The 57,671-nt window shown below is 64.7% G+C and carries 54 protein-coding genes; 26 read left to right on the forward strand and 28 right to left on the reverse strand.

Annotated elements, in window-relative coordinates:
- Positions 1-592 precede the first annotated feature (592 nt).
- Complete coding sequence (locus tag ACIBJI_RS29340; protein ID WP_364349064.1) at positions 593-1,054, reverse strand: NUDIX domain-containing protein; 462 nt, start codon at positions 1,052-1,054, stop codon at positions 593-595.
- A 297-nt stretch (positions 1,055-1,351) separates the two neighbouring features.
- On the opposite strand from ACIBJI_RS29340, the gene ACIBJI_RS29345 reads away from it, so the two are divergent.
- Together ACIBJI_RS29345 and ACIBJI_RS29350 are read left to right on the forward strand one after the other, a co-directional pair.
- Positions 1,352-2,134 carry a pirin family protein gene (locus ACIBJI_RS29345; protein ID WP_397086763.1) on the forward strand — a complete coding sequence of 261 codons (783 nt, stop codon included), beginning with the start codon at positions 1,352-1,354 and terminating at the stop codon, positions 2,132-2,134.
- Between the two features lie 85 nt (positions 2,135-2,219).
- Entirely contained in the window at positions 2,220-2,699 is a 480-nt protein-coding gene (locus tag ACIBJI_RS29350; protein WP_396958756.1) for a DUF4190 domain-containing protein, read from the forward strand.
- On the opposite strand, the gene ACIBJI_RS29355 is transcribed toward ACIBJI_RS29350, so the two are convergent.
- Positions 2,677-3,228: a hypothetical protein gene (locus ACIBJI_RS29355; protein ID WP_396958757.1), complete on the reverse strand. Its 552-nt coding sequence runs from the start codon at positions 3,226-3,228 to the stop codon at positions 2,677-2,679. The two genes, ACIBJI_RS29350 and ACIBJI_RS29355, sit on opposite strands and share 23 nt — an antisense overlap.
- Positions 3,229-3,360: 132 nt before the next feature.
- On the opposite strand from ACIBJI_RS29355, the gene ACIBJI_RS29360 reads away from it, so the two are divergent.
- From ACIBJI_RS29360 to ACIBJI_RS29370, 3 genes are all read left to right on the forward strand, one after another.
- Positions 3,361-4,212, forward strand: coding sequence for a Scr1 family TA system antitoxin-like transcriptional regulator (locus ACIBJI_RS29360; RefSeq protein ID WP_364349052.1), 852 nt, complete (start codon positions 3,361-3,363; stop codon positions 4,210-4,212).
- Between the two features lie 10 nt (positions 4,213-4,222).
- Positions 4,223-4,600, forward strand: a complete 378-nt coding sequence (locus ACIBJI_RS29365) for a DUF397 domain-containing protein (protein ID WP_364349049.1) — start codon at positions 4,223-4,225, stop codon at positions 4,598-4,600.
- Between the two features lie 105 nt (positions 4,601-4,705).
- Complete coding sequence (locus tag ACIBJI_RS29370) at positions 4,706-6,733, forward strand: M13 family metallopeptidase (RefSeq protein ID WP_396958819.1); 2,028 nt, start codon at positions 4,706-4,708, stop codon at positions 6,731-6,733.
- Positions 6,734-6,761: 28 nt separating this feature from the next.
- On the opposite strand, the gene ACIBJI_RS29375 is transcribed toward ACIBJI_RS29370, so the two are convergent.
- The 8 genes from ACIBJI_RS29375 to ACIBJI_RS29410 all read right to left on the reverse strand — a co-directional run bounded on the left by ACIBJI_RS29375 (position 6,762) and on the right by ACIBJI_RS29410 (position 16,305).
- The gene (locus ACIBJI_RS29375) at positions 6,762-7,841 is read right to left on the reverse strand and encodes an ABC transporter ATP-binding protein (protein WP_397086764.1); all 1,080 of its coding nucleotides are present in this window, start codon (positions 7,839-7,841) and stop codon (positions 6,762-6,764) included.
- Positions 7,842-7,867: 26 nt separating this feature from the next.
- Positions 7,868-9,196 (reverse strand): ABC transporter substrate-binding protein, encoded by a 1,329-nt coding sequence (locus tag ACIBJI_RS29380; RefSeq protein WP_397086766.1) that lies wholly within the window; start codon positions 9,194-9,196, stop codon positions 7,868-7,870.
- Between the two features lie 16 nt (positions 9,197-9,212).
- On the reverse strand, positions 9,213-10,109 hold the full coding sequence (locus ACIBJI_RS29385; protein WP_364349037.1) for a carbohydrate ABC transporter permease: 897 nt from the start codon (positions 10,107-10,109) through the stop codon (positions 9,213-9,215).
- Between the two features lie 39 nt (positions 10,110-10,148).
- Positions 10,149-11,078: a sugar ABC transporter permease gene (locus ACIBJI_RS29390; protein ID WP_364349034.1), complete on the reverse strand. Its 930-nt coding sequence runs from the start codon at positions 11,076-11,078 to the stop codon at positions 10,149-10,151.
- A 671-nt stretch (positions 11,079-11,749) separates the two neighbouring features.
- Complete coding sequence (locus ACIBJI_RS29395; protein ID WP_364349031.1) at positions 11,750-12,649, reverse strand: L,D-transpeptidase; 900 nt, start codon at positions 12,647-12,649, stop codon at positions 11,750-11,752.
- A gap of 384 nt (positions 12,650-13,033) precedes the next feature.
- Positions 13,034-14,425 (reverse strand): cytochrome P450, encoded by a 1,392-nt coding sequence (locus ACIBJI_RS29400; RefSeq protein ID WP_396958763.1) that lies wholly within the window; start codon positions 14,423-14,425, stop codon positions 13,034-13,036.
- A 16-nt stretch (positions 14,426-14,441) separates the two neighbouring features.
- Positions 14,442-15,665 carry a serine hydrolase domain-containing protein gene (locus ACIBJI_RS29405; protein WP_364349112.1) on the reverse strand — a complete coding sequence of 408 codons (1,224 nt, stop codon included), beginning with the start codon at positions 15,663-15,665 and terminating at the stop codon, positions 14,442-14,444.
- A gap of 85 nt (positions 15,666-15,750) precedes the next feature.
- Positions 15,751-16,305, reverse strand: coding sequence for a DUF6764 family protein (locus ACIBJI_RS29410; protein WP_364349025.1), 555 nt, complete (start codon positions 16,303-16,305; stop codon positions 15,751-15,753).
- 258 nt (positions 16,306-16,563) lie between these two features.
- Here ACIBJI_RS29410 and ACIBJI_RS29415 point away from each other — a divergent pair, with 258 nt between their 5' ends.
- A complete protein-coding gene (locus tag ACIBJI_RS29415) occupies positions 16,564-17,217 on the forward strand; it encodes a hypothetical protein (protein WP_364349022.1) in 654 nt (217 codons plus the stop codon).
- A gap of 40 nt (positions 17,218-17,257) precedes the next feature.
- Entirely contained in the window at positions 17,258-18,778 is a 1,521-nt protein-coding gene (locus ACIBJI_RS29420; protein ID WP_396958764.1) for an MFS transporter, read from the forward strand.
- Positions 18,779-18,822: 44 nt separating this feature from the next.
- On the opposite strand, the gene ACIBJI_RS29425 is transcribed toward ACIBJI_RS29420, so the two are convergent.
- Positions 18,823-19,497 (reverse strand): S1 family peptidase, encoded by a 675-nt coding sequence (locus ACIBJI_RS29425; protein ID WP_364349016.1) that lies wholly within the window; start codon positions 19,495-19,497, stop codon positions 18,823-18,825.
- A gap of 601 nt (positions 19,498-20,098) precedes the next feature.
- On the opposite strand from ACIBJI_RS29425, the gene ACIBJI_RS29430 reads away from it, so the two are divergent.
- The 9 genes from ACIBJI_RS29430 (at position 20,099) to ACIBJI_RS29470 (ending at position 29,618) form a co-directional block, all read left to right on the forward strand.
- Positions 20,099-20,917, forward strand: coding sequence for an MlaE family ABC transporter permease (locus tag ACIBJI_RS29430; RefSeq protein WP_397086769.1), 819 nt, complete (start codon positions 20,099-20,101; stop codon positions 20,915-20,917).
- Between the two features lie 4 nt (positions 20,918-20,921).
- A complete protein-coding gene (locus tag ACIBJI_RS29435; RefSeq protein WP_364349009.1) occupies positions 20,922-21,785 on the forward strand; it encodes an ABC transporter permease in 864 nt (287 codons plus the stop codon).
- A gap of 6 nt (positions 21,786-21,791) precedes the next feature.
- Positions 21,792-23,291 (forward strand): MCE family protein, encoded by a 1,500-nt coding sequence (locus ACIBJI_RS29440; protein ID WP_396958765.1) that lies wholly within the window; start codon positions 21,792-21,794, stop codon positions 23,289-23,291.
- On the forward strand, positions 23,288-24,331 hold the full coding sequence (locus ACIBJI_RS29445; RefSeq protein ID WP_364349003.1) for an MCE family protein: 1,044 nt from the start codon (positions 23,288-23,290) through the stop codon (positions 24,329-24,331). The genes ACIBJI_RS29440 and ACIBJI_RS29445 overlap by 4 nt, the downstream gene beginning before the upstream one ends.
- Positions 24,331-25,326: an MlaD family protein gene (locus ACIBJI_RS29450; RefSeq protein WP_364349109.1), complete on the forward strand. Its 996-nt coding sequence runs from the start codon at positions 24,331-24,333 to the stop codon at positions 25,324-25,326. Before ACIBJI_RS29445 ends, ACIBJI_RS29450 begins: the two co-directional genes overlap by 1 nt.
- 5 nt (positions 25,327-25,331) lie before the next feature.
- A complete protein-coding gene (locus ACIBJI_RS29455) occupies positions 25,332-26,444 on the forward strand; it encodes an MlaD family protein (RefSeq protein WP_364349106.1) in 1,113 nt (370 codons plus the stop codon).
- The gene (locus ACIBJI_RS29460) at positions 26,441-27,547 is read left to right on the forward strand and encodes an MCE family protein (RefSeq protein ID WP_364349000.1); all 1,107 of its coding nucleotides are present in this window, start codon (positions 26,441-26,443) and stop codon (positions 27,545-27,547) included. The genes ACIBJI_RS29455 and ACIBJI_RS29460 overlap by 4 nt, the downstream gene beginning before the upstream one ends.
- A gap of 73 nt (positions 27,548-27,620) precedes the next feature.
- On the forward strand, positions 27,621-28,799 hold the full coding sequence (locus tag ACIBJI_RS29465; RefSeq protein ID WP_364348997.1) for an MlaD family protein: 1,179 nt from the start codon (positions 27,621-27,623) through the stop codon (positions 28,797-28,799).
- A 108-nt stretch (positions 28,800-28,907) separates the two neighbouring features.
- A complete protein-coding gene (locus ACIBJI_RS29470) occupies positions 28,908-29,618 on the forward strand; it encodes a hypothetical protein (protein WP_364348994.1) in 711 nt (236 codons plus the stop codon).
- A 101-nt stretch (positions 29,619-29,719) separates the two neighbouring features.
- On the opposite strand, the gene ACIBJI_RS29475 is transcribed toward ACIBJI_RS29470, so the two are convergent.
- The 7 genes from ACIBJI_RS29475 to ACIBJI_RS29505 form a co-directional block, all read right to left on the reverse strand.
- Positions 29,720-30,298: a ribonuclease H gene (locus tag ACIBJI_RS29475; RefSeq protein WP_364348991.1), complete on the reverse strand. Its 579-nt coding sequence runs from the start codon at positions 30,296-30,298 to the stop codon at positions 29,720-29,722.
- Positions 30,299-30,308: 10 nt separating this feature from the next.
- Positions 30,309-30,779, reverse strand: coding sequence for an SRPBCC family protein (locus ACIBJI_RS29480; protein ID WP_364348988.1), 471 nt, complete (start codon positions 30,777-30,779; stop codon positions 30,309-30,311).
- A gap of 151 nt (positions 30,780-30,930) precedes the next feature.
- Entirely contained in the window at positions 30,931-32,214 is a 1,284-nt protein-coding gene (gene lhgO / locus ACIBJI_RS29485) for an L-2-hydroxyglutarate oxidase (RefSeq protein ID WP_364348985.1), read from the reverse strand.
- Between the two features lie 42 nt (positions 32,215-32,256).
- Complete coding sequence (locus ACIBJI_RS29490; protein ID WP_364348982.1) at positions 32,257-32,949, reverse strand: hypothetical protein; 693 nt, start codon at positions 32,947-32,949, stop codon at positions 32,257-32,259.
- Positions 32,950-33,297: 348 nt separating this feature from the next.
- On the reverse strand, positions 33,298-34,083 hold the full coding sequence (locus tag ACIBJI_RS29495) for a TIGR03084 family metal-binding protein (protein ID WP_397086772.1): 786 nt from the start codon (positions 34,081-34,083) through the stop codon (positions 33,298-33,300).
- A 130-nt stretch (positions 34,084-34,213) separates the two neighbouring features.
- The gene (locus tag ACIBJI_RS29500) at positions 34,214-35,569 is read right to left on the reverse strand and encodes a hypothetical protein (protein ID WP_396958767.1); all 1,356 of its coding nucleotides are present in this window, start codon (positions 35,567-35,569) and stop codon (positions 34,214-34,216) included.
- Positions 35,570-35,682: 113 nt separating this feature from the next.
- Complete coding sequence (locus ACIBJI_RS29505; RefSeq protein WP_364348973.1) at positions 35,683-36,111, reverse strand: MerR family transcriptional regulator; 429 nt, start codon at positions 36,109-36,111, stop codon at positions 35,683-35,685.
- Positions 36,112-36,295: 184 nt separating this feature from the next.
- Between ACIBJI_RS29505 and lon the strand changes: the two genes are divergently transcribed.
- Complete coding sequence (lon, locus tag ACIBJI_RS29510; protein ID WP_364349103.1) at positions 36,296-38,638, forward strand: endopeptidase La; 2,343 nt, start codon at positions 36,296-36,298, stop codon at positions 38,636-38,638.
- Between the two features lie 108 nt (positions 38,639-38,746).
- Positions 38,747-40,384 carry an FAD-dependent monooxygenase gene (locus tag ACIBJI_RS29515; protein WP_396958768.1) on the forward strand — a complete coding sequence of 546 codons (1,638 nt, stop codon included), beginning with the start codon at positions 38,747-38,749 and terminating at the stop codon, positions 40,382-40,384.
- Here the strand turns inward: ACIBJI_RS29515 and ACIBJI_RS29520 are convergent.
- Together ACIBJI_RS29520 and ACIBJI_RS29525 are read right to left on the reverse strand one after the other, a co-directional pair.
- Positions 40,342-40,776: a PaaI family thioesterase gene (locus ACIBJI_RS29520; RefSeq protein ID WP_364348967.1), complete on the reverse strand. Its 435-nt coding sequence runs from the start codon at positions 40,774-40,776 to the stop codon at positions 40,342-40,344. The two genes, ACIBJI_RS29515 and ACIBJI_RS29520, sit on opposite strands and share 43 nt — an antisense overlap.
- Positions 40,777-40,788: 12 nt before the next feature.
- Positions 40,789-41,343 carry a TetR family transcriptional regulator gene (locus ACIBJI_RS29525; protein ID WP_364348964.1) on the reverse strand — a complete coding sequence of 185 codons (555 nt, stop codon included), beginning with the start codon at positions 41,341-41,343 and terminating at the stop codon, positions 40,789-40,791.
- 319 nt (positions 41,344-41,662) lie between these two features.
- Between ACIBJI_RS29525 and ACIBJI_RS29530 the strand changes: the two genes are divergently transcribed.
- The gene (locus tag ACIBJI_RS29530) at positions 41,663-43,543 is read left to right on the forward strand and encodes an ABC transporter ATP-binding protein (protein ID WP_364348961.1); all 1,881 of its coding nucleotides are present in this window, start codon (positions 41,663-41,665) and stop codon (positions 43,541-43,543) included.
- A gap of 49 nt (positions 43,544-43,592) precedes the next feature.
- On the opposite strand, the gene ACIBJI_RS29535 is transcribed toward ACIBJI_RS29530, so the two are convergent.
- Together ACIBJI_RS29535 and ACIBJI_RS29540 are read right to left on the reverse strand one after the other, a co-directional pair.
- Positions 43,593-44,588, reverse strand: coding sequence for an oxidoreductase (locus ACIBJI_RS29535; protein ID WP_397086774.1), 996 nt, complete (start codon positions 44,586-44,588; stop codon positions 43,593-43,595).
- A 51-nt stretch (positions 44,589-44,639) separates the two neighbouring features.
- Positions 44,640-45,710: a DNA polymerase IV gene (locus ACIBJI_RS29540; protein WP_396958769.1), complete on the reverse strand. Its 1,071-nt coding sequence runs from the start codon at positions 45,708-45,710 to the stop codon at positions 44,640-44,642.
- A 120-nt stretch (positions 45,711-45,830) separates the two neighbouring features.
- Here ACIBJI_RS29540 and ACIBJI_RS29545 point away from each other — a divergent pair, with 120 nt between their 5' ends.
- From ACIBJI_RS29545 to ACIBJI_RS29555, 3 genes are all read left to right on the forward strand, one after another.
- Positions 45,831-46,430: a DUF1707 domain-containing protein gene (locus ACIBJI_RS29545; protein WP_364348952.1), complete on the forward strand. Its 600-nt coding sequence runs from the start codon at positions 45,831-45,833 to the stop codon at positions 46,428-46,430.
- A gap of 95 nt (positions 46,431-46,525) precedes the next feature.
- Entirely contained in the window at positions 46,526-49,306 is a 2,781-nt protein-coding gene (locus ACIBJI_RS29550; RefSeq protein WP_397086776.1) for an FAD-binding and (Fe-S)-binding domain-containing protein, read from the forward strand.
- Positions 49,307-49,637: 331 nt separating this feature from the next.
- The gene (locus ACIBJI_RS29555) at positions 49,638-50,552 is read left to right on the forward strand and encodes a DNA-3-methyladenine glycosylase family protein (protein WP_397086833.1); all 915 of its coding nucleotides are present in this window, start codon (positions 49,638-49,640) and stop codon (positions 50,550-50,552) included.
- Positions 50,553-50,704: 152 nt separating this feature from the next.
- On the opposite strand, the gene ACIBJI_RS29560 is transcribed toward ACIBJI_RS29555, so the two are convergent.
- Positions 50,705-50,911 (reverse strand): hypothetical protein, encoded by a 207-nt coding sequence (locus ACIBJI_RS29560; protein ID WP_327094871.1) that lies wholly within the window; start codon positions 50,909-50,911, stop codon positions 50,705-50,707.
- A complete protein-coding gene (locus ACIBJI_RS29565) occupies positions 50,911-51,201 on the reverse strand; it encodes a hypothetical protein (RefSeq protein WP_307678042.1) in 291 nt (96 codons plus the stop codon). The genes ACIBJI_RS29560 and ACIBJI_RS29565 overlap by 1 nt, the downstream gene beginning before the upstream one ends.
- A gap of 557 nt (positions 51,202-51,758) precedes the next feature.
- Here ACIBJI_RS29565 and ACIBJI_RS29570 point away from each other — a divergent pair.
- From ACIBJI_RS29570 to ACIBJI_RS29585, 4 genes are all read left to right on the forward strand, one after another.
- Positions 51,759-52,688, forward strand: coding sequence for a helix-turn-helix transcriptional regulator (locus ACIBJI_RS29570; protein ID WP_364348944.1), 930 nt, complete (start codon positions 51,759-51,761; stop codon positions 52,686-52,688).
- Complete coding sequence (locus tag ACIBJI_RS29575) at positions 52,685-52,882, forward strand: DUF397 domain-containing protein (RefSeq protein ID WP_364348941.1); 198 nt, start codon at positions 52,685-52,687, stop codon at positions 52,880-52,882. The genes ACIBJI_RS29570 and ACIBJI_RS29575 overlap by 4 nt, the downstream gene beginning before the upstream one ends.
- A gap of 12 nt (positions 52,883-52,894) precedes the next feature.
- Positions 52,895-53,122, forward strand: coding sequence for a DUF397 domain-containing protein (locus tag ACIBJI_RS29580; RefSeq protein WP_364348938.1), 228 nt, complete (start codon positions 52,895-52,897; stop codon positions 53,120-53,122).
- Between the two features lie 235 nt (positions 53,123-53,357).
- Complete coding sequence (locus tag ACIBJI_RS29585) at positions 53,358-53,480, forward strand: hypothetical protein (RefSeq protein WP_364348935.1); 123 nt, start codon at positions 53,358-53,360, stop codon at positions 53,478-53,480.
- A gap of 56 nt (positions 53,481-53,536) precedes the next feature.
- Here the strand turns inward: ACIBJI_RS29585 and ACIBJI_RS29590 are convergent, their stop codons facing one another.
- The 4 genes from ACIBJI_RS29590 to ACIBJI_RS29605 form a co-directional block, all read right to left on the reverse strand.
- Positions 53,537-54,283, reverse strand: coding sequence for a succinate dehydrogenase/fumarate reductase iron-sulfur subunit (locus ACIBJI_RS29590; protein WP_364348932.1), 747 nt, complete (start codon positions 54,281-54,283; stop codon positions 53,537-53,539).
- Positions 54,284-54,285: 2 nt separating this feature from the next.
- Positions 54,286-56,226, reverse strand: coding sequence for a fumarate reductase/succinate dehydrogenase flavoprotein subunit (locus ACIBJI_RS29595; RefSeq protein WP_364348929.1), 1,941 nt, complete (start codon positions 56,224-56,226; stop codon positions 54,286-54,288).
- Positions 56,227-56,256: 30 nt separating this feature from the next.
- Entirely contained in the window at positions 56,257-57,087 is an 831-nt protein-coding gene (locus ACIBJI_RS29600; protein ID WP_364348926.1) for a hypothetical protein, read from the reverse strand.
- Positions 57,088-57,357: 270 nt separating this feature from the next.
- Positions 57,358-57,645: a hypothetical protein gene (locus tag ACIBJI_RS29605; RefSeq protein ID WP_364348923.1), complete on the reverse strand. Its 288-nt coding sequence runs from the start codon at positions 57,643-57,645 to the stop codon at positions 57,358-57,360.
- Positions 57,646-57,671 lie beyond the last annotated feature (26 nt).

A 57,671-nucleotide genomic window follows, 5' to 3' on the forward strand; every position in this document is an offset into this window, starting at 1 on the left:
CGGACGCGAGACGGGCCGCGAACGGGTCGCTCGTAAGACTCGCTTCGTCGTGGTTGCGTCAGTGACGGGAGCTCGCGTCTGCGTCGCATGCGCTTTGACGGTTCGGACGCGAGACGGGCCGCGAACGGGTCGCTCGTAAGACTCGCTTCGTCGTGGTTGCGTCAGTGACGGGAGCTCGCGTCTGCGTCGCATGCGCTTCGACGGTTCGGACGCGAGACGGGCCGCGAACGGGTCGCTCGTAAGACTCGCTTCGTCGTGGTTGCGTCGGCGAGGGGAGCTCGCGTCTGCGGCGCATGCGCTTTGACGGTTCGGACGCGAGACGGGTCGCGAACGGGTCGCTCGTAAGACTCGCTCCGTCGTGGTTGCGTCGGCGAGGGGAGCTCGCGTCTGCGGCGCATGCGCTTCGACGGCTCGGACGCGAGACGGGCCGCGAACGGGTCGCTCGTAAGACTCGCTCCGTCGCGGTTGCGTCAGTGACGGGAGCTCGCGTCTGCGGCGCATGCGCTTCGACGGCTCGGACGCGAGACGGGCCGCGAACGGGTCGCTCGTAAGACTCGCTCCGTCGTGGTGGGCAATGTGGGTGTGTCCCGGATCAAACACAGTTGACCAGGGTGGAGATCGTTTCTCGCATATCCGGCGCCATCGGTAGATCGGCGAGCGTGGCGGCGTCGATCCAGGCGAAGGCGTCGTGTTCGCCGGGGGCCAGTGCGACCTCGCCCGGTTCCACCTCGACGATGAAGCTGTACTTGCGCACTCGGGGCTTGGTCCTGGTGGCGTAGTCGAAATCACCCAGGAACTCGGTGATTGCGCGCACCCGCAGCCCGGTCTCCTCGAAGAGTTCGCGCACCACGCATTCGGCCAGGGTTTCCCCGGATTCGACTCCGCCACCGGGCAGTTCGTACTTGCCGCCGTGGTAGTCGTCCGGGACGCGACGCACCACGAGGAGTTTGCGATCGCGGAATACCGCGACACCGACCACGAAATCGGTGATCCCGTCGCGCTGCGCCGCATCGCGGAGTTGCTGTTCGATGCGCGCGAGCACCTCGGTTCGCATCCGTTCGTCACCTCCGATTCCTTTGTGGCACATGATGTTACGAATCCGCCGTGTGCGCGTATAGACCCCCGACGTGCGGTGGCGGGCCGTGCCGGCCGCCGACTCGACTAACCGGTCGGTACTGCTCGCCTGTCGTTCACCCGCAGCCGCGAGTGACTCCCTCGCACGTCACTCGCGAAGATCAGCTCGCGTAAAATGCCGAGTGCAGGACAATTTACTAGGAATTCGGAGCACCAACGTCGTAAGTGCTCCTACCCTGAAAGGCGATCGGTGCACGGTCCCGAGAGGAGGACCATGATGTCCACACTCACGACACCACACATCGATATCCATCGCGGCGGCGATCGCATGAAAACGCGCGTGTCCTGGCTGGATTCGAAGCACTCGTTCTCCTTCGGGGAGCACTACGATCCCGACAACACCCATCACGGGCTGCTGCTCGTCAATAACGAGGATATTGTTTCCCCTGGTCAGGGCTTCGAAACCCATCCGCACCGGGATATGGAGATCGTGACCTGGGTACTGGGCGGCTCGCTGGTGCACCAGGATTCGCTCGGGCACACCGGCGTCATCTATCCCGGTCTGGCACAGCGGATGAGTGCGGGCACCGGAATCCTGCATTCGGAGAAGAACGACTCCTGGCGCCTGGACCACGGCACCGAACACGACCAGCCGGTCCATTTCGTGCAGATGTGGGTGGTGCCCGACGAGCCGGGCCTGGAGCCGGGGTACCAGCAGTTGGAGATCGACGACGAATTGGCGCGCGGCGGCCTGGTGACCGTGGCCTCCGGCCTGCCGCGCTATCGCGATCGGACCGCGATCGCCATCGGCAGCAGTCATTCGGCGATGCATGTGGCACGGCTGGTGGGTAGCGGGGAAACCGAGCAGGCGATCGATCTACCCGACGCGCCGTATCTGCATCTTTTCGTCGCCAGGGGCGAGGTGGAGATGGAGGGCGTCGGCCCGCTGTACTCGGGTGACGCCGTGCGCATGACCAGGTCGGGCGGCCAGCGGGTGACCGCCCGCCAGCCCGCGGAGATCCTGGTCTGGGAGATGCACGCGCGGCTCGGCTCGAACTAACGCGCTCGGCGATTAACGTCCCCGCTGCGGGAGTGCGATCAGAAGGCGAGCGCAAACGCAGGCGCATCGGCTGAGAGGAAGTCCCATGGCGCAATATCCGCCGCCCGGTCAATATCCACCACCGGGTCAGTACCCGCCGCCACCGGGTCAGGGGCAGCCGAACTATTGGCAGGAATCCCCGAAGCGCAAGGGCCTGGCGATCACCGCACTGGTGCTCGGCATCCTGGGGCTCCTGAGCTGCTGGACGCTGATCGGCGGCTATTTGTTCGGTTTTTTCGCGCTGATCTTCGGCATCATCGCGCTGGTCAAGATTCGTTCCGGTAGCGCGGGCGGCTCCGGCATGGCGATCACCGGATTGATCCTTGGTGTGCTCGCGCTGGTCGCCGCGGTCGTGCTCAGCATCGTCGGCTGGAGTTTCTTCGTCGACTCCGGCGGCAAGGACTATCTGGACTGTCTGCAGAAGGCGGGCGACGATCAGACCAAACAAAACGAGTGCCGGGACAAGTGGGAGCACAGTATCGAGCAGAGCTTCAGCGTGACGCTCACTCCACGCCCGACCCCTTGACAACACCCTTGATGCCCTTGACCACCGACCGACCGCCGCTATTCGCGCAGGTTCGGGTGGCGGCGATGACATCGCCGAGCTCAGGGCGGTAGTCGCCCTCCGGCGGTGCTATCCAGATCCGGTAGCCGCTGAGCTCATCGGTCGGTGATGGCAGCACGATCCGGGTGCCGGGTAGCGCGACCGAGGCGCATACCCGGAACAACTCCGGGAACAGTGTCATATCCAGGTACGAGTTATCGGTCGGACCGGTCAGGAAGGACCATCGGCTGGAGCGCGGATGCGCGATGATCGGTCCGGTCCGTCCGTAGGTGGCCAGCAGGTGGGCGCGCACCCGCTTGCCGAGTTCGGCGGGCATGACGACCGCGCCGACCGCGCCTACTTCCAACAGAATTCGCCCGAGTGCCGGATCGACGACCCCGTAGAGACCGTTGTCCTTGCGATAGCGGCGACATCGCGCCAAAGCGTCCTGGGCCGCCGCGAAATCCTGGGCTGCCAGGTAGCTACCCGATTCCATTCGCGACGTACTCATGAGGAACCTCGCCTCGACTCTGAGTGGATCGACGTAAAAACCAAAGTTGCCGGTGAAATCGACACTAGACCCGCACAAGTTCCTTGACAATAGTCACACGCCCAGTAAATTTCCGGCGTACCATCTCCGGCCATGGTGCCCGTTTCCCCAACAGTTGCTCGCTGGGAGCTGGTGCTGCGCCTGCGCGAATTGCGCGAACAGCGCGGCTTCGATTCGGCCACCTTCGCCAAGCGGGTCGGTTTCACCCCCGCCAACTGGTCGCACGTCGAGAAGGGTCGTCGGGTGCTCACCACGAACACCATCGGCCCGGTGCTCGAACTGCTAGAGGTGGATGCCGAGGAACGCGCGGAGTTGCTGACGCTACTCGAGGCGAGTAAGCAGCGCGGCTGGTGGGCCAAATCGTCGGCCCTGATCGGTCCGGAACTGCAGCGGCTGTACGGCATGGAGTACGGCGCGCAGAGCATTCGCAGCTATGACAGTTTAGTCTTTCCGGGGCTGCTGCAGTCCGAGGATTACGCGCGGGCGCTCATCAGTGCCGATGTGATGATCCGGCCGGTTCAGGTCGAGCAACTGGTAGCCATCCGGATGCGGCGCCAGGAGCGGTTGCGCGGCAAGCGGCCGGTCGAGCTGACCGCGGTCATCAGCGAGGGCACGCTGCTGCAGCAGACCGGTGGGCCGGAGGTGCTGCGCGGACAGTTGGAGTATTTGGCGAAGACGATCGAGCAGCTCGACAACATCGAGGTGCGGGTCATCCCGTTCGCGGCGCGGGCGGGCGCGGTGCTCGGCGGGTCCAGTTTCCACCTGATCGACTTCGCCGGTGAACAGCTGCCGACCTTCGCGTGGGCCGAGAGCGCGGTCTTCGGCGGCGCGGTCGACGATCCGGAACAGGTGCGCGATTTGAGCTTCGCTTACGTACGCGCACTGGAACAGTCGTTGAATCGTGCAGCATCATTGGCCCTGATCAGCAGGTATGCGCGAGTGTAAAATCCTGCTCATGGCCTCCACCGCTACCTTCCGGTCGGTTTTCACTGACTGGTTCACGTCGAGTCGATCGAACAACGGCAATCAATGCGTCGAGGTTCGGTTCGATGGTGACGCGGTGCTCATCCGTGACAGCAAATACCGCCGCAACCCGGCCAACCGCACCGCTGAAGAGCCCATCATCACCGTCACCGCGAGCCTTTGGACCTCGTTCATCAACCTTCTCAACAGCGGCCGATCGCATAACGAGCTGATCGTACAAACTTGCGCCGATGGCAGCGCTACCCTGCGTCACGGCGATATCACCCTCTCCTACACCCCCGAAGAGTGGGATGCCTTCATTGCCGGCGTGCGCGCCGGCGAATTCGATCGCATCATCCTGCCCGCCTGACCGCTTGCCCCCGGCCGTAGCGACTTTTGCAGGTCGCTCGAAACGACCAGCCGACGCGGCCGGGGCCAACCTCGGCGACGGCAACCTTCGCCCCATCTCTGCATACTGGACATCGTGACTTCCGATCTGAGCAGTCCCTCCGGTATCGATCTCTCACACCTCGACCACGCCGTGCGCGTGCAGGACGACCTGTTCGCCCATGTCAACGGTGGGTGGCTGGATGCCTATGAGATACCGGCGGATCGTGCGGTCGACGGCGCCTTCCGGGCGCTGTACGACCAGGCGGAGCTGGATGTGCAGACGATCATCCAGCGGGCCGCGGACTCGGCGGCCGAGCACGGCAGCGACGCGCGCAAGATCGGCGATCTGTACTCGAGCTTCATGGACACCGATACGGTGGCCTCGCTTGGGCTCGCGCCCATCGCGGGGGAACTCACCGAGATTCACGAGGTCGCCGACCGCGGTGCCTTCGCCGCGCTACTGGGTCGCCTGCAGCGCACCGGTGTCGGCGGCGCGCTCGGCTTCTACGTCGACACCGACGACAAGGACTCCAACCGGTATCTGGTGCATGCCACCCAGTCCGGGATCGGACTGCCCGACGAGTCCTACTACCGGCAGGACGAATTCGCCGAGATCCGGGCCCAGTATGTCGAGCACATCGGCCGGATGTTCGCGCTCGCCGCCGCCGAACCGCAGATCGCCGCACTGCTACCCGCCGACCTGGCGATGGTCGGACAGCGGATCTTCGAATTGGAGCGCAAGCTCGCGGCCGGGCACTGGGATGTGGTGCGCCGCCGCGATGCCGAGTTGAGCTACAACCTCACCACCTACGACGCGCTGGTCGCCGAACATCCGGAATTCGATTGGCACGCTTGGACTTCCGCGCTCGCCGAGGGTATCTCGAAGTCGGGTCCCGACCTGTTCGCCGAAGTTGTTGTGCGCCAGCCGGATTACGTGCGAGCCTTCGCCCAGACCTGGGCGTCCGAACCGCTCGCCGACTGGCAGGCGTGGGCGATCTGGCGGCTGTTGCGGTCGCGGGCGGCCTATCTCACCGATCCGATCGTCGAGGAGAATTTCGACTTCTACGGCCGCACCCTCACCGGCGCGCAGGAGAATCGGGAGCGCTGGAAGCGCGGTGTTTCGCTGGTGCAGGATCTGCTCGGTGAGGCGGTCGGCAAACTGTATGTCGCCGAACACTTTCCGCCGGAGGCCAAGGCGCGGATGGTCGAGTTGGTCGCCAATCTGCAGGAAGCCTACCGCCGCAATATCGCCGACCTGGACTGGATGGGCCCGGATACCAGGGCGGCCGCGCTGGCCAAACTGGAGAAGTTCACCCCCAAGATCGGCTACCCGGACAAGTGGCGCGACTACTCCGCCATCGTCATCGTCCCGTCCGATCTGGTCGGCAACTACCGTCGCGGCTATGCCGCCGAACACGATCGGGATCTGAACAAGCTCGGCGGTCCGGTCGATCGCGGCGAATGGTTCATGACACCGCAGACGGTGAATGCCTACTACAACCCGGGCATGAACGAAATCGTGTTCCCCGCGGCCATTCTGCAGCCGCCGTTCTTCGATATGCACGCCGACGACGCCGCCAACTACGGCGGCATCGGCGCGGTGATCGGCCACGAGATCGGCCACGGTTTCGACGATCAGGGTGCCAAATACGATGGCGACGGCAATATGGTCGACTGGTGGACCGATGCCGATCGCACCGAATTCGGTAAGCGCACAAAGGCTTTGATCGACCAGTACAACGTGCTCTCGCCCAAGGCGCTATCCGACGACCACACCGTCAACGGCGAATTCACCATCGGCGAGAACATCGGCGACCTCGGCGGGCTGTCTATCGCCCTGGCCGCTTACCGTATTTCGCTCGAAGGCGAGCAGCCGCCGGTCATCGATGGTCTGACCGGTCTGCAGCGCGTCTTCTACGGCTGGGCGCAGGTGTGGCGGACCAAGGCCCGCAATGCGGAGGCCATCCGGCGCCTGGCCACCGACCCGCACTCGCCACCGGAGTTCCGTTGCAATGCGGTGGTCCGCAATATCGACAGCTTCCACGAGGCCTTCGATGTGAAGCCAGGTGATGAGCTGTATCTGGAACCCGCGCAGCGCGTCAAGATCTGGTGAGCACGCGGCGGACCGAGGACACCGCGCATCAGCGCAGGCGTTCCTCGGTTTCGCCGTCGAAGAAGAAGATCTCGTCGAGTTTCGGGCGCAGACGCAGGCGATCGCCCAGTGCCACTTGGAAGCGGCGGTCCACCCGGGCCACCACCTTGCCGGAGCGGCTGTTCCATTCATCGGTGACGCCGTGGCTGTAGATGAAGGATTCGGCGCCGAGTTCCTCGAGCAGTTCGGCGGCCACGGCGAGGCTGTTATCGGTTTCGGCGGTGGTTTCCCAGGACTCCGGACGGATGCCTACAATGACCCGCTCACCGGTTACGGTGCGGGGCAAGGGGATCCGGAGATCGCCCAGGACTGCCGCGCCCTCGCGGACCGGTGCGTCGAGCAGGTTCATACCGGGTGAGCCGATGAAGCCCGCGACGAAGGTATTGACCGGATCGTCGTAGAGCTCACGGGGTTTGGCGATCTGCTGGAGTTTCCCTTCGCGCAGTACCGCGACCCGATCGCCCATCGTCATGGCCTCGACCTGGTCGTGGGTGACATAGACGGTGGTAGTGCCGAGACGTTTCTGCAGCGCCGCGATTTGCGAGCGTGTGCTCACCCGCAGTTTCGCATCGAGATTGGACAGCGGTTCGTCCATGCAGAAGACCTGGGGGCGGCGCACGATGGCGCGTCCCATTGCGACGCGCTGGCGTTGTCCGCCGGAAAGATTCGCCGGTTTGCGGTCGAGCAGATGTTCGAGTTCGAGCATCTTGGCCGCCTCCTGCACGCGAACCGCGGTGTCCGTTTTGTTCATTCCGGCATTGCGCAGTGCGAAACCCATATTCTGCGCGACCGTCATATTCGGATAGAGCGCGTAGCTCTGGAATACCATCGCCACATCGCGGGACCGCGGCGGCAGTCCGGTGACGTCTTTACCGCCGATCAGAATGCGCCCCGCCGCAACGGATTCCAATCCGGCCAGCATCCGCAGACTGGTCGATTTGCCGCAACCCGATGGGCCGACGAGGACGATGAATTCCCCGTCGGCGATATCGAGTTCCAGGTTGTCGACGGCGGGCGTCCGCGCACCGGGATACAGATGCGTCACCCCGTCGAAGTGCACTGTTGCCACGGCGTCGATCTCCCTCTTCGTCGGTACTATTTGGGCAGCTTCGGCGTGATCTGCCGGTCGATAATGGTCTGCAGCTGACTGGCGACATTGGCGAAAGCCGTTGCCGGATCGGCATTCTGCAGACCGATCTGCTCCAGACCGGTGCCGATGATCTGGTCACCGCCGGGTACGAACACCCGTGCGTAATCCTGCGATTTGGTCACCGCGAGTTGCTCGATGGCGACCTTCGAATTCGGATTCTTCGCCAGGAAGTCGACCTCGCTCGGATCGGTCACCGCGGACTTGCGCACCGGCATATACCCGGTGCCCTGCGAGAAGTACGCGGTATTGGTGGCATTGGTGATGAACTCGATGAACTTCAGCGCGTTCACCTTCCGCTGATCCGAGATCCGCGACGGGATCGCCAGCCCGGCACCGCCGGTGGTGACGCCGGGACCGTTGGGATGCGGTAGGAATGCGGTGCCGAATTCCAGTTTGCCCTCGGCATTCTTCTGGATGCCCTTCAGATCGCCGGTGGAGGCGATGGTGGAGGCGATGACGCCGGTGCCGAAGTCGACAGCGATCTGCGGTTTGATCCCCGCGTACTTCTTGCTGTGGATCATATCCCGCAGGAATTGGCCCGCCGCAATGGTTTTGGGGTCGGTGAACTTCAGCGTCCACTGATCGGAATAGGCGCCGCCGAAGGTCCAGTTCGGGCCCTGGAAGGTCCAGGCCAGATAGTTCTTGGCATCACCCCAGCCGTGCGCGAGCTTGCCGTCGCCGACCACGGATTGAATCTTCGGACCCCAATCGTCGAACTCGGGCCAGCTCTGCGGGCCGCGGTCGGGCAGACCGGCCTTCGCCCACACGTCCTTGTTGTAGTAGAACAGCGGCGTCGAGCGCGCGTACGGCAGTGCGTAGTGCTTACCGTTGAAGACGTAGTCGGCGGCCAGCGAATCGACGTAGTCGTCGAGCTGCACTCCGGCATCGGCGAAGTGCGAGTCCAACGGTTCAATGGTGCCGTTGAGCGCGTAGTTGAACCACCAGACATCCGACAGCACAACGACATCGGGCAGCTCGCCGCCGGATAGCGCCGCATTGAATTTCTGCGACACTTCCTCGTAGTTCTTACCCGCGTCGACGAGATTGACCTTCAGATCCGGATGCTTCGCCTGGAACCGGTTGATCAGCTCGGCCTCGAGTTCCTTCGAGGTGCCGGGGTGATTCGACCAGAAGGTGATGGTGTTGGCGTCACCGGACTGCTTGCCGCCACCGCCGCTGCCCGCGCAGGCGGTCAGTGCGGTGCCCGACGCAAGCGCACCGGCCAGGCCGATGAATCCGCGCCGTGACAGTGCCGGGAATTGTGAAGTGGACACGGTTTCTCCTGTTCGGTCAACCCTTGACCGCACCTGAGGTGAGGCCCTTGATCATGTGGCGCTGTAGCAGCAGGAAGACGATGAGGATCGGCAGCATGGTCAGCAGCGTCCCCGCCATCACCGGTCCCCAATTGGTGACGCTCGGATTCTCGGTGTTCTGCAACAGGGTCAGGCCGACCGGCAGGGTGGCGACCCGGGTGTCATCGGCCATCAGGAACGGCCAGAGGTATTCGTTCCACTCGTTGACCAGCGTGACCACCGCGAAGGCCACCATGGTCGGTCCGGACATCGGCAGCACTACCCGGGTGAGCAGGCGCCACCAGTTGGCGCCGTCCATCCGGGCCGCCTCGATCACCTCCGAGGGCAGGGATAGGAAGTGGTTGCGCATCAGGAAGGTACCGAAGGCCACCCCGCAGAGCGGAATGATGATGCCCTGGAAGGTATTTCGCCAACCCAACTGGGCGATCAGGGCGTAATTGGAGATCACCGTGATCTGGTTGGGCACCATCAGCGCCGCGATGATCACCAGGAACACCAGGGACTTGCCCGGAAACCGCAGGAACACCAGGCCGTAGGCGCTGAATACCCCGAGCACGAATTTCACCAGCGCGATGATCCCGGTGATGATCAGCGAATTGCGCAGGAACGTCCAGAACGGCAGCGTCGTGGTGGCGTCCTCGTAGTTCGCCGGATGCCAACTGTGCGGCCAGTACACCGCGGGCTGGGTGTAGATATCGGGACGTGCCTTGAACGATGTGATGAAGATCCAGAACAGCGGAACTCCGATGATGATCAGCACGCACACCATCGCGCCGTAGCCGAGCACCGTCACCGCGCGCTGCCTGCGGCGATACGAAAGCGTTTCTACGCTGTATCCATGGCGGCTCGCGCGGGTCGCTACGTGGTCACGCATGCTGCCTCCTGCGCGTCCGTCGCTCCGGCCGCGTGTGTTTCACTGCTCACCCCGATCCATGACGCGCACCTGGACCAGCGTGACGACCAGCAGCACGAGGAACATGATGGTGGCGACCGTCGCGCCGTAACCGGCCCGGAAGTTGCGGAAGGACTCCTGGTAGACCTGGTAGACCATGGTCGTGGTGCCGGTGCCCAGCGGCCCGCCGCGGGTCATCACATTGATGATGTCGAAGACCTGCAGCGAGTTCAGCAGTACCGTGATCGACAGGAAGAACGTCGTCGGGCGCAGTTGCGGCAGTAGCACTTTGGTGAACGTGGTCCAGCGGCTCGCACCGTCCATCTCGGCCGCCTCCATGAGATCGGCGCGGGTGCCCTGCAGTGCGGCCAGGTAGATGACGAAGGTGTAGCCGAGGTTCTTCCAGATATAGGTAACCGTCACCATGAACAGCGCCCAGTGCGGGTCCTGGTAGAAGTCCGGGACCTTGTCGACGCCGATGCGGTGCAACACATCCTGGATCAGCCCGAAGCTGGGATCGAAGATGAACTGGAAGGCCACACCGATGGCCGCGCCGGAGATGACGAACGGCGCGAAGATGGCCGAGCGAACCAGATTGCGGCCGAACAGCTTACGGTCCAGCAGCAGGGCCAGCCCCAGGCCGAGCACCATGCTGCCGACCACCGCGGCCACGGTGAAAACCGCCGTATTGGTGACGATCTGCCAGGAGTCGTCGCGGCCCCACCACTCGCGGTAGTTCGCGAACCCGATGTAGGTCACGAAGTTGTCGGAGATATTGAAGTCGGTGAACGAGAGCCGGATATTGTCGGCCAGCGGGCGGTAGACGAACAGCGTCAGCAGCACCAGATTCGGCCCGAGCAACACCAGGAATAGCGCATAGTCCTGCCACGGCCGATTGCGCAGGCCGCGCCCGCGCGGCTGGGGCAGCACTCGTTCCGGCCTGGTTCGCACGGCCGAAACTTTACGGCGGCCAGCAAACGATCGGTTAACATCGACCGTCGAAACGCTGAACTTGTCGCGCGCTCCCCCGCCTCCCCGGACCTCTTGCAGGTCGTCGGGAGCGAGGGCATCTTCGTCGCGGCCCGGCGGTCGCGCGGGCGGCTGGGTGCTGGGCGTATCCGACGAGTTACCCATGTGCTGGTCCGCCCCGCCGGAACTTTGCGGTGCGAGTTTCGTCGCGGGCCGGGGGTGGTGTCGGCGGCTGGGTGCTGGGCGTATCCGACGAGTTACCCATGTGCTGGTCCGCCTCGCCGGAACTTTTGCCGGTCGTGGGTGCGGTGCGAGTTTCGTCGCGGGCCGGGGGTGGTGTCGGTGGTTGGATGCTGGGGGTATCGGACGAGTTACCCATGTGCTGGTCCGCCTCCCCGAGCCTTTTGCCGGTCGCGGGTGCCGTGGGAGTTTCGACGCGGGCCGCCGGTCGTCGTGGTGAGTGGATTCTGGGCGTGCCCGGCGAGTTACCCATGTTCTCCCGAAATCAGCTGTTGCGTTGCGCTATTCGGGAGGTTAGCTGGCAACTGGTCCGTCGTCCGGAAAATCCGGAACACTCGAAGTGAAACAACGAACTCAGCCCAGGCTGATCGGGCCTGGGCTGAGTTGAGCTCGGGGAGACTTCGACCGGATGTCTAGTCGTTCCAGTCGCCGTAGCCGTCGCGGGCGTTGAGGGTGCCGCCCTTGGTGTTCTGGACGATCACCGGGTCACCCTTCTTGGCGTTCTCGAAGAACCACTTGGCGTTCTCGGTGCTGACGTTCAGGCAGCCGTGGCTGGCGTTCGAGACACCTTGCTGTGCGACCGACCACGGGGCCGCGTGCACGAAGATGCCGCTGTTGGAGATACGCGTGGCGTACTCGACCTCGACCTTGTAGCCCTCGGGATCGGTGGTCGGCACACCGTAGGTGGACGAATCCATGGTCATCTTGCGCAGCTGCTCGCCGACGAAGTAGGTGCCGTTCGGGGTCTCGTGCTTGGTCTTACCCATCGAGGTCGGCATCGTCATGATCTCCTCGCCGTTGCGAGTGATCGTGATGGTGTGGGTGTCGTCGTCTGCGGTGGTGATGAAGGCGTCACCGATCCGGTATGCGGTGCGGGTGCCGCCCGCCTCAACGGTCACATCGGTATTGGCCGGCCAGAACTCGTTCGGCCGCCAGCGCACCTGCTTGTCGCTGAACCAGTAGAAGTGACCCGGCGCCGGATTCGAGGAGGTGATCTTGATGGCCTTCTCGGCGGTGGCGTGGTCGGTCACCGGATCCTTGAAGTTGATGATGATCGGCTGCGCGACGCCGACGGTCTCGCCGTCACCGGGGCTGATGCTCGGCGGGGCGAAGTTCGCCGTTGCACCCGGATCGGTGGCGGTCGAGTTGGCGGAGCCGGTGCCCGGCAGTACCGGATCCGCCTGCGCCGGCGCGACGGCGGTGAAGCCGACCGCAGCGATCGCCGCCGACAATAGGATGCCCTGCCGGAGTCGGCGGGCTAGCGCTCCCCGACGAGGAGCAGTCGACGTCCCGGTGTGCAAAGCGGCATGCATAAGTTTCTCGTCCAATCCATCTCTCACCTACGCCGGTGGCGCGGCGAGATCTCTCATCGGTGTGGAGCTGCAGGGCGGTTCCACGAAGACCCTTCGTGGATTCCGTGCAAACGCCCACGGAAAAACGGCGCGGGGAACACAGAGCACCCCACGGGTATATGACGCACCCGACCCTGCCGTCCTTCCTACCGTCCAGGGCCATCCGTAGCCAGTGACGTTTCGGATTGATTCGTATCGACCACACGATGTGGCGAGCAACACATACATCGTTGGGGGTCATCATCTTTCGTGAAATTGGCCGGTCAGCTCGGTAACCCTCGAAGGAGCCGGACGGCCGTCAAGCCGGCCGACCCCCTTACGGGCCAAACTCCTTCGTGAGATAAATCACGAAACGACATCGAATGGGATCGACCGATGCGGCCCCGTCGCGATGTTGTGCGGCACCGACAGCGGCGCTCGCCCGCGCGCATAACGTGGCGGCAATCGCAGCTGCCGTCGACCGAGGATCGTGGCGAGGACGATCCGCAGTTCGTAATCGGCAAGCGACGCTCCGACGCACCGTCGATGTCCGCCGCCGAAGGATGCGAACTCGTACGGCCGGTACTTGCGCTCGATGAATCGCTGCGGCTCGAACAGCTCGGGATCGGTCCATACCGCGGGATCGGAATGCAACAGCGGCAGCACGATGCCCATAGTGTCGCCCGTCGCGAGCTCGACCCCACGCAGCGTGAACGGCGCGGTCAGCCTGCGCAGCACGATCGGCACCACGGGATGCAGCCGCAGTGTCTCCTGGCAGACCGCGTCCAGGAACGGCAGCCCGGCCAGCTCGAGCGGGGAAGCCTCGGGCCCGGCCGCGTGCAGTTCGGCGCGCAGGCGCTGCAGCACCTCGGGTTCCCGATGCAGATGGAACAGCGCCCACACCAGACTGGTCGCGGTGGTCTCGTGTCCGGCCACGAGCAGGGTGCGCAATTGTTCGCACAGATCGGCATCGGTGATCGAGGTGCCGTCGTCATAGCTGGTCGCGAGCAGTAGACCGAGAATGTCGGCGCCGATCGTGCCGACGGCCCGACGCCGCGCGATATCGGTCAGGATCAGTTCGTCGAGCCGCTCGCGCGCGGCAACGAACCGGTCCCATGGCGCCCGACCGAACAGCCCGTGGCGCAGTGCGGGCACCAGCATCAGTGGTCCGGAGTAGGCGGTGAGGAATTCCGCGATCGCGGCGGTGTATTCGGCGCGGCGCTCGTGGCTGTCCACCCCGAATACCGCCTCCAGAATCACCCGCAGCGTGATCGCCCGGGTCGCGGCGCGTGCATCGATGCGCGTGCCCGGTGTCCAGGCGGGACGGGATTCGCCTGTGCTGCCGGACATTTCGGCGATGGTGGACTCGCGGATAAGTTCGCCGTAGGCGCGGATCCGTACGCCGTGAAATGCGGGGGCGAGCAACGCCCGATCGCGCCGGTGGCGTTCGCCGGCGGCAAGGATGAGCGAGGCGGAGCCGACCAGCGGTTCGATCGGATTCGGTCGCGGCGGTTCGAGCAGCTCGGTCGGCGCGCGGAAGAGTTCACGGGCACCGTCGGCCGTGCCGGTGAACAGCACCGCGCCGAAACCAGGAAACCGCACGTAGAACGGGTCGCCTTCGCGTTCGCGTCGCCACCGGAAGTACCGCTCGAAATCGATACCCGCCGCCAACGCGTGCGCAACCATCATTCTCGGCGGGCGCGGCGTCGAGGGCGCGGCGTCCAGCGCCGTTTCGTCGGGTGTGCCCGCCTGCTCCATATCTATAGCTACGAACTCACAGTGGTCCCGGTTCGACCGACCCGGTCGGACGGACCCTGCGCACCGTATTGCTGGCGAGGGCGGCCAAGCGCGCGAGCCTGGCGTCCCCGAGCGCGGTCACCGCATTACCGAGTCGGTTGGTGACGAAGGCGATCGACATGCCGAGTTCGGGATCGGCATAGGCGCCCGAACCGCCGAGTCCGTAGTGGCCGAAGGCGTTTCGCGGCTGCTGCTTGGACATCACCACCGGTCGGTGATAGCCGAGAGTGAATTTCAGCGGCAGCCCGAGCACATAGTCGCGGCTGTCGGCCCGCTGCGTCTGATTGATGATCGAGATCGTCTCCGGTTGCAGGAACTGCGCAGCCTCGATGCCGTGACCACCGCGTTCGGGATCCAGCGCCTCGACCCGACCCGCATTCGCGAGGGCCCCATACATTCTGGCCAGTGCCCGCGCCGAGAAAACACCGTTCCAGCCGGGCATCACCGCATCGTGCACGCGCGGATCGCGTACCAGCTCGTCGAAACTCTCCGGCATACCCGCCTCGGCGAGTCCGCGAATCGGGCGCACCCAGGACAGCACCGATGACGCGGTATTCCAACGGATTCCGGGTGGATTCAGATGCGGAAAGATCTTGGCGATCCGGTAGCGCTCGGATTCCGGTACCCGGAACCAGAATTCGTCATAGCCGATTGGTTCCGCGATCTCGCGTCGCACCACATCGATGAACGGATCACCGGTGACGCGCTGCACGATCTCGGCCACCAGCCAGCCGAAGGTGATCGCGTGATAGCCGGATGTACGGATGCGCCGCGGATCGGCCGGACTCTCGGCCAGCGCCGCCACCACCGCGTAGTAGTCGAGGATGCCTTCCCGGCCGGGGACCAGACCGCGGACCCGATGCAGGCCGGCGCGGTGCGAGAGCACATCGCGCACCGTTATGTCGTCCTTGCCGTGTGCGCCGAATTCCGGCCAGTAAGTCGCGACCGGCGCCTCGTACTCGATCAGCCCACGCTCGGCCAGCCGGTGCACCACGGTCGCGGCGACGCCCTTGCCGGTGGAGAAGGTGAGTGCCACATTGTCGCCGTTCCAGCGCCGATCCTTGGCAGCCCAGCCCGCCCAGATATCGACGACGGGTCGACCGTCGAGATAGATCGCGAGCGCGCCGCCACCGCGCGTCGGCTGGGCGAACATGCCGAAGAAATGGTCGGCTAGGCGCACGAACCTCGGATCGACGAGCATCTCCCGTGGCGCCGCTGGCCACCGATCCGGTGCGGGGAAGGCTGAAACCACGGGGCACCTCCTGCTGCTGGCTGGGGCCGAATTCTCAGCCTAACTCGGATCGTGTCGATTGCCAGCGACCGAAAGGCGTGGTCAGACAGGTCGCACCGGTTGCCGAATTCCACGCGAAGGCCGCCGTGCCCAGGCAAACCACCGCGCTGTCGGCGGTCGCGACCTGTGCCCGCGAGCCGTCCAGGGCGATCGATACCGCGAACAGCGGGATCGGCGGGTTCGGTTGGTCGGTCTCGGAATCCGTTGCCGCAGCGGTGATCGAGGTCAGCGCGATGGCATCGGCCCCGTAGCCGAGCGCGATCGGAATTCCGCCGACCCCGTCGCTGGCGCCGACCCCGCCCGCCGCACCGATACCGAGTGCGGCGGCACCGACGCCCGCATGGGCGTAGCCGACGCCGTCGTATCCGGCCGCCCATGCCCGTCCGTAGGCTTCGGCCGCGGCCCGGCACGCGGTGCTTCCGTCGATCACGGTGACATCCGTCCCGCCTTCGGAGGCGCAGTGCACACCGGTTGCCGAGGCCACCGCGGGCAGGATCAGCGCGGCGCCGAATGCGGCGGTAGCGCAGGTAATGGCGCTGATCAGCGTCACGGACGAGCCCCTTTCACACTGGAAACCTCACCCTACCCAGATCGGTTGCTGGAAAGCCGATTCCGCTGGCGGGCCGCGGTGCGGCAGTGATCGAACCAACACTTCGGCCGGCACTGTGCTGCCACGATTGGGGTGCTGTCGACTCGACGCGCCCGCGCCCGGTGGTGTATGCATGGCGTGGTATTTCACGTATTTCTAGATCACTTCGGATTCCGGCGGGGGTATGAGTTCGGAGCGTTACAGCCGGGAGGACTGTAAGTGTCTCGTCAACCGATCTCGGGTCGCCTCGCGACGGCGGCCATCGCCGCGGTCGCCGTTGTCGCCGCGCTCTCGCTAGCGGGCTGCGGCAATAAGATCAGCGGCAACGCCCAGCCCGCTATTGGTAACGGGACCATCGATGCGGTCTCGTCCACCAACACGCCGAAAACCTCGGGAGCCAGGCCCACCACCAGCGCCCGCCCGACCTCGGGTAAGCCGACGGCGACCACTTCGGCGACCAAGGGCGGCAGCACCGACTTCCAGGCCAGTGTCGGTGACTGTGTGACGCTCGGCGGCACCACCGATAACGCCACCATCGCCAAGGCCTCCTGCGGTAGCCGGGCCTCGAACTACAAGGTCATCGGCAAGGCGGCGACCAGTTCGCAGTGCGTCGCCGATCGCGACAGCGCCTACTTCGAAACCCTCAACGGCACGCAGCAGGGCGCGATCTGCCTGGATATCGATTGGGTCGTCGGTGGCTGTATGGATATCGGCGGCGAGGATCCCAAGCGCATCGATTGCACCGAACGCGTCAGCCAGGGCGTGAAGGTGACCAATATCCAGCAGGGTGCCGACGATGCGAGCGTCTGCGGCAGCAGCAGCGGCTTCGAATACCCGACGCGGCACTTCGTGGTCTGCGTCCAGAATCTCTGACCGCCACGAAAATCCCCGCCCTGGCGGCTACGTTGGGTCGGTGAGTTCTGAGTTACCCCGGCTGGGTTCGGCCACCGGCCGCTGGATCCTGCTGGCCACTATCCTCGGTTCGTCGGTGGCCTCACTGGATGCCACCGTCGTCAATATCGCGCTGCCGCGCATCGGCGAATCCCTCGACACCGATGTCGCGGGCCTGCAATGGACGCTCAACGGCTATACCCTGACCCTGGCCTCGTTCATCCTGCTCGGCGGCTCGCTCGGCGATCATCTCGGCCGTCGCAAGGTGTTCGTCTGGGGTGTCATCGGTTTCGCGCTGGCCTCGGTACTCTGCGGCGCCGCGGTGAATATCGAGATGCTCGTCCTCGCCCGGATCCTGCAGGGTGTGGCGGGCGCGATGCTCACTCCCGGCAGTCTGGCCCTGATCTCCTCATCCATCGACCAACGCGATCAGGGCGCGGCGATCGGCCTGTGGTCCGGTTTCGGCGGTGTCGCGGGCGCACTCGGTCCATTCCTCGGCGGCTGGCTGATCGAGTTGGCGGGCTGGCAGTCCATCTTCTTCATCAATGTGCCGCTCGCGGTGGTCGTCGTACTCGTCACGCTGCGACATGTGCCGGAGAGCCACGACCCGAATGCCTCGGCGCGACTGGATATTCCCGGTGCGATTGTGGTCGCGTTGGCGCTCGGCGCGCTGACCTTCGGTCTGATCGATGCGATGCCGCTGCTGGTGGTCGTCGGTCTGCTGCTGCTCACGGTCTTCGTGGTGATCGAAATGCGCAGCGATCATCCGCTGGTGCCGCCGTCGCTGTTCGCTGGCACGTTTTCGCCGGGCGCGGGGCGCTCCGTGGTTACGCAGGCCGGCTCCTCCGGGCCCGTTGCTTCCGGCGGCCGGGTCTTCACCGCCGCGAATCTGGTCACACTCGCGGTCTACGCCGCGCTCGGCGGTGTCTTTTTCCTTCTGGTGATGCAGCTGCAACTGGTGGCGAAGTACACCCCGTTGATGTCGGGGGTGGCCACCGTGCCGGTCACATTGATCATGCTGGTGCTTTCCGCGCCCGCGGGCCGGTGGGCGCAGGTGCACGGTGCGCGCATTCCGATGACGCTCGGCCCGTTGCTCGCCGCGCTCGGCCTGGTGTTGCTGCTGCGCATCGGACCCGACACCACCTATCTGACAGATGTACTGCCTGGCGTGCTGGTCTTCGGTCTCGGTCTTTCGGTATTGGTCGCCCCGCTCACCGGCGCGGTACTGGGCGCGGTGCCCGCCAGTGAGGCGGGTATCGCCTCCGGGGTGAACAATGCCGTCGCCCGTACCGCTCAGTTGCTGGCTGTCGCGGCGTTGCCCGGCCTTGCCGGAATCTCCGGGTCGCTGAGTGACCCCGTCGAATTCGACCGCGGCTTCGGCGTCGCGATGTGGATCTGTGTCGGCCTGCTGGTGGCCGGTGCACTTATCGCGGCGGTACTACTGCGCGCACCGCGACGCGCGGCGACGCTGGACAACGTCGACTGCATGCCGCAGTGCGCGGTGGCGGGCCCGGCGCTGGCCCCGCTCCACAAAACAGAATGAGCGGGTCATTCGACCCGCTCATTCGGTATTCGGCTCGAGCCTGGCTAGATCGGGTTGAAGCCCGCCCCGACGTCGCCACGGGCATTGATATCGCCCATGATCGAGCTCATATTGGTGCCGACCTCGGGTCCGAAGCAGGCGATGGCGAGATAGGCGTTCACCATCCCGACCAGCGTGTTGCCGACGACGACCGGTGCCCCGGAATCGCCCTCGACCACACACATCTGCGCCCAGGTTTCCATATTGGTGCCGAAGACATCGCCGTAGGCGAGGCCGCAGGTGTTACCGGTGGTGCGGCCTTCCTTGCAGACGATCATCGGGAACTGGGCCGGGCCGCCGATCCCGGTGATGGTGACATTGCCGATCCGGTTGACCGGGATGATCTTGCTCGGATCGAACTGGATGATGGCGTAGTCGAGATCGTGGTTGGAGTAGACGAACCGGCCGACCACGCCTGCGCCGCGGTCGAGTTCGGCGTATACCTGAGCGCCCGGGTCGCCGCAGTGGCCCGCGGTCAGGCCGACCAACCGGCCCGCGCCGTCGTAACCGACGGTGGTAACAGTGCATTCGAACTGATTATCGATAATGATTCCCGACCCACCGCCGATGACGGGTGGCCCCGGCGCGGCGTCCGCGGTCCCGGCCCCCGTCGCGACCAGTGCCGCACCAAGGGCTACGGCGAAGGCGGCGTTGGCCACCTTGGCGAGTTTGCTGAACATGTCCCTCCAGACGTCGGAAGTCCGCACGATATCAATCTGTCGCACCCATCGTGTCAGTATTCGGCTCCGGGCGCGTCCTGTATCCGTAGCGATCGCTTGCGGGTCGCTCGAAACGGTTGGTCTGCGGTGTCGAACACGTCGGCGGAGAACACATATTTTTCGACATTTAGAGTGCAGCGTCTCATTCTCTCGCGATAGCGAAGCTCTATTACTGTAATCTTCGCAATGCGCCCGATTGCGTTTCAGTTGTATGTTGATCGGTGTCGCAGAAGCCATTCGAATCGCGCGAAGATTTTGCATGAATATTATCCGCGCAAATAGTAGAACTGGCCATACGCGGGGCTGATCGCGGCAGGTGGAACTGTAACCTGTTCTAGAAGTATCTCCGTTAACTTTGGGACCAATCCCAAGCGTCGGGCCACTGCTCATAGCGTTTTCCCAACAGGGACTCCTATATATGACTGCAATCACACGGTGATGGTGTGTTCTGCACTACTCCGTAGTAAGGTGCGTCAAGCAAACAAGTCGTCGGGGTTTGGTTACCGGCGTCGAGAGGGGTTAGCCAGTGCAGTCGACCAAGAGTCCACCAGCGCAATCACGGATGAGTGATGCGGCCGATTGGACGAAGGCCTACTGGGAAGACCATCCGAAGCGCTCCTTGGAGACCTTCGGTAGACAGATCATGATGGGGTTCGCGGCGGTCGCCGAGTTGTTCATCGCGATATTCCGACGCCGCTTTCCCTATCGTGAGTTCATCCGCCAGTGTGCGTTCATGTCCAGTGTCGCCGCGGCACCGACGCTGCTGGTCGCCATCCCGATCGGCGTGATCGTTTCCATCCAGGTCGGCGCGGTCGCCGGCCAGGTGGGTGCGACCTCGTTCATCGGCGCGGCGAACGGTCTGGGCATTATTCAGCAGGGTGCGCCGCTGGTCACCTCGCTGATGATCGCGGGCGCGGTCGGTTCGGCGATCACCGCCGATCTCGGTTCGCGCACCATCCGCGAAGAGATCGATGCGATGCGGGTGATGGGCGTGGATCCGCTGCGTCGGCTGGTCGCGCCCCGGCTCGGTGCGGCCATGCTGGTCAGCGTATTGCTCTGTGGCTTCGTCGTATTCGTCGGATTTTTGACTGGCTACATTTTCAATATTTTCGCGCAGAACGGCACCCCGGGTTCCTATATCGGCACCTTCTCCTCGTTCGCCGTCACCATCGATCTGCTTGTCGCACTGGTGAAATCGTTGATCTTCGGGTTGCTCGCGGCGATCATCGCCTGTGATACCGGGCTCAATACCCGAGGCGGTCCGGGCGGCGTCGCCAACTCGGTGAACTCCGCGGTGGTCAGTTCCGCCATCATGTTGTTCGGCGTGAACTTGATCATCACCCAGATCTACAACGTTCTCCTCCCCCCACAGGTGGTCTGAGCCGGTGTCAACAACCTATATACCGCCGCTGCTGCGGCCACTTCGGCAAATAAAGAAGTCCGCGCAGATCCCGGTGGATATGGTCGCGCGTCTGGGGCACCAGGTGTTCTTCTTTCTGCGGTCGGTGGGCTCGATCCCGTTGGCGTTGCGGCACTATCCGAAGGAAGTCTGGCGGCTGCTTTCGGATGTCACCTGGGGCAACGGCAGCCTGGTCGTCGGTGGCGGCACCATCGGCGTCATCCTCATCCTCAGCGCGTTCGGCGGGATGACGGTCGGCATCCAGGGCTATACCTCACTGAATCTGCTCGGCCTGAGCCCGATCACCGGCGCCATCTCGGCGTTCGCGACCACCAGGGAGTTGGGGCCGCTGCTCGCGGCGCTCGCCTTCGCCGCCCAGGCCGGCTGTCGATTCACCGCGCAACTCGGCGCGATGCGTATCTCCGAGGAGATCGACGCACTCGAGTCGATCGCGATCCGGCCGCTGCCGTATCTGGTGAGCACCAGGATGTTCGCGGCGATGATCGCCATCGTTCCGCTCTATTGCCTCGGCCTGGCCATGGCCTACATTTCGTGCTCGCTCACTGTGCAGCTGATCGGCAACACCTCCAGCGGTACCTACGCGCACTACTTCTATCAGTTCCTGATACCAGGAGACGTGCTCTACTCGCTACTCAAGGCGATGGTGTTCGTCGCGATCACCACGTTCATCCAGTGCTACTACGGCTTTTTCGCCTCGGGCGGTCCAGAGGGTGTGGGTGTCGCGGCCGGTCGGGCCATCAAGATGTGCATCATCATCGTGGTTTTCGCGGACCTGTTCATGACATTGGCAATCTGGGGCGTCAATCCCGGCATCCGGATCTCGGGGTAGGACGAGATGATCATCGATCCCAGTGGGCGTGGCCCCACCATGCGACAACTGTTGGTCGCCGGCGTATGCGGACTCGTCGTCTTCGCGCTGATCCTCGGCTTTCTGATGGCAAGATACCGAGGCTATTTCGTGCCCAAGGTGCATGTGGTCGCCGATGTGACCAACACCGGTGACGGGCTGCCCAGCGAGGCCGACGTGAAGTTCCGTGGCGTGCTCGTCGGCGCGGTCAAGGATGTCGACGTCGTCGCCAAAGGTGAGCGGCAGAAGGTGCAGATCGACCTGAAACCGGAGTTCGCCGGCGATATCCCGTCGAACGTGACCGCCCGAGTGGTGCCGAGCAACCTGTTCGCCGTCACCTCGGTGGAATTGGTCTTCAATGGACCCGCGGACAAGTACCTGCACGAGGGTTCGGTCATCGAAGAGGATCAGAGCCAGGGCACCATCGCGCTGCAGGACACCCTCACCAAGGTCCGCACCGTTCTCACCAAGCTCGACCCGGTGCAGTTCGGCCGGGTGCTCGGCACACTGTCCCAGGCGCTGGACGGCAGCGGCCGGATGCCGGGATCCACCATCGAGCGGTTGGACAAGTGGCTCACCTCGGTGGACGAGTCCATCCCGAATCTCGGTGTGCTGCTGGACGATTTCTCGGCCTCGGCGCATGCGCTCAATGAGTCCGCACCCGAATTGCTCGATGTGCTCGGCAGTTCGGTGAAGACCGCGCAGACCATCGCCGATCACCGGACGGCGCTGGTCGCCCTGATCAGCGGTACCGCGGGCACGGTGGATTCGGTCAACTCGCTGTTCGCCCGCAACGGCGATGTCGGCAAGCAGGTGACCGCCGGTACCAGCGATATGTTCGGCGCGCTCGCCGCGGATGCGAATTCGATCCCGGACACCATTGCCTCGCTGAACAGCTCACTGCGCAAGCTCGGTCAGACCTTCCACTGGGGTCCGCAGCGGCAGATGGTCTGGAACGCGGGTGTCACGCTCACCCCGTACCGGCCTTACGAACAGGCCGACTGCCCGCGCTACGGCAATCTGCCCGGACCGAGCTGTGCCACCGCACCGGCGGTCTCCGATCCCGGCTATCTGCCGGAATCGATGAAGCCGCGTTCGCTGGAAACCGCGCAGGGTTTGGCGAAATTGCCACTGCCCGCGGGCTTCCCGGAGATTGCGGGTCTCACCTCCCCGGGCGATCCGCTGGCGGCGACCTCGGCCGAGCCGAAGCCGGGCAGCCCGTTCGCGGGTACGCCGCTGGAGGGGTTGTTCCCGAATCCGGCGCCACCCGCGTCGAATGCGCAGCCCTCCGCCGACCAGCCCGCGGCTCCGGCCGTACCCGTCCAGCCGGCGAGTGCGCCCGTAACCGCCGGTCCGATTTCGTACGAAGGAGATGCCGCGATCGTGGCCCTGCTCGGTCGTCGGCCGACGGCGGCTGAATATCTGCTGCTCAGTTCGGCAATGCGCGGGGGCACCCTGCAGGTCGGCGAAAGCGGTACCGCTAAATGAGCATTCGTAAACCACTCATCGGCTTCGGCCTCTTCGCGATCGTCTCGATCCTGGTCACCGTCGTCGTATGGAATACGCTCGCGCGGGTCGTGGAGGGTTCTACCAACACCTACACCGCGACCTTCAGTGATGTGCTCGGTCTGCGCGCGGGCGATGACGTCCGAATGGCGGGCGTGCGGGTGGGCAAGGTCGAAAAGATCGAACTCACCCGCGATCCCAAGACCAAGAAGTCCCTCGCCAATGTGACGTTCATCGTGCAGCGCAACCAGACGGTGTACGACGACACCAAGGCGCTGGTGCGCTACCAGAACCTGATCGGCCAGCGTTATGTCGCGCTGGCCCCGGGCAAGGCGGCGAGCCCCGCGGCGTTGAAGAACAAGGCCACCATTCCGCTCGAGCGCACCGAACCGTCCTTCGATGTGTCCGGACTGCTCAACGGATTCCAGCCGCTGTTCCAGGTGTTGCAGCCCGAGCAGGTGAACCGGCTCTCGGAGACCTTCATCCAGGCATTGCAGGGTGACGGTGTTTCGTTGAGCGCGTTCATCAACCAGGCGGCCACCCTGGCCACGGATTTCCAGCGCCGAGACGCGATTCTCAGCGATGTGATCACCAACCTCAGCGGCGTCATGTCCGGGTTGGCCAAGCGAGGTGATGAATTGGAGACCCTGGTTACCCAGACCCGGGCACTGATCGGCGGCCTGTACGACCAGGGGCAGTCGCTGCAAGCGTCCACCGTGCAGATCGCGGATGCGACCAGCGGGCTGGTGGACATGATGGGCAAGATCCAGCCGAAGCTGGCCAGCGCACAGGATTCGACAAGCGCCGCGCTCACGCTGCTGATCGCCAACGGCGCCAAGCTGGACCAGGCCGCGATCGACCTGCCCGCGGTGCTGGCCGATATCGGCAAGTTCACCCAGGACGGCGCCTATGCCAACGCTTATATCTGCAAGCTGGATATCTCGCTCTATGGCGTCCTGCTCCCCCGCGGCCTGCTCCCAATGATCGGTGGTAACGGACAGTCGGCGGTGTGCCGCCCATGATGACCAAGATCAAGGACAGGTTCAATAACAACCGCTACTTCTGGCTGGGCGCGATCGGCGGTGTCCTCATCATCGTGCTGCTTATCGGGTCCAGTGCGTACAAGCTGATCGGCGTCGGTGAGAAGTCGGTCAAGGCCGAATTCGCGCAGACCGCCGGAGTCAAGGTCGGTGACAAGGTCAATATCGCCGGTGTCCCGAGTGGCCATGTGGCCGGTGCGAAGCTGGAGAACGGGCACATCCTGCTCACCCTCAGCGTGAGCGACGATGTGAAGCTCGGACCGGATGCCAGGGCATCGATCAAGATGGCGACGCTGCTCGGTGCGCGCTACGTCGACCTCGATCCGGGGGACGGGTCGGGGTTGAAGGGCGGCCGAATCCCGTTGTCCAACACCTCGGTTCCGTACAACCTGGCCGATGTGGTCGAGTACGGCACCCCGAAGTTCGAGGCGCTCGACACGAAGCAGTTGGCCACTTCGCTCGATCTGATCAATAAGCAGCTGGGCGATTCGCCCGCGCTGACGGCGCAGGCGCTCGACAGCGTCGGCGCGCTGGCGAAGGTGATGGATTCGCGCAAACAGGAGGTCGACAGCCTGCTCAAGGATCTCGACCGGGTCACCCGAATCCTCGGCGACAACCGCAACAGCGTGCTGCTGGTGATCACCCAGGGCGAGGCCATCGCCAACCGGGTGATGGAGCGTCAGGGTCTGCTGCGCCAGCTGCTCGACAATGTGTCGACGCTGAGCCGCCAGCTGCAGCAGATCGGCGCCGCCAACAACAACCAATTCGGCCCGACCATCGAGCAGTTGAACACCATGGCCGAAGGCCTGCAGAAGAACAAGGACAACCTCGACCGGCTGCTGCAGATCATGCCGGTGTCGGTGCGCACCCTCAACAACGCGTTCGGCAATGGACCCTACGGTGAGGTCGGCCTGCCGTGGGTCTTCCCGGACAACTGGTTGTGCTTCGCCCATGTGATCGAGGGGTGCCAGGGATGAAACTGATGCGAATCAACCTGCGGCGCCCGAATATCGGGCGCATCGCCAAACCACTGATGGTCAGCGCGGCGGCCCTGGCCATCGGCAGCTGCTCGCTGGTGCCGAGTTCGGTGAACAGCGCACTCGGCAACACCATGACGATCACCGCCGACTTCGAGAACATCGCGGGCGTCTTCGAGGGCAATCCGGTCACGGTGCTCGGTCTGCAGGTCGGCAAGATCGACAAGATCATTCCCAAGGGCACCCTGGTCGAGGTGCATATGACGATCGACAAGGACGTCAAGATTCCGAAAGATGCGATGGCCGCGATCGTTTCGCCATCCATCGTGACCGACCGGCACGTCGAACTCACCCCGGTCTACACCCAGGGCGAGTCCATGTCCGACGGTGCGCATCTGCCGAAGGCGAAGACCAAGACACCGGTCGAGCTGGACACGATGCTGAAGACCATCGATCAGTTCGCCGCGGCGCTCAAGCCGGAACCGGGTACCGAGGGCATCGGTCCGCTGTCGGGTCGGGTGCTCTATCCGATGTTGAACGGCAACGGCGAGAAGATGCGTGACACCCTCAACGCGCTCTCCAGCGCATTGAAGGTCGGCGTCGACAATAAGGACGCGGTCTCCAGCATCATCGTCAAGTTGAACGAGCTGACCACCATGCTGGCCGAAAACGACCAGTCCGTACGCGATTTCAGCAATCGGATGACGCAGATGACCGGACTGCTGAGCGATCAGGCCCCCGGTCTGCAGGCCACGCTGCAGCAGCTCAACGACTTCCTGGCCAATACCAGTTCGGTCTTCGTGCAGTACCAGGATCAGTTGGGCAGTTCGCTCGAGGGTCTGACCAAGGTGACCGATCAGTTGCGCGCCAACGCCCGCGGCCTCACCGAGGTCGTCGACCTCGCGCCGCTGCTCATGCAGAACCTGGACCGGTCGATGAACCGGGAGTTGGGCTACGTCCGACTGCACGGCAACCTGCCCACCTTCCTCAACGGTGAACTGCTGAGCCTGTTCTGTGAGCGGATTCAGATGCGTTCGGATGGCTGCCGCACCGGCAAGCTCGAGGATCTCGGTCCGGACCTCGGTATTACGGCGGCACTGCTGGGGATGACCAAATGAGCGACCGGTTCACAATGAAGGCCCGCCGCACGCTGATCGCGTTCGCGGCGGCATCCGGGGTGGCCATCACCTCCGGCTGTGGTTTCACGGTGGAGAAGCTGCCGCTGCCCAAACCGGGCTTGGCCGGTGAAACCTATACCGTGCACGCGAAATTCGAGAATGCGCTGAATCTTCCCGATCAGGCGAAGGTGAAGATCGGTGGCTCCGATGTCGGTGTGGTCTCCAATATCCAGACCAAGAACTTCGAGGCCATTGTCGATCTGGAGATCAGCAAGGACATCGAACTTCCGGTCGGCAGTACGGCGGAACTGCGCCAGGCCACCCCACTCGGCGATGTGTTCGTCGCGGTCGCCAAGGCCAAGGCGGATCCGGGTTCGCCGGTACTACACGATGGCGACACGATGGGCCTGGACAAGACCTCGGCGGGTGCCACCGTCGAGGAGCTGTTGATCTCGGTCTCCATGTTGTTCAACGGCGGCGGTGTCGCCGCATTGACCAAGCTGACCTCGGAAATGGACTCGATCGTCGGCGGTCGCGGTGATCAGATGGCCCATCTGATCACCGAAATGACCGGTGTGGTCGGCAGTTTGAACGCCAACAGCGCTCGGGTGGACAGTGTGCTCGCCGAGTTCGGTTCGCTGGCCACCACCATCGAGGGACGGCATTCGGAATTGGGCCAGGTGGCCGATACGCTGCCGCAGATGATCGGCGCAGTCGCCGAGAACAACCGGGCGATCGGCGATCTGCTGCAGAAGATTTCGGTGACCAGCGCCGCGCTCGGCGACTACTCGACCACCTCGAGCGATCAGCTGGGCGATCTACTCGACAATGTGAAGAAGTTGATGGACGCGCTGTCGCAGACCGAGCAGACCTTCGGTCCCGCGCTGGACGCGCTGCACGATATGCGCGCTCCGATCGACGCGTCGTTCCGCGGCAACAGCCTCGCGGTCTACGCCACGCTGACCAATATCCACAACTTCAGCTTGTTGTCGGATCCGGGGCAGGGCAAGTTCTTCGATGGTCGCGATCTCGCGGACTTCGCGGGCAGCCTGATCACCGTCTTGCAGGCAATTCAGGGACGACTGCAAGGGGGACACCGATGAGTGAGCGAAGCGAGCGAATCATGTGCGAGCACGCGCAGCGCATGCCGGAACCGAGCGCCGGCGAGGTGCGGGCATGAGCTGGCTCGGCAAGCTGCTGCAGCGCAAGCTGCTGCTGTCCACTATCGGCCTGGTGTTGGTGTTCATCCTGGGCGCCACCTATCTGCTGGTGAGCGTCATGCGGGTGAACCCGCTGAAATCGACCTACGCCGTCACCGTGCATCTGGACCGCTCCGGCGGACTGCAGCCCGGTAACGATGTGACGCTGCGCGGCTTCCGCGTCGGCAAGGTGACCTCGATCGAATTGATCGACCGCGGACAGTCCATCGCCGCGAAGGCCGATATCGACTCGAAATTCAAGATTCCGGTCGACACCAAGATTTCAGTGGGTGCGCTCTCCGGTGCCGGTGAGCAGTACATCGACTTCCGGCCGAATACCGAGCAGGCACCGTTCCTGAAGGACGGTTCGGTCATCCAGTTCGATGCGGAGAAGATCAAGACCCCCACCCCGGTCTGGTCGGTGCTCGACAACTCCAGCGCGCTGATCGCCCAGGTCGATCCGGATAAGTTCAGTGTCATCCTGGCAAACCTGGACACCGCGCTCAGCGGTGGCCCGGATCAGTTGCGCGGCATGGTCAACGGCGTCAGTCTGGCCATGGCCGGCCTCGATAATCTGCTCCCGCAGACCCAGAATCTGATCACCAACCTGCGCACCATCGCGAACACCACCTCGAATGCGCAGCCTGATCTGGGGACGCTGACCCGCAATTCGGGTCAGCTGTTCGATCAGTTCAACAATGCCAATGCCGAATTGCAGGCGATCCTGGAGAAGGCGCCGGGACAGCTGACCAGCCTCGGTGCGGTACTGGACAAGACGTCCGATCCGATCACCAGTCTGGCGGCCAACTTCGCGGCGGTGACCAAGGCCGCGCAGCTGCGGATCCCGGCGCTGCAGGCGCTGTTCCCGGCGCTGAACCTCGGGTTGTCCGCCGCGGGTGTGCCCGCGCACGACAATGAGTTCCACACGGTAGTCGACGTCTGGGTTCGGCCGATCTGCCAGTACAAGCACACGCCGATCCGCAATGAGGTCATCCAGGACGGTTCGCTGCCCAAGTGGAACTACTGCGAGAATCCGCCGCCCGGACTGCAGATTCGTGGTTCGGCCAATGCACCGCGACCGAATGTGCCGGACAATGGCGCGCAGATGCCGCCGGGCGTGGATCCGAATGAATTGACCCCGCCGCCGCTGCGGTGACCAGCCACAGCGATACTCGCCCCCGGGGTGCGAACGGTTCGTCCGATGCGGACCGACAAGACCATATCGGTGCGCTCGGGTGCGCCGGGAAAGTGCAGGATTGTATCGATGTCCACAGATGATGTCGGCGCCGAGAAGCAGAACTCGGATGCTGAGGAAGCCGATGCCAAGGTCGACGCGTCCGCCGAGGACAAGACGGTCGAGATCGGGAAGTCGGGCGATGCGGTAGCCGCCGCGCCGCCGAAGCCGGCTGCGGACAAGGGTGCCGGGCAACCGGTCGCCCCGAGTGGTGGCAAGGGTTCCCGCGCACTGGTCCCGATCATCGCGGCGTTCGTCGCCGGTGTGCTGCTCGTCGCGGCGGTCACCGCCGTCGTGGTGTTCTACCGGCAGGCCGGCAACCGCGGCGACGAGTTGGACGCGCACGAGGCCGCCACCGCGGCCGCGTGCGATTACGGCAAGCTGATCTCCACCTACGATCCGCAGACCATCGACGAGTACTTGAAGAAGGTGGATGCCGCCTCGACCGGCGACTGGAAGGATCAGTTCGCCAAGCTCGGCCAGGACCTCAAGGGTGTCGTGATCGACGCCAAGGCCACCTCGTCCACCTACGACATGCAGTGCGGCTTCCAGTCCGGCGATACCGAGAACGCGAATGTGCTGGTGGTGATCGGTCAGACCACCACCAATGTGAATATCGCCGCCGCGAACAAGCCGCCGAGCAAGGTGGAACTCGTGGTGGTGGCCGGTCTGAAGAAGGTCGGCGACAAGTGGCTGGTCGACAAGTTCGACCTGCCCATCCTGAAGCAGATGGGCAACTGATCGGATTATCTACTCCGAAAAGCGCCTCCGGGCGGGTGGGAATGGCACCACCCGCCCGGAGGTCTTTCCGGCGGTCTTGCACCCGGTCGCGCCCGGCGGACTCAGAACAGCGTCAATGCCTGAGGTGCTGGCGCGACCGGCTTCCCCGCTGACCGCGGTCGGGCGGATTTTTTGGTCTTATCGGAGGAGTCCTCGAGCAGCGGCAGCAGCTCGGGGAGTTCCGCGGTCGGGACCTCACCGGCGGCTGCGGAGGCCGCGGCCTGTCTGGCCGCCTCACCCGCGAGGGTGTCGGCCATTTCGTTGTAGTAATTGCCGACATGACCACGCACCCAACGGAACCGGACCGGTCCCGGTCGTGAGGCGATTGCCCGGTCGATCTGTTTGATGAGTTCGACGTTCTTCACCGCGCCGCCGCTGGCGGTGCGCCAGCCATTGGTGCGCCAGCCGAAGATCCACTCCGAGGCGCATTTGATCGCGTACAGCGAATCGCTCTCGATGAACAGCGGTTCCTCGCCGGGATGTGCGAGTACCGCCTCCAATAGCGCGCGCAACTCCGCGACCTGATTGGTTCCGGTGGCGGCTCCCCCGCTGCGTGAACCGCCCTGATGATTGACCCAAGCCCAGCCGATAGCGCCGCCGGGATTGCGGAGGCAGGATCCGTCGGTGCTCACGATGATCATGGATGGCACCCTACGCAATCCGACCGACAAGATCGGTACCGTGGAATTGCTCTATCTCCCTTCGCAACTGGGATTCGGTGTGGCGCAACGCCGAGCGCACGGCGAAATCCACCGGGCGCAGGCACGGCCGACCGAACAGCCCACCCGGTGGAGCGTACTCCGCTTCCGAGGTCAGCACCGAGCGTCCGTAGCCGAGCGGGTCGAAGCGCAGCGTCAAAGTCCCTGATAACGGGCCGCGCAATGTGTAGCCGATCACCACATTGCGCCGGTATTCGGTGATCTCGCATTCGACGGTCGGTCGCCACAGCCCCAGTCTGATCCGTGTCATGAAGACCGCACCGAGACCCTGGTCGAGCTCATCTTTCGGCTCGAACGCGGCGACGGCGAACATCCAATCCGGTACGAACAGATGGTTGTCGGTATAGGTGAAGGCCACCTCGACCGGGGCTCCGACGTCGCTCGCGTACTTGATGTGGCCCATAGGGCCCCTCCCTGTTGGCTGCCGCTAAAAGTACTACAGCTCTCCTCTTTATTCGAGGGTTTGCCGGGAATTTGGTTGGCGGGCTTACCAGATTGATGACCGGGTGGTCGCTTGGTTTGCTGGGACGCGCGACGCAGCTAACTCGGTGGCGTCACAGTTGGCCGACGATGTATTCGGCGATCGGCATGGCCGAGGTCGCCGCGGGTGACGGTGCGTTGAGCACATGAATCGAGCGCGGTGTGCGTTCGATCAGAAAGTCGTGCACGAGGGTTCCGTCGCGCAATACCGCTTGCGCGCGGATCCCCGCCTCGCGCGGCCGCAGGTCCGCGACCGTCAGCTCCGGGCAGTACCGTCGGCATTCGGCCAGATAACCGCGTTTGAACAGGGAGTTGCGCAATTCGCGCAGTCCGGTGCGCGCATGCGCGCGGGCGACCCGGCGGAAGCCGGGAAAGCCGAGCACCGCACGGGCGTCGCGGGCGTCGAAGCTGCCCTTGCGGTAGCCCTCCCTGGCCAGACCGAGCACGGCATTGGGGCCGACGGTCAGGGTGCCGTCGATCATCGGGCTCAGATGCACCCCGAGGAATGGCAGGTTCGGATCGGGAATCGGATAGATCAGTGTGCGCACCAGTCCGGATCGGCTGGGCGGTAACTGGTAGTACTCACCGCGGAACGGCACGATGCGGAAATCGTTTTGCAGACCGGCGAGGGCGGCCATGCGGTCGGCCTGCAGACCCGCGCAGACAACCAGCGTGCGCGCGGTCCAGGAACCTGCGGGACCCGCCGCGGTGACCGCGTCGGTGGTTTCGGTGAGTGCGGTGATCTCGGCATTCAGCACGATTTCACCGCCCGCGGCCCGAACCTCCTCGGCGAGTGCGGTGGTGACGCGGGTGAAGTCGATGATGCCGGTGGCAGGCACGAACAATGCGCCGAGACCGGTCACATGTGGTTCGCGGCGAGTCAATTGGGCGCTGTCGATGAGTTCGACATCGACACCGTTGGTGACCGATCGTTCGTGCAGCGCGAGCATTCGCTCGTATTCGGCGCCGTCGGTGGCCACCAGCAGTTTTCCGCACACCTCGAACGGAATATCGTGGGCCGCCGCGAATTCCTTCGTCCATGCGGCGCCCTTCCGGCACAGGCGGGCCTTCAGACTGTCCGGCGGGTAGTAGATGCCGGAATGGATGACGCCGCTGTTGTGCCCGGTCTGATGGGACGCGAGTGCGCCGGCCTTGTCGATGAGCACGAGGCTCGCATCCGGATGCTGCCGCAGAATCCGATGCGCCGTCGCGACTCCGACGATCCCGCCCCCGATGACGCAGAAGTCGTATCCGCCTCCCCGAGCCTTTTGCCGGCCGTTGGGAGCCTCGAAGGTTCGTTCGCGGACTGGCGACCGAGTGTCGGGTCGAGTTCTGGGCGTGCCCGATGAGTTACCCATGTACATACGAAATCAGTTGTTGCGGCGTGCAAGCAATCTGTGTCAGACGGTGATCGTGCTATTCGACTCGGTGGCGTTATCCGTTTCCGGAACCGTCGACTCCGCGGAGCTCGGTGTGTGTTTCGTGCTGGGCGGGGGATTGCGGTCCAGTCGCAGGCCGTGTTCGCCGAGGGTCGGATCGGAGAAGGTGAATATCACTTCGCCGTTGTGCGTGTCGACCTCGGTGCGCAACTGGGTGACGCCGCCCGGATCGGCGTGGATACCGAGCCGGTCCCGAACCGGTTCGGTGAGCAGGAAATCCGTCAGTATCGTCAGCGCGTTGGTATCCACGGTGAAGGTGACGGAATTCGCGCGGCCGGGTGCCACCTGCGCGCCGACATAGGCGGTGCCGAGGCGTAGTTTGCCACTGATTCCGGCGGAGGCAGGCGAATCGGTATGGGCCTGAGAGGTTTTCACGGTGCCGTCATTGGATTCCGCGGGAAAGCGGCCGAATAGCGCGGGCAGATCACGACTTCCACCGGTCAGCACGGCATCGGAGAGCACGGGACCGTAGTCCGTGTCGACATCCGGAATCCGGACCGCAGGCGGTGCGGCGATATCGTTGGTGGCGTACTGGGTATCGGCCATCTGGTGGACGATGTAGGCCCCGGAGGCGACGGTGAGAGTGAGGCTGGCGGCGCCGGCGAGCACGATGGCGGTATGCCGAGCGATCTGGGCAGGCTTATGTGATGCCACGATGCGTTCCTTTCCGTCCGCCCCTGCACCCCTCACCGCGCGGCCCGCATCGTTGAAAGCCGTACGCTCGTCCAGGTTACAGGGGCAGCCGCAGGTGGCACCGCATGGGAGAGATCAGCATCACAAAAGCCGGGTGACGCCTTCGATACCGAACTCGAGCCGAAAGGCGTCGTCAATGTTTCCACAAGCTGACAAGCGGGTAAATACACTTAGCTGGCGAGCGCCATTCTCGACTGCCACATCGAGACACCCGGCCAACGGCGTCCGGCCGACACGAACGGCGCACCCAAGTGTGGCGCTCGCCCGCACCTGCATTCCGGTCGGACCCGATGGTTGGGACTCGGCGGGTCAGGCGAACTGGCCCGCCGTTCGCCCGTCACCCGTCGGTCCCGCGAAAGCCTGTGCGATGGTGAGCCATTCGGCGGCATCCGCACCCACTGTTTCCAACGCCAGATCGCCCCGGTGACGGCGCTGCGTCACCAGCAGGCAGAAGTCCAGTGCCGGACCGGTCACATTCTGCGCGGCATCCTCGGGACCCCAGGACCACACGCTGCCGTCCGGTGCCATGAGTTCGACCCGGAATTCCTCGGTGGGCACGGTCTTGCCGCGCACGGTGTAGGCGAAATCCCTGGTCCGCACGCCGATATGGGCGACCGTGCGCAGCCGGGCGGTCGGTGTCATGCTCAGCCCGAGTGCATCGGCGATGTCCTGGCCGTGTGCGAAGGTCTCCATCATGCGCGCGCTGACCATGGATGCCGGGCTCATAGGCGGTCCGAACCACGGCAGCTTGGTGCCGGAGGGCACCGCGCGCAGGGCGTCGATCAGCGCGGCACGGCCGCGACGCCATCGGTCGAGCAGTTCGGCGGCGGGTGCGGTGGCCGCCTCCTCGGCGGCCTCGTCGACAAAGGTGAATGCCTTCGGGCCTGCGTCCTCGACCAGCCGCGCGAAACCGTCCGGATCGGTGGCGGCCAGCGCGGCGACCTCATCTGTCCAGGCCAGATGGCCGATCTGATGGGCAATACTCCAGCCAGGGGCGGGTGTCGACGTGGACCAGTCCGCCAGCGGCGCGACGATGCGTTCCAGTTCCGTGCAGTCGTCGGCGAAATCGCGCAGGAGCGCGTTCAGGTCGGCCATCTGATCCCTGTCCCGTCCAGGCGCACTGCTTCGTACGCCGTCGCGGTTCAGCATCGCAGCGCGCCGAAAAAAATGCAAGCGTGCGTGCTTGTATTTGGCGCGGGCGCGCAGCCGACCGGAATCGGGCCGGTTACCAGCCGAAAATCGTCAGGTGCGCCGCACCGACCACCAAACCGAGCAGTGCGCCGTGTAGATACAACAGCCAGGCATCCTGTTCGACCGAGGCATAGAACATCTCCATGAACTCCCCCGGAGTGAGGTCCTGGAGCTTGCGTGCGGCGAACTCGTCGATCTTCTCGGCCTGTTCGAGGGTGAACTCCTCGTCCTCGACCAGGCTCGGGGCCAACCCGACCGCCGCGCCCGCGGCGCCGACCTTGAGGTTGTCGAATTGGCGGCGGCCGAAGGCGACGCGCACGATCGAGGTGGTCGGGCCGAGTTGGCGATGGATCTCATCGGAGACCAACCGCTCGATCAGCTGCCTGGTCTTATCGCCGTTCGGGCCGTCGAGCAGTTCCTTGGACAGGTTCGGCAGCGTCAGCACCTGGTAGGCGAGAATATGCGCGAGATCGGTCGCCGCCTGCGGCTGCCGCTTGGCCAGTAGCGCCTGCTTCCACAAATACTTGTAGCGCGGCTGCGGATCACCCGGTTCGAAAACCATTTTGACCGCGATGACATTCACGATCACGCCGATCGCCGCCGAGGCCAGCAGCACGATCACCCAGCCCGGTACCCAGCCCAACACCGGAATGGTGTGGTGCACATGCATATACAGTGCGAGCAGCAGTCCGAACGGCGCACCGAGCAGGCCGATGCGCACCATGAAACGCAATTCGGGGGCGGCGATGGTGGTCGTCAGATCCTTGAGGATGTACGGGTTTTCCTGCAGATACCGAATGACGAAGGATTTGATATCGATGAGCTGGTCGACATTGTCGCCGAGCGATTCGAAGGCCCGCCTGGTCAATGCGGGCAATTCGCGATCCACCCGCTGATAGATGACCTGCTTCATCGCCCTGGGTACGCCGCGCCACAGGTCTGGATTCTCCCGATACATCACCTCGTCGACGATCGGTTTGACCCGCTTGCTCGCCAGTAGCGCAAGGTAATCGGCAATACTTTCCAGATCCAGTTCGTGAATGAAATCCCGCGGACTGCCGATCCGCATCAGCGCCTTGTCGACACAAATGCTGGCCATCTTCTCCGCGCGCGCCGGAATGAATCCCTGGAAACCGAGCCGGCGGCCGTCACCGGAGAATGTCGGCAGCACCTGGACCCGACGCGGAAAGTATGGATACAACACCTGCAGGCCAGGAATCCGAATTCCGCGAAAGACGACCGGCCAGAACAGCATCAGCACACCGGTCCAGTTGGTGAGCCACCCGGCGAGCGCACTGAAGACCGGAAAGGTGATCAGATCGACGGAGAACTTCGTCAGGCCGGTCAGCTCTTCCCAATCGATGAACACTCCGGATGTGAGTGTTGTCATCGTGGGATCCCCCTCAAGCCGCCCAGGTCGTGAGATATCTAGCTGCCAACATTCTCATTGGCTCCGACAGGGTGTCAATGCGGAGCTGGGCACCTGATGTGCAGTCGGTCACGCTACCGGTCGCCGGTGGCGATTCGTCCTCGGTAGATATCGAGCTTGCGATCGATGAGCGCGAGGTTCTCCTGGATCTCGGCGAGTTTGGCGACAACCTCGGCGCGGTGTGCCTCCATCAGCGCGATGCGCTCGGGCTCGTTGCCGTTTCCGGCGGCGACGAGTTCGGCGTAGCGGCGGATGGTCTGGATGGGCATTCCGGCGGCGCGCAGCCGGGTGCATATGTAGATCCAGTCCAGGTCGAGTTGGTGATAGCGCCGGCGCCCGCTGGCGGTGCGGTCGACGGGGGTGATGACCAGGCCCGCGCGTTCGTAGTAGCGCAGGGTGTGCACGCTGACCCCGGTGCGGCGCGCGGCCTCCCCGATACTCAGCCCGTCCGGATTGTCGCAGCGAACGGGCCCGGAGACCGGCCGCGCATTGGCTTCGAGCACGCTCCGAATTCTAGTACCGCCCCGAACGCCGATCGCTGTGAGCGAACGTGGGCAACGGTGTGGAACAAACGTGGGACGGCCGGGGTTGACTGGGCATCGCTCAACTTTTGGAAGGGTCGAACACGTGACTACACCACAGAACCTGCCGGTGCTGTTCCTGACCGATCCGATCGTGCTGCCGGGCATGGTCGTGCCCATCGAACTGGACGAATCGGCGCAGGCCGCCATCGACGCCGCGCGCGCCGCGAATACCGACGCGGTGCTGCTCGCGCCCCGATTGACCGAGGGCTACGCCTCCTACGGCGTCGTCGCCACCATCGAACAGGTCGGGCGGATGCGCGGTGGCGCTCCCGCCGCGGTGCTGAAGGCCGAACGGCGCGCCAAGATCGGTCACGGGGTCACCGGGCCGGGCGCCGCGCTGTGGGTGGAGGCCGAACCGGTGGAAACCCCCGCCGCCGACGGTCGCACCAAAGAGCTTGCCGCCGAATACAAGAAGCTGGTCGTCTCGGTGCTACAGCGCCGCGAGGCCTGGCAGATCATCGACGCGGTCAATCAGCTGACCGATCCGTCGGCGATCGCCGATACCGCTGGCTACGCGCCGTACCTGACCGCCGAGGAGAAGCGGGAGCTGCTCGAAACCCCCGATACCGCACAGCGTTTGACCAAGCTGATCGAGTGGACCAAGGCGCATATCGCCGAGGCCGAGGTCACCGAGAAGATCAGCGAAGATGTCCGCGCGGGCATGGAGAAGAGCCAGCGCGAATTCCTGCTGCGCCAACAGCTCAATGCGATTCGCAAGGAACTCGGCGAGGACGAACCCGACGGCGCCGATGACTACCGCACCCGGGTCGAGCAGGCCGATCTGCCGGATGACGTGCGCGCCGAGGCGTTGCGCGAAGTCGGTCGACTGGAGCGGGCCAGCGATCAGAGCCCGGAATCCGGCTGGATCCGGACCTGGCTGGATACCGTTCTGGACCTGCCGTGGACCGTGAAAACCACGGATAGCGCCGATGTTTCGGCCGCCCGCGCGGTGCTGGACGCCGATCACCACGGCCTGGACGAGGTCAAGGATCGTATGGTCGAGTACCTGGCCGTGCGATCCCGCCGGGCCGCGCGCGGACTCGAGGTTGTCGGCGGACGTGGTTCCGGCGCCGTGCTGGCGCTGGTCGGCCCGCCCGGTGTCGGCAAGACCTCGCTCGGCGAGTCGGTGGCACGGGCCATGGGCCGCAAGTTCGTTCGCGTCGCCCTCGGCGGTGTGCGAGACGAGGCGGAGATCCGTGGTCACCGGCGCACCTACGTCGGTGCGCTGCCAGGCCGGATCGTGCGTGCGATCAAGGAGGCGGGATCGATGAATCCCGTTGTCCTGCTGGACGAAATCGATAAGGTCGGCTCGGACTTCCGCGGTGATCCGGCCGCGGCCCTGCTCGAGGTGCTGGATCCGGCGCAGAATCATACGTTCCGCGATCACTACCTGGATCTGGACTTGGACCTGTCCGACGTGCTGTTCATCGCGACCGCGAATGTCATGGAGACCATTCCGGGCCCGCTGTTGGACCGCATGGAAATGATCACCGTCGACGGTTACACCGAGGACGACAAGGTGGCCATCGCCCGCGACTTCCTGGTGCCGCGGCAGCTGGAACGCAATGCGCTTACCGCCGAGGAGGTTTCGATCACCGAAGCGGCTCTGCGTGAGGTCGCGGCCAACTACACCCGGGAAGCCGGTGTGCGGCAGATGGAGCGGTTGATCGCGAAGGCATTGCGCAAGGCCGCGACTCGGCTGTCCGAAGGCGGAAGCGGTTCGGCCGACAATGTGGTGTCGCTGGGATACGACGCAGAGTTGGGATACGACTCCCAGGAGTCGTTGACCATCGATCTGGACAACCTGAAGGACTACCTGGGTCGCCCGCGCTTCACCCCGGATTCGGTGGAACGCACCGCGGTCCCCGGTGTGGCAACGGGTTTGGCGGTCACCGGTCTCGGCGGCGATGTCCTCTACATCGAGGCCAATGGCGCCGAGGGCGAGCGTGCACTCACCCTGACCGGACAGCTGGGAGATGTCATGAAGGAGTCGGCGCAGATCGCCCTCACCTACGTGCGCTCGCACCTGGCGGAGATCGGCATCGAACCGTCGGTGCTGGATCGCAATATCCACATCCACTTCCCGGCGGGTGCGGTGCCGAAGGACGGGCCCTCGGCGGGTGTCACCATGGTCACCGCCCTGGTGTCGCTGGCGCTCGGTCGCCAGGTGCGCGCGGATGTCGGCATGACCGGTGAGGTCACGCTGAACGGCCGGGTGCTGCCGATCGGCGGAGTGAAGCAGAAGCTGATGGCCGCGCAGCGCGCGGGTCTGCAGACGGTGTTCATCCCGGCCCGCAACGAGCCGGATCTGGACGACGTGCCCGCGGATGTGTTGGCCGCCTTGGACGTGCGCCCGGTCGCCGATGTGGCCGATATTCTGGCCTACGCCATCGAGCCGGTTGCTGAACCGGCGCTGGACGCCCCCGCCTTCGCGGCGAGCGCCTGATAATCCGCCTCGAACGGGCCGTACCTGCGGGTACGGCCCGTTTCGTATGCATGGTCGCCGTGACCGCGACGCAAGGCCGATGCAAGCCCGCGCGCACATGATCGTGGCATGACTTCTACGCAGCGGATTCCCGTTCTCGTTGTCGGTGGCGGCCTGGTCGGGCTATCGGCCGCGCTGTTCCTCGAATACCACGATGTCCCTTATGTTCTCGTCGAAAAACGGACCAAGGTTTCGGCGTTGCCCAAGGCCCGCGGCCTGCATACCAGGACCTCCGAGCTGTTGCGCCAGGTCGGTGTCGAGGGACAGGTCGAGCAGGCCGCCGCGACCGCGTTGCGTGCGGGCAGTTTCGGTGGTGCGCGGCGGGGCACCAGTCTGATCACGGCCGAGCCGCTGGACCTCAGCCACTTGCGGGCGGCAATGGCGGCGGCCGATCCAAGCCCATCGCAGTTCTGCTTCCTGCCCCAGGTGCTGCTCGAGCCGGTACTCGCGGCGCAGGCACGCGAACGCGGTGGTGATCTCCGATTCGGGGTCGAGCTCATCGATTTCGAGGCCGATGACGCGGGTGTCACGGCGACCGTGCGTGACGAATCGGGCCGCAGCTCGGTTATCCGGGCCGACTACCTCATCGCGGCCGACGGTGCGGCCAGCCCGATCCGTCGGGCATTGGATATCGCGGGCTGGGAGGTGCCACCGACGCATCACTACATCAATGTCTTTGTGCGGACCGATCTTACGGGTGTGCTCGGCGATCGCACCTTCAGCCAGTGCGAGATCAGCAATGACACCATGCGCGGACTTGTCCTGTCCAAGAACAACACCGACGAATGGTCCTTCCAGCTCCAATACGATCCGACCCGTGAGACGGCCGCGGACTATCCGGACGAGCGCTGTGTCGAGCTGATCCGTGCCGCGATCGGCGTGCCCGATATCGAGGTCGAGGTACTGGCGCGAAGTGCTTGGGACACCGCTAGTTTCGTGGCCGACGAGTACCGGCGCGGGCGCGTCTTCCTCACCGGCGATGCTGCCCACCGGCACGCGCCCTGGGGTGGTTTCGGCGGCAATACCGGTGTCGCCGACGCGCATAACCTGGTCTGGAAACTGGCCGCCGTGCTGTCGGGTACGGGCGGACCCGCACTCCTCGATTCCTATCAGGCCGAACGGTGGTCACGTGCGATCATCGCCGCCGAACAGGCCAATCTGGCGGCCGACTTCGAAACCCGCTACGGCATCGAAACCCCTGACAACGCGGACATTTTGGCGCGGCGGTTGGACTTCGGGGCGGTCATGATGCGATTCAGGTACTGCTCGAGCGCGGTATCGCGCAAACCCGCCGATTGCATCGAATGGGTCGAGCCGCACGTCGAGCGGCTGACCGGACAGGTCGGAACGCGACTGCCGCACTTCTGGCTCGACGCCGAGCACGCCACCTCGACGTTAGATCTCTGTGGACCCGGCTACGCGATTCTGATCGCCGGAAATTCGGCTGCCTGGCGTGATGGCGCGGCCGATGCGCAGCGCGAAACCGGTATCGAGATCGCGGTGCACGGCTTGGGCGCCGAGTGGGGTGCCTGCACCGATCTGCCGGCGGGTGGTGCGCTGCTGGTGCGCCCGGATGGGCATGTGGCCGCGCGCTCCGACGAGGGGTTGCATCCCGGCTCGCTGGTCACCACCTTGCGGTCGCTCATGGGCTGGTCAGCGGATGCTCAGTTGCCGAGTTCGCGTTCGACCGAGCGCGCAGTGCCCTGAGCGACCGCGCACAGCACCGGTTCGGAGTCCGGACGTTCGGCATAGATTTCGCACGCGACGACGGCTTGGCGGCGCGTCGACCCGGTTACGGTGGCCTCGGCGCGCAGCCGGGTACCTGCGGCGGGCCGCAGGTAGGTAATGGTGAAACCGCCGGTCAGTACATTGGCGCCGAGTACCGTTCCAGCGGCGAAGGTGAGGGCGTTATCGGCCGCATAGGACACCACACCGCCGTGTACGAAGCCGAATTGCTGGCCCAGTTCGGGACGAATGGGAATGACGAGTGTCGCCGCGCCATTGCCGAATGCGGTGAGTTCGGTACCGACCAACTGTGCGAACGGCTGCGCGGCGAGTACCTGCTTCGCGAGATCCAGGTCGAGGGTGATCGTTGGCATGGATGGCTCCGTTCAGTCGTTACCCAGTGCTTGCCAGGCGGCCTCGGCTAGTTCGTGCGCGACATCGATTGGTGCCGTGCGGATTTCACCGCCGAGCCAGTGCCGCGAGTACTCCTGCGCCGGGCCCAGCCACAGTGCGTAGACGAGGTCGAAATCGAGATCGCGCACCGCGCCGTAGCGGGCGTGGGTGCGCCACCAGCGCAATACATTGCGCAGGAATTCACGATTGCTGTCGCTATCTCGGATGCCGGGCGGCCGAGCCGAGGTGAGCACCTTTGCGCGGTACTGATTGTCGGTAACCCACCGGAGATGTTCGATGACGCCTGCGGTCACACCCGCCCGCGCATCGGTACTTTCGCCGACGACCACCCAGAAGTGCTCCTGATAATCGGCGAGCGCATGCGTCCACACCTCGCGATACAGCTCCGCCTTATCCGGAAAGTGGTGGTAGAGCGCGCCGACACTTGCCCCCGCCGCGTCGCGGATCTGGGTCAGCGTGGTCTCCAACGTCCCCCGCTCCGCGAACTGTCGCTCGGCCGCCAGCAGCAACCGATCCCGAATCTTCATGACCAGAATTTAGTTCTGTTTTGCGGGCGGCACAAGGCTGGCGCGACGTGGTTCGTCGAAAGGGCGCCGATGGAGCCGGCACGCTGTGGGCGCTCGCGGTATCCGATCCATGCTTCGAGGACTGGCTGCTCCGGCACTTCGCAGGCTGTCGCAACCTATGACGGGGGGTAGATGCCCAAGGCCTGATCCGGTCCGGCCACCAGCGCGGGTTTCGCTGTGCGCGGAATCCGCGCGGAATGGGCTTGCACTCAACCTTTGTTGAGGTCTTAGTGTCGGTGGCCAGGTATTCGATGGGTGGGGAGCGAGAGGGAGCAGCACGGTGAGTATCGAATCGGTGGCGTGGAGCCAGATGTATCGGCGGGCGAACGCGCCACAGGAGCAGCGGCCGTTCCGGCTCGCGACGGCGCGGCGCATTCTGCGGTTCGCGCGCCCGCACCGCCGCCGGATCGGCGCGTTCTTGCTGTTCAGCGTGGTGTCCGCGCTGCTCGCGGTAGCGACGCCGGTGCTGGCGGGTCGGGTGGTCAACGACATCGTCGGTGGCGCGGCGCCGCGCGTCGTGGTCACCCTCGCGATCCTGATCGCCGGGCTCGCGGTGGTCGATGCCGCGCTCGGGGTGATCATCCGCTGGCTGTCCTCGCGGATCGGCGAGGGGCTGATCCTGGATCTGCGCACTGCCGTGTTCGATCATGTGCAGAAGATGCCCATCGCGTTCTTCACCCGGACCCGCACCGGCGCGCTGGTCAGCCGCCTGAACAGCGATGTGATCGGGGCGCAGCGCGCGTTCAGCGACACGCTCTCCGGTGTCGTCACGAATCTGGTGACCCTCGCGCTCACCGTCGCCGTCATGGTCCGCATCTCCTGGCAGATCACGCTGCTCGCGCTGGTGCTGCTGCCGGTTTTCGTGGTTCCGGTGCGGCGGATGGGCAATCGGCTGGCCGGATTGCAGCGGGAGGCCGCGGGCCTCAATGCGGCGATGAGCACCCAGATGACCGAACGCTTCTCCGCACCGGGCGCGACGCTGGTGAAGCTGTTCGGACGGCCCCAGCAGGAGTCGGACGAATTCGCGCTGCGGGCGCGTCGAGTGCGCGATATCGGGGTACGCACGGCAATGCTGCAGACGGTTTTCGTCACCTCGCTGACCCTGGTTTCGGCCCTGGCTCTGGCACTGGTCTACGGACTCGGCGGGTGGTACGCGCTGCGCGGCCAGTTGGATGCCGGTGCGGTGGTGTCGCTTTCGCTGCTGCTGACCCGCCTCTACACTCCGCTCACCGCACTCGCCAGCGCCCGGATGGAAATCATGTCCGCGCTGGTGAGCTTCGAGCGGGTCTTCGAGGTGCTGGATCTGAAACCGCTGATCGAGGACGCACCGGAGGCCGTCACGGTGCCCGAAGGTCCGGTCGCCGTCGAACTGGATAACGTCACCTTCGGCTACCCCTCAGCCGATAAAGTGTCGCTCGCCTCGCTCGAAGATGTTGCGACGCTGGATACCCGCGGCGGGGTCGAGGTGCTGCACAATGTGTCGCTGCGGGCCGAGCCCGGTCAGCTCGTCGCACTGGTCGGTTCCTCGGGTGCCGGGAAATCCACTGTGGCCCAACTCGTTTCCCGGCTCTACGACGTAGATGGGGGAGCCGTGCGGCTCAACGGTACCGATGTGCGCGATCTGACCACGACCTCCATCCGGGACACCGTCGGCCTGGTCACCCAGGACGGCCACCTGTTCCACGACACCATCCGCGCCAATCTGCTGCTTGCCCGACCGGAGGCCACCGAGGCCGAGCTGTGGGATGCGCTGCAGCGGGCGCGGTTACGTGAGCTGGTGACGTCACTGCAGGACGGCCTGGATACCGTCGTCGGCGAACGCGGCTACCGCCTTTCCGGCGGTGAACGCCAGCGGCTGACCATTGCCAGGCTGCTGCTCAAGCAACCACGCGTGGTAATCCTCGACGAGGCGACCGCCTCGCTGGATTCGACCTCGGAAGCCGCTGTCCAAGAGGCGCTTTCCGAGGCACTGGATGGCCGAACCGCACTGGTCATCGCACATCGGCTCTCCACTATTCGCGCCGCCGACCAGATCCTGGTGCTCGAGGACGGCCGAATCGTGGAGCGTGGCACGCACACCCAACTGCTCGCCGCCGACGGACGCTACGCGCAGCTGTACCGCACGCAGTTCGCGGACGAGCCGGTCGAAGTCGCGGCCTGAGCCCGAACCCGCCGAAGCCCTGCTCGGATCCGGGCTTCGGTGGGTACCGTCAGAATTCCCCGGCGACGCCGAACACGGTGCGACCGGAGTGGCCGCCATGCTGAATGGTGTGCAGGACCTTCTCGGCCTCGGTAATAGGAGCGAAATTCTCGATGGTCGAAAGGTGCTGGGGCCGCAACTCATTGGCGAGTCGAGCCCACAGCGCGCGCCGCTTGTCGATCGGAACGTACGCGGAGTCGATGCCCAGCAGCGATACGCCGCGCAGGATAAACGGCATGACGGTGGTCGGCAGATCCGAGCCGCCGGTGAGGCCGCTGACCGCGACCACACCGCCGTAGCCGATCGCGCTGAGGATATAGGCGAGGGATTTGCCGCCAACGCTGTCCACGGCACCGGCCCAGGTGGCCTTCGATAGTGGACGCAGTTTCGCATCGGGATCCGCCGGCAACCGGCCGATCACTTCGTTCGCGCCGAGTTCGGCCAGCCGATCTCCCGCGTCGGTCTTCCCAGTGGAGGCGATCACCTCGAAGCCGAGGCCCGACAGGATATCGATGGCCACGCTGCCGACACCGCCCGTCGCACCAGTGACCAGCACTGCACCCGTCTCCGGGGTGAGTTCGTGATCGAGCAAACCCTGCACGCTGAGTGCGGCGGTGAAACCGGCGGTGCCGAGTACGGCCGCGTCTCGGGTGCTGAGACCGTCGAGCTCGACCACCCAGTCGGCGGGAACTCTCGCGTATTCGGCGAAGCCGCCGTGATGCGATACGCCGATGTCGTAGCCGTGTGCCACCACCTGGTCACCGGGTGCGAAATCCTCGACCTCGGAGGTGACGACCTCACCGGTGATATCGATGCCGGGGATGATCGGATAGTTCCGGACCACGCCACCGCCCGCGGTGATCGCCAGCCCGTCCTTGTAGTTCGCGCTCGAGTAGTGCACCTTGATCGTGACCTCACCCGGCCCGAGGAAGTCCTCGTTGACCTGCCGCCGCGTGAGCACGATCCCGCTGTCCGATTCTTGTGCCACCATCGCCCAGAACTCCATGCCGACGAGCATACGAGCGTCAGCCGGCACCGGGGTGGATCTTCGCCCCGGCTATTGCGGTAGGAGTTCGAGGCGGACGCCGAGCAGCCGAACCGGGCGATCGAGTTCGAATCGGTCGATAATGCGCAGCGCGGTTTCCACGATGGCTGCGATATCGGTGGTCGGCTCGGGGAGTTTCTCCTGTTTACTGCGGGTGTAGAAGGTATTGCTGCGGACGGTCACCGAGACGCGCTGCGGGATGCGGCCCGCGGCGGCCATCTCCTCGCCTACCTCGGTGGCCAGTCGCGCCACCTGTGCGCGGATCTCCTCGGGATCGGTCAGGTCGTGTGGGAATGTCTCGGATTTACTGCGGCCCACCGGAATTCGCGGCTCTGTGGTGACATCGGTATCGCCCTTACCGTGGCCGAGCACCCAGAAATACGGGCCGGTATTGGGACCGAATTCGGCGGCGAGGCGCTGCCGGTCGGCCGCCATCAGGTCGGCGATGGTTTCGATGCCGAGTTCGGCCATTCGCGCGGCGATCCGATTTCCGATGCCCCACAGCGCATTCGTCGGACGGTGCGCCATCACCTCGACCCAGTTCGCGGCGGTGAGCCGGAAGATGCCCGCCGCCGCACCATCGGTGTCGGCGGGTTCGGCCGAGGACTTACCGGCGGATTTGGCGAACCCGGTCGCCAGCTTGGCCGTTAGCTTGTTGTCGCCGATGCCGATCGCACATGTCAGCTCCAATTGGGCAATGGCGCTGCGGATTTCGCGTGCGAGCTGCTCCGGATCGTCGGTATCGGCGGCTAGGAAGGCCTCGTCCCAGCCCCATACCTCGACGCGGCCGGGAAAGGTCCGCAGCAGCGCCATGACCTCCTCGGATGCCTCCTCATAGGTGGCCATATCCAATGGGAGGAAGATCCCGTCGCGACATTTGCGCTTGGCCGAGCGCAACGCCATCCCGGCGCGCACGCCGAATGCCCTGGCCGGATACGACGCGCAGGTCACCACCTTGCGAGGTTCGTCGGGATCGCCATTGCCGCCGACGATGACCGGCAGGCCGCGCAGCTCCGGATGGCGGCGGAATTCCACCGCCGCTTGGAACTGGTCGAGATCGACGTGCAGCAGCCACCTGGGCATATATAGGTCTTACCGCATGACCATGACAAGCAGCGGAAATTGGCCACGAATGTCCGTGGTCGACTCGCAAACGAGCCGTCCGTACGATTTCGGTCAGGACGAGCAAGGGGAGCATGTCGTATGACCGACGCACCGGAGAACCTGCCCGCGGTTCGGGTCGGCGATATCGATCGCGAGGTCGCGGCAAAACAGCTGCAGCTCGCCGTCGACGAAGGGCAACTCGATCTGCTCGAGCTGGATAAACGGCTGGTCGCGGTCTATTCGGCGCAGACGACGCAGGAACTCCTCGCCATCACGGCCGATCTTCCGGTGATCGCGGCGGCACGCGAACCCATCGAACTGCGCACCGGCAGCGGGGCGCGGGTGAAGGACGGCGCGTGGATCGTCCCGGCCGAAATCACGGCCGAATGCAGCTCCGGCGGTATCAAGATCGACTTCACCCAGGCGATGTGCCCGCATCGTGAGGTCGCGGTGCATGTCGCCGTGGGTTCCGGCACGGTCCAGTTGATCGTGCCGCGCGGCTGGCGGGTCGACCTCGATCGGGTGCAGGCCAAGAGCGGCACCATCAAGAACAAGGTGACCGAGGGCAGTCTGCCCGGATCGCCGCTGCTGCGAGTCGACGGCGAGATCGGTTCCGGGGCCGTGGTGGCGAAGTATCCGCGCCCGGCGCGGCGATCGTTGCTGGCTTGGCTCCTGCGCCGTCCCCGCCCGACCGCCTGAAATGCTCGGCACACAGCGGGCCCGGATCCGAGAGAACCTGGATTTGTGGCGGTGGGACGCGGGTGCTGGGGGAAGTACGTGCATAGGCTTGCGGGGTGGGTGTGCAGCGGTTGGTGGTGGCGCTGGGGCGCGTGATCGCGGGCGAGGTGGATGCGTCCGCGCGTCGGCGTGCCGAGTACTCCTGCGATGCGTCGAATTATCGGGTACTTCCGACTGCGGTCGTTTTTCCGCGCGGGGTCGAGGATGTGGCGCATACGCTCGAATTCGCACGGGGTAATGGACTGACGGTTACCGCGCGGGGTGCGGGGACTTCGGTGGCGGGTAATGCTGTCGGTCCCGGGATCGTGGTGGACTTCAGTCGGTATATGAATGGCATCGGCGAGCTGGATCCGGAAAAGCGCACCGCACGCGTCCAGCCCGGTGTTGTGCTCGCCGAATTACAGCGGAATGCCGGGGTACACGGACTGCGGTTCGGGCCCGATCCGTCGACGCAGAATCGGTGCACGCTGGGCGGGATGATCGGCAACAATGCGTGCGGGCCGCATGCGGTGGCGTGGGGGCGGACCGCGGATAATGTGCGTGAGCTGCGCATTCTCGATGGGACGGGAACCGAGCGGACGCTGGCGGCCGACCCGTCGGTAATTCCGGGCCTGCCCGCATTCACCAGGGCGAGTCTCGAGGTGATCCGTACCGAACTCGGCCGATTCGATCGGCAGGCCTCCGGCTATGGGCTGGAACATCTACTGCCGGAACGCGGTTCGGCGGTTGCGAAGTCGTTCGTCGGCACCGAGGGGACCTGCGGGTTGCTGCTCGAAGCGACGGTAGATCTGGTCCCGTTGCCGCGGGCAACCGTCCTCACCGTGCTCGGCTATCCCGATATCGCCACGGCCGCAGACGATGTCGCGGCCGTAATGGCCTGCGACCCGATTGCTGTAGAGGGCATCGACGCGCGACTGGTCGATATCGTGCGCGTGCACCGCGGGTCCACCAGTGGTGTGCCGGAACTGCCGCGCGGTAGCGGTTGGCTGTTCGTCGAGTCCGCCGGTGATACTCCCGCCGAGGCGTATGCCGCGGCCGAGAAGCTCTGCCGAACCGTAGCCGCGCTGGACTCCAGGATCGTCACCGATCCCGGTGTCGCCGCGGCACTTTGGCGAATCCGGGCGGAGGGTGCCGGACTGGCGGGTCGCACTCCGGCGGGTCATCCGGCCTGGCCGGGCTGGGAGGATGCGGCCGTCCCGCCCGAACATCTCGGTGCGTATCTGCGTGACTTTGCCGCGCTGACAAAAGACCACGGCGTGGACGGACTGCTCTACGGTCACGTCGGCGACGGCTGTATCCACGTCCGCCTCGATCTGCCGATTGCGAATGCGCCGCAACGCTTTCGGAACTTCATACAGGATGCTGCCGAGCTCGTGGTCCGCTACGGCGGCTCGCTCTCCGGTGAGCACGGCGACGGCCGGGCCCGCTCGGAATTGCTCTCGATCATGTACTCCCAGGACGCACTGGACGTATTCGCCGGATACAAGGCGCTCTTCGATCCGGACGATGTGCTGAACCCGGGCGTCCTCGTCGCCGCACGACCTATCGATGCTGATCTGCGGCTGGTCGGAGTGCGACCGATCGCGGGTCCAGCTGGTTTCGCTTTTCCACACGACAACGGCGATATCGCCACCGCCGTGCATCGCTGCGTCGGCATCGGCAAATGCCGCGCCGACACCCGTGCGACGGGGGGCTTCATGTGCCCGTCATATCTGGCCACCGCCGACGAGAAGGACAGCACCCGCGGCCGCGCGCGCGTGCTGCAGGAGGTGGTCCGCGGCGCACTCCCCTGGTCTTCCGAGGCGGTCGCCGAATCGCTCGATCTATGCCTGTCCTGCAAGGCATGTCGCTCCGACTGTCCGGCCGGGGTCGATATGGCGGCCTACAAATCCGAGGCACTCTATCGCCGCTACCGGCGTCGCCCGCGTCCCATCGATCACTACGCTCTGGGGTGGTTGCCGCGCTGGCTCGGTGTCGCGGGTCGTATGCCGCGAGCGGCGAATGCGCTGGCCGAAATCGGGTGGTTGCGCCGAATCGCCTTGCGTGCGGGCGGAATTGATCCGCGACGTGACCTACCGCGACTCGCCGACCGCAGTTTCCGCAGGAGCTGGCACGACCGGGCGGATTCGGACGGAGCGCCCGAAGTGCTCCTGTGGGTCGACACCTTCACCGATGCCTTCGACCCCGAAATAGCGCAGGCCGCAGTGCAACTGATGGAATCCCTCGGCTACCGAGTCCGCATACCGCGGCGGCGCGTGTGCTGCGGTCTCACCTGGATCAGTACCGGACAGCTCGACGGCGCTCGGGCCCGGCTGCGCGCGACACTCACCGAACTGGAGGAGCATGTGCGCGGGGGTGGCATCGTCGTCGGGCTCGAGCCGTCATGCACCGCGGTCCTGCGCGCGGACCTGCCGGAACTGCTACCGGAGGACCCGCGCGCGGCCGCGACCGCCGCCGCTGTGCGCACACTCGCCGAATTCCTTGCCGAACAGCCGAACTGGCACCCGCCACCACGACTGGGACAGTCGGTGGTTGTCCAACCGCATTGCCATCACCATGCCGTCCTCGGCTTCGACGAAGATCGCCGAATGTTAGCCAGCATGCAGATAAATGTGACAGAGGTCACTGGATGCTGCGGTCTGGCCGGAAACTTCGGAATGCAATCCGGCCATTACGACATTTCGGTCGCCGTTGCCGAGAATGGCTTGCTCCCAGCGTTGCGGAATACCGGCGATGATTCGATACTGATAGCCGACGGGTTCTCGTGTCGAACCCAGGCCATGCAGCTGAACGGCCGCCGAGGTCTACACCTCGCGCAATTCCTGCTCGGCGAATGAGGCTCAGCTGCCGAACGGCAGCGTGCCCGGCGGAATCTGGTAACCCGAGCTGCCCGCGGAAACCCCGCCCCAGGCATTGAGCAACCAGTTGAGCACGTTGGTGATCATTTCATACCTCCGTTATGGTGACTGCCAGCTGTTTGCCGAACGCATCAATATCGGCCCACTTATTCTTCGCGTTACAAAATAGCTGGGATCTGCGATTATGCCGAATCTGTATGGCGAATCGCACATTCGGGCCGAAACAATTGTGAGCCGGGCAACGTTCGAGGCCGGCGCGCTCGCCGCACATCTACCGGGGCACAATGAGGCGGTGCGCAATCAGACGCTGATGGTTCCCTCGCTGCGCTCGGTCACTACCGAACGGCCGATCGATCTCGCGTCTACCCTCGCGCCCCTGTCCCGCGGCAGCGGCGACCCATGTCACCAGGTCACCCGCGACGGCGCGCACTGGCACGCCTCCCGGATGCCCTCCGGCTCGGTCACCTACCGCCTGACCCAGGCCGATCGCCACACCATCGACGCTCGCGCCTGGGGGCCCGGTGCGCCCGAATTCCTCGACCGACTCGACCACATGCTCTGTCTGGACGAGGACGTCTCGGACTTCGCCCCCGAACATCCGAAGATTGTCGACGCGCATCGCCGCTTTCCCGGTCTGCGCATGCTGCGCACCGGCCTGGTCTTCGAGGCCTTGGTGCCTGCCGTACTGGAACAGAAGGTGCACACCGTCTCCGCCCGCGCGTCGTGGCGAAAGCTGGTGCGACAGTTCGGATCTTCCGCACCGGGCCCGGCGCCCGTCGGACTGCTGCTGCCGCCCGACGCCGACACTTGGCGCAAGATCCCGTCCTGGACCTGGCATCGCGCCAATGTCGGGCCGCAGCGCGCGCAGACGATCGTGCGCGCGGCCCGGGTGGCGGACGCGCTGGAGCGGGCGGCGGCCGAAAGTCCGGCCGAAGCCGCCCGTCGCCTGCGCACGTTGCCCGGTATCGGGGTGTGGACCGCCGCCGAGATCGGGCAGCGCGCCTTCGGTGACGCGGATGCCCTCTCGGTCGGCGACTACCACCTGTCGGCCATCGTCGGCTGGACCCTGCTCGGTGAACCCATCGACGACAACGCGATGGTCGAATATCTGGAACCGCTACGGCCGCATCGCTATCGGGCCGTCCGACTGCTGGAGATCAGTGGTTACGCGCACAAGCCGAAGTTCGGCCCGCGCACCCCGCTCACCGATCACACCTGGCACTGAGCGGATCCGCCGGACCATTCGTTTCGGCAGGCCGTATTTCGTCAGCCCGACAGCGCGACGTCGATGTGCCAGGGACTCGGCGGTCACCCAGCGCAACACCCGAATGCAGTCGGCAAGCACCTCCGGTACGCCCGGCGGCTCGGCAGCCGGGCTCATAACGGCAGGGCGCGCTCGTCCAGCACACATTTGCCCGCCTCGACCAGCGTGGTCCGCGCCGCACGGCGGACCCGGCACCGGTCGACGGTGCAGTCGATATGCAACTGCATCGCGGCGTGGGCTTGTTCGATTGTCAGCACACCGGGGTCGTTTCCGCAGGCCAATAGGGATGCGACCGGCATGTGCAGGTTGGTGAGTTGCATCAGGCGACCTCCGCCCGGCGGCGTACCGCGCGGACTTGTCGGGTGTACCGGGAGATCGGTCCCTGATCCCACGGTGCCTGTCGAACCGCCATGCCCAGCGCCTCGAGTACGGTCAGGCCGACCTCGTCCGCGAGATCGCCGACCGCGGCGAACAGCGATGGCACCACCTCAGCAACCTTGAGTGCGGCAACCGCCTGGTCACAGGTCAGCGTGCGTCCGGGCAAATAGGAAACCACCCAGCTCTCCTGCCCGACGCTACGGGCGCGATGCGGGGTCAAATCGCTGGTCATCAAGGACGATGCTATGACACTTACAGCCATGACTCCTCGTTCCTACGTGCGATTCCTGCGACGGTCGCGACGCGCCCGGAGGCGGTAGCTTGCGTGACCACGGAGGGCGCCGCGAGCGTCGCCATTGAATTGCGACGGTCGCGACGCGCCCGGAGGCCGGTAGCTTGCGTGACCACGGAGGGCGCCGCGAGCGTCGCCATTGAATACTGTGCGCGCCCGGAGGTTTCACAGGAGGAGGGAAAGGCTCCTGTTCCGCTCCGGGCACACTTCCAGCACACCATCGCGGCAGGTTGCGAACAGTGTCCTTCGTGGATATCCAAAGATTTGAGGCGAATTCCCAGCACAAAACCCAGCAGGGAAGGGAGGATTCTCCATAGTGGACGAAAGAGCCCTCTGCCCAAGCGAAGTGACGGGGAACCGAGCTTGTGGGTCACCCCGGAGCAACCGTTCGGTTTGCATCCGAGGCCGCGACGTGAGCGATGGGCCCGGAGGCGCAAGCCTGCGTAACCACATAGGGACCCGCGAACCTCGCAATTGAATACAGAACGGAGCGTGCTGTGTCAGCGAATTCGGTAAGAGCGTCGGAAACCTCGGACCGGCTAACCCCTGAGAACGCCGCCTCCACTCTACCCAGGCGCCAGCTCGGCAGATACCTCCGGGACTGGCGCACCCAGTCGGGTCTCACCATCGCGGAAGCGTCCAGGCTGATGGAGTGGGGCGCCAGCACGTTGCAGCGCTTGGAAAAAGGCCAGGCCGACCGCATTCGAACCATCGATATCCAAGAACTGTGTCGCATCTACGGCATACCGGACGAATTATCCGATGGTCTGAAGGGCCTGGCCCAGCAAGCCGCCGTCAAGAGCTGGTGGCATGCCTACGGCGATCTGATCCCCGAAAACTTCGACGTCTATGTCGGTTTGGAGGCGTCGGCCCGAAAACTCACCTCCTACCAGTCCGAAATCGTACTGGGCCTACTTCAGATTGCCGACTACGCCAGAGCCCTCAATCGCCTTGGCTATCCGGATGATTCGGACGCCGAGATCGAGCGCCGCGTCCAATTGCGTATGCAGCGCCAGGCTTTGATCAACCGCAAGGCCGCACCGGCAACGGTGAATGTAGTCCTGCACGAGTCGGTTTTGCGTCGAGTGGTCGGTGGCGCCAAAGTGATGGCGGCGCAGCTACGTCATCTTGCCGATATCAGCACCCAACCCAATATCTCCCTGCGTATCCTGCCGTTCGCGGCCGGTGTTCCGCTCGGAGTGTCTACCGGACCGTTCACAATTCTCGAATTCGGTATTGATAGCAAGGGTCAGCCGATCGAGCCGCCGGTGGTGTACGCGGAGGGCTTCACGGGGGATCTCTACCTCGAAAGACATGCTGATGTACGGCGGTACGATCGTGCGCACGAGTGCCTCCAGCGCTGCGCGCTGGATATTCAACCCAGTAGACATCTGCTCCGGCAGATAGCGAAGGAGTATGTGGCATGAGTTTGGATTTGGTTGGCGCGCAATGGTTCAAGAGCACGCGTAGCGGTGCCGGCAAGGACTGCGTCGAGGTCGCCTTTCTGGCGGGCGGCCGGGTCGGCGTACGCGACAGCAAAAATCCCGGTGGACCTGCCCTCGTCTTCGACACGGGCGCATGGGACGCTTTCACCGCAGGTGTTGCGGGCGGCGAGTTCTGAGGAGTTGCGGGCGTGAGCATCAATGAGGGCGCGAAAGTAGATTTGAGCGGCGCGGTCTGGCGTAAGGCCGGGGAGGGCGCGGGTAAGGACAGCGTCGAAGTGGCGCTATTGGATGCCGGGCACGTCGCGCTGCGCGACGGTAAGGACCCGGACGGGCCGGTCCTGGTCTTCACCCCCGGTGAATGGGCCGCGTTCACGGCGGGTGTGCACGATGGTGAGTTCGACCGGCCGCAGTCGTAGGGCGATCGACCCGGCGGTGTCGTGCCCGCCGGGTCCGGTCATATAAAGGCAGACCGGATCCCGACGTATTGATCGGATGTGCTCGGGAAGATCACGAAACAGCGCAGATTCGACAACGAAATCGCGTTTGCCGAGGGTCATTACGGGTAGCCCATATCTTGTGGACCGTGGGCTCAAGAGTTCCCATCCTCGGTACAAGAAACTGCGGCCGGGCGATTGGATTGAATGGCTGATCGTGGCACTGCTTTTCGCGGTGGCCGCGGTCGGCGTATTCGTCCTGACCGGCTCGTTCCTCTCGGCACTTTTCGTCGGGGTGCTCGTGTGGGTCGTCGCCGTCGGTGTTGTCGCGTTGTTGTAAGGGTGCGCCGACCGGCCGGGTATTCCTGACCCGGCCGGTGGTCCAGTATCGGTTGATCAGCGCCGGAAAAGCTTGTTGCCCAACCAGACCAGCGGATCGTACTTCTTGTCCGCCACCCGTTCCTTCATCGGAATCAGGGCATTATCGGTGATCTTGATATGCTCCGGGCAGACCTCGGTACAGCATTTGGTGATATTGCAGAGCCCGAGCCCCTGCTCTTCCTGAGCCAGATCGCGACGGTCGGCCACATCGAGCGGATGCATCTCCAATTCGGCGATCCGCATCAGGAAGCGCGGACCGGCGAACGCCTCCTTGTTCTCCTCGTGGTCGCGGACCACGTGACAGGTGTTCTGGCACAGGAAACATTCGATGCACTTGCGGAACTCCTGGGAGCGCTCCACATCGACCTGCTGCATCCGGTAGTCGCCCGGCTTCAGATCCACCGGCGGCGTGAAAGATGGTATCTCCCTAGCCTTCTGGTAGTTGAACGACACATCGGTCACCAGATCCCGGATCACCGGGAAGGTGCGCATCGGCGTGACGGTGATCAACTCCTCCGGCTGGAAGGTCGACATCCGGGTCATGCACAGCAGCCGCGGCCGACCGTTCACCTCGGCCGAACACGAACCGCATTTACCCGCTTTACAATTCCACCGCACCGCGAGATCCGGCGCCTGGGTGGCCTGCAGCCGGTGGATGATGTCGAGCACCACCTCGCCCTCGTTCACCTGGACGGTGAAGTCGTGCAATTCCCCGCCGTCGATATCACCGCGCCACACGCGGAATTTGGCGTCGTAACCCATTCTTACGCCTCGCCTTCCGTGGCCGAAACCGAATCTGCCGGATGGGAGGCAAGTTCGGCTGGGTTGTAATATTTTTCTAGTTCACCCAGATCGAAGAGCGCGAGCAGATCGGCTCGCATCGGGATCTGGTCCTCCGGGGTGACCCGCACGCCGGGCACCGGTCCATCCGCATCGGCGGGATCGATCGCGCACACCAACAACTTGTTGCGCCACTCCGGATCCATTGCGGGGAAATCGTCGCGGGTGTGTCCGCCGCGACTTTCGGTTCGCAAAAGTGCCGCCTGCGCGACACATTCGCTGATCAGCAGCATATTGCGCAGGTCGAGGGCGAGATGCCAGCCCGGATTGAACTGCCGATGGCCCTCCACCGTCACGCTGTCGAAGCGGGTCCGCAGTGCGGCGAGGCGCTCGATGGCCTCCTGCAATTCATGTTCCTTGCGGATGATGCCGACCAGATCGTTCATGGCCTGCTGCAGATCGGTGTGCAGTGTGTAGGGGTTCTCCCCCGCCCCTTCGGCGGGCGGATCGAACGGCGCAACAGCGGCTTTCGCGGCCGCGTCGATATCGGCATCGGCCACCGCGGGGCGCGCGGACAGTTGTTCGACGTAGGAGGCGGCGCCGAGTCCGGCCCGTCGACCGAATACCAGCAGATCGGACAGCGAATTGCCGCCGAGCCGGTTCGAGCCGTGCATCCCGCCGGAACACTCGCCCGCGGCGAACAATCCGGGCACGGTTGCCGCACCGGTATCCGGATCGACCTCGATTCCACCCATCACGTAGTGGCACGTCGGACCGACCTCCATCGGCTCCTTCGTAATATCCACGTCCGCAAGCTCTTTGAACTGGTGGTGCATCGAGGGCAGCCGCCGACGGATCTCCTCGGCAGGCAGTCGCGAGGCGATATCCAGGTACACGCCACCGTGTTCGGTGCCGCGCCCCTCCTTCACCTCCGAGTTGATGGCGCGGGCCACTTCGTCGCGCGGCAGCAGATCCGGTGTGCGGCGGGCGGAGTCGTTATCGCGCAACCACTGATCGGCCTCTTCCTCGGTTTCGGCGTATTGCCCCTTGAAGACCGGCGGAATGTACTCGAACATGAACCGCTTGCCTTCGGTGTTCTTGAGCACCCCACCGTCACCGCGCACACCCTCGGTGACCAGAATGCCCTTAACACTGGGCGGCCAGACCATGCCGGTCGGATGGAACTGCAGGAACTCCATATTGATCAGCGTCGCGCCGGCCCGCAGTGCCAGCGCGTGGCCGTCACCGGTGTACTCCCACGAGTTCGAGGTGACCTTGTAGGACTTGCCGATTCCGCCGGTCGCGACCACCACCGCCGGCGCCTCGAACAGCACGAACCGGCCGGACTCGCGCCAGTATCCGAACGCACCGGCGATCCGGTCGCCGTCCTTGAGCAATTCGGTGATGGTGCATTCGGCGAAAACCTTGATGCGCGACTCGTAGTCGCCGGTCTCGGCGAAATCCTCCTGCTGCAGCGAAACGATCTTCTGCTGCATGGTCCGGATGATCTCGAGTCCGGTGCGGTCGCCGACGTGCGCCAACCGCGGGTAGGTGTGGCCACCGAAGTTGCGCTGGCTGATCCGGCCGTCTGCGGTCCGATCGAACAGCGCCCCATAGGTTTCCAGCTCCCAGACCCGGTCGGGTGCTTCCTGGGCGTGCAATTCGGCCATGCGCCAGTTGTTGAGGAACTTGCCACCGCGCATGGTGTCCTTGAAATGGACTTGCCAACTGTCCTTTTCATTGGCATTACCCATCGAGGCGGCGCATCCGCCCTCGGCCATCACGGTGTGCGCCTTGCCGAACAACGACTTGCACACCACCGCGACGGAAAGACCGTGTTCGCGTGCTTCGATCACCGCGCGCAGTCCGGCGCCCCCGGCACCGATGACGACGACGTCGTACTTGTGCCGTTCCACTTCTGGCATGGCCGCGAAACTCCTGGTTTGTGAGGGCGGTTAGTTGATGAACCGCAGATCCGAAATCGTGTCGCTGGCAACCAACATCACGTAGAAGTCGGTCAGCGCCAGCGTGCCGAGGGTGGTCCAGGCCAGCGCCATATGGCGGGTATTGAGCTTGGAGACCTGGGTCCAGAACCAGTACCGCACCGGGTGACCGGAGAAGTGCTTGAGCTTGCCGCCCATGATGTGCCGGCAGGAATGGCACGACAGCGTGTAGGCCCACAGCAGCACCACATTGCCGACCAGCACGATATTGCCGAGCCCGAAGCCGAAGCCGCCGGTCTTGCCATGGAACGCGGTGATCGCGTCATAGGTGTTGATCAGCGAAACCAGCACGGCCACATAGAAGAAGTAGCGGTGCGCGTTCTGGATGATCAGCGGCAGTTTGGTCTCGCCGGTGTACTTGGCGTGCGGTTCGGCGACCGCGCACGCGGGCGGGGAGAACCACACCGCGCGGTAGTAGGCCTTGCGGTAGTAGTAGCAGGTGAGCCGGAAGCCGAGCAGGAACGGCAGCACCAGGAAGCCCAGCGGCAGGATCGCCGGAATGTGGCCGAACCATGCGCCGAAATGGCTGGAACCCTCGATGCAGTCGCTGCTCACACATGGTGAGTAGAACGGGGTCAGGTAGTGGTACTCCGGAACCCAATATGCCGTTCGCACATACGATCTGATCGTCGCGTAGATGACGAACGCGGCTAGTCCGACGGCCGTCACCAGCGGTGGGACCCACCACCGGTCGGTACGCAGTGTGCGCGCGGAGATGGCGGCCCTGGTCTTGCTGAAGACGCCGGTGCCCGTTTCCGGGGCGGCGGTCGGTGCGGCACTCACAGGTGGATGCCTCGCTGATCTGCTGTGCGGATGGTCCCGTGACCTCCGCAATCGAATGTGATGCTGAGCACCATACGACACCCCGGCTATCGCTCGAGCGGGGTCCTGGCAAAGCCGACCCGCCTGAGGGGCCGTGATTTCTGCCACATTCGATCTAGGTTTGGTCGCCACGCAGGGTGGTGAAACCGTTATGCCGCGCAGATCAGAGCGGCAAAGCGAGCAGCTGCGGTCGCGGACCCGCTCGGCGTCGAGGCGGGACCGCGGACCGAATTACTTTGTGCGCGGACGGGAGTGGAAGCCGAGGCCCTCGTCCTGTGCGCCCATCCATGCCGCTTCGTCGGATTTGCTGTCCGGTACGTAGATGGTCTCCTGCGGACTGCGCGTGATCTCCTGCGGCGGCGACTGCTCGAGTTCATCGGCATCGATGACGAGCCGCTCGAGGTCGTTTTCCAGTCGTCGCACCGAATTGGCGTCGCCGTAGTGGGAGCGCAGTGCGCCGATGGATTGCCGGAGCTGGCCGACCGCGTAGCGCAGTTCCGCTATGTCGCTGCGTGTCATCGATACCTCCTGTGTTCCTTGGCGGA

It is taken from the genome of Nocardia sp. NPDC050408, assembly GCF_044458905.1.
In the GTDB taxonomy this organism is placed as follows: domain Bacteria; phylum Actinomycetota; class Actinomycetes; order Mycobacteriales; family Mycobacteriaceae; genus Nocardia.

Bases quoted from the DNA above. Each gene is read 5' to 3' on its own strand.
- ACIBJI_RS29405 (WP_364349112.1), bottom strand. From the start codon at position 15,665: ATGCTCGTCGATCCGAGGTTCGTGCGCCTAGCCGACCATTTCTTCGGC.
- ACIBJI_RS29540 (WP_396958769.1), bottom strand. From the start codon at position 45,710: ATGCCCAGGTGGCTGCTGCACGTCGATCTCGACCAGTTCCAAGCGGCG.
- ACIBJI_RS29500 (WP_396958767.1), bottom strand. From the start codon at position 35,569: ATGACAACACTCACATCCGGAGTGTTCATCGATTGGGAAGAGCTGACC.
- ACIBJI_RS29395 (WP_364349031.1), bottom strand. From the start codon at position 12,649: ATGCATGCCGCTTTGCACACCGGGACGTCGACTGCTCCTCGTCGGGGA.
- ACIBJI_RS29495 (WP_397086772.1), bottom strand. From the start codon at position 34,083: ATGGCCGACCTGAACGCGCTCCTGCGCGATTTCGCCGACGACTGCACG.
- ACIBJI_RS29545 (WP_364348952.1), top strand. From the start codon at position 45,831: ATGACCGACGCACCGGAGAACCTGCCCGCGGTTCGGGTCGGCGATATC.
- ACIBJI_RS29425 (WP_364349016.1), bottom strand. From the start codon at position 19,497: ATGTTCAGCAAACTCGCCAAGGTGGCCAACGCCGCCTTCGCCGTAGCC.
- ACIBJI_RS29360 (WP_364349052.1), top strand. From the start codon at position 3,361: ATGGTGCCCGTTTCCCCAACAGTTGCTCGCTGGGAGCTGGTGCTGCGC.
- ACIBJI_RS29535 (WP_397086774.1), bottom strand. From the start codon at position 44,588: ATGGAGTTCTGGGCGATGGTGGCACAAGAATCGGACAGCGGGATCGTG.
- ACIBJI_RS29560 (WP_327094871.1), bottom strand. From the start codon at position 50,911: ATGCAACTCACCAACCTGCACATGCCGGTCGCATCCCTATTGGCCTGC.
- ACIBJI_RS29525 (WP_364348964.1), bottom strand. From the start codon at position 41,343: ATGAAGATTCGGGATCGGTTGCTGCTGGCGGCCGAGCGACAGTTCGCG.
- ACIBJI_RS29455 (WP_364349106.1), top strand. From the start codon at position 25,332: ATGCGAATCAACCTGCGGCGCCCGAATATCGGGCGCATCGCCAAACCA.
- ACIBJI_RS29480 (WP_364348988.1), bottom strand. From the start codon at position 30,779: ATGGGCCACATCAAGTACGCGAGCGACGTCGGAGCCCCGGTCGAGGTG.
- ACIBJI_RS29345 (WP_397086763.1), top strand. From the start codon at position 1,352: ATGTCCACACTCACGACACCACACATCGATATCCATCGCGGCGGCGAT.
- ACIBJI_RS29340 (WP_364349064.1), bottom strand. From the start codon at position 1,054: ATGCGAACCGAGGTGCTCGCGCGCATCGAACAGCAACTCCGCGATGCG.
- ACIBJI_RS29555 (WP_397086833.1), top strand. From the start codon at position 49,638: ATGGTTCCCTCGCTGCGCTCGGTCACTACCGAACGGCCGATCGATCTC.
- ACIBJI_RS29350 (WP_396958756.1), top strand. From the start codon at position 2,220: ATGGCGCAATATCCGCCGCCCGGTCAATATCCACCACCGGGTCAGTAC.
- ACIBJI_RS29475 (WP_364348991.1), bottom strand. From the start codon at position 30,298: ATGATCATCGTGAGCACCGACGGATCCTGCCTCCGCAATCCCGGCGGC.
- ACIBJI_RS29460 (WP_364349000.1), top strand. From the start codon at position 26,441: ATGAGCGACCGGTTCACAATGAAGGCCCGCCGCACGCTGATCGCGTTC.
- ACIBJI_RS29595 (WP_364348929.1), bottom strand. From the start codon at position 56,226: ATGCCAGAAGTGGAACGGCACAAGTACGACGTCGTCGTCATCGGTGCC.
- ACIBJI_RS29445 (WP_364349003.1), top strand. From the start codon at position 23,288: ATGAGCATTCGTAAACCACTCATCGGCTTCGGCCTCTTCGCGATCGTC.
- ACIBJI_RS29465 (WP_364348997.1), top strand. From the start codon at position 27,621: ATGAGCTGGCTCGGCAAGCTGCTGCAGCGCAAGCTGCTGCTGTCCACT.
- ACIBJI_RS29470 (WP_364348994.1), top strand. From the start codon at position 28,908: ATGTCCACAGATGATGTCGGCGCCGAGAAGCAGAACTCGGATGCTGAG.
- ACIBJI_RS29515 (WP_396958768.1), top strand. From the start codon at position 38,747: ATGACTTCTACGCAGCGGATTCCCGTTCTCGTTGTCGGTGGCGGCCTG.
- ACIBJI_RS29520 (WP_364348967.1), bottom strand. From the start codon at position 40,776: ATGCCAACGATCACCCTCGACCTGGATCTCGCGAAGCAGGTACTCGCC.
- ACIBJI_RS29450 (WP_364349109.1), top strand. From the start codon at position 24,331: ATGACCAAGATCAAGGACAGGTTCAATAACAACCGCTACTTCTGGCTG.
- ACIBJI_RS29355 (WP_396958757.1), bottom strand. From the start codon at position 3,228: ATGAGTACGTCGCGAATGGAATCGGGTAGCTACCTGGCAGCCCAGGAT.
- ACIBJI_RS29440 (WP_396958765.1), top strand. From the start codon at position 21,792: ATGATCATCGATCCCAGTGGGCGTGGCCCCACCATGCGACAACTGTTG.
- ACIBJI_RS29565 (WP_307678042.1), bottom strand. From the start codon at position 51,201: ATGACCAGCGATTTGACCCCGCATCGCGCCCGTAGCGTCGGGCAGGAG.
- ACIBJI_RS29400 (WP_396958763.1), bottom strand. From the start codon at position 14,425: ATGGAGCAGGCGGGCACACCCGACGAAACGGCGCTGGACGCCGCGCCC.
- ACIBJI_RS29575 (WP_364348941.1), top strand. From the start codon at position 52,685: ATGAGTTTGGATTTGGTTGGCGCGCAATGGTTCAAGAGCACGCGTAGC.
- lhgO (WP_364348985.1), bottom strand. From the start codon at position 32,214: ATGGGTAACTCATCGGGCACGCCCAGAACTCGACCCGACACTCGGTCG.
- ACIBJI_RS29430 (WP_397086769.1), top strand. From the start codon at position 20,099: ATGAGTGATGCGGCCGATTGGACGAAGGCCTACTGGGAAGACCATCCG.
- lon (WP_364349103.1), top strand. From the start codon at position 36,296: ATGGTCGTGCCCATCGAACTGGACGAATCGGCGCAGGCCGCCATCGAC.
- ACIBJI_RS29605 (WP_364348923.1), bottom strand. From the start codon at position 57,645: ATGACACGCAGCGACATAGCGGAACTGCGCTACGCGGTCGGCCAGCTC.
- ACIBJI_RS29365 (WP_364349049.1), top strand. From the start codon at position 4,223: ATGGCCTCCACCGCTACCTTCCGGTCGGTTTTCACTGACTGGTTCACG.
- ACIBJI_RS29385 (WP_364349037.1), bottom strand. From the start codon at position 10,109: ATGCGTGACCACGTAGCGACCCGCGCGAGCCGCCATGGATACAGCGTA.
- ACIBJI_RS29590 (WP_364348932.1), bottom strand. From the start codon at position 54,283: ATGGGTTACGACGCCAAATTCCGCGTGTGGCGCGGTGATATCGACGGC.